The 57,671-nt window shown below is 46.1% G+C and carries 52 protein-coding genes, 1 tRNA gene and 1 pseudogene (1 of these 54 running past the window's edge); 25 read left to right on the forward strand and 29 right to left on the reverse strand.

Annotated features, from left to right (window positions below; all coding sequences use genetic code 11):
- The 3 genes from OM978_RS17620 to OM978_RS17630 all read right to left on the reverse strand — a co-directional run.
- Nucleotides 1-52, reverse strand: the 5' end (the start) of a protein-coding gene (locus OM978_RS17620; protein WP_264343593.1) for a helix-turn-helix domain-containing protein. The gene continues 260 nt to the left of window position 1, outside the view; the window shows 52 of its 312 coding nt (coding positions 1-52); its start codon is at nt 50-52; its stop codon lies beyond the left edge, outside the window.
- A 4-nt stretch (nt 53-56) separates the two neighbouring features.
- Nucleotides 57-449 (reverse strand): hypothetical protein, encoded by a 393-nt coding sequence (locus OM978_RS17625; RefSeq protein ID WP_264343594.1) that lies wholly within the window; start codon nt 447-449, stop codon nt 57-59.
- Nucleotides 450-689: 240 nt separating this feature from the next.
- Entirely contained in the window at nt 690-1,277 is a 588-nt protein-coding gene (locus OM978_RS17630) for a TetR/AcrR family transcriptional regulator (RefSeq protein WP_264343595.1), read from the reverse strand.
- A gap of 189 nt (nt 1,278-1,466) precedes the next feature.
- On the opposite strand from OM978_RS17630, the gene OM978_RS17635 reads away from it, so the two are divergent.
- Entirely contained in the window at nt 1,467-1,859 is a 393-nt protein-coding gene (locus OM978_RS17635; RefSeq protein ID WP_264343596.1) for a RidA family protein, read from the forward strand.
- A gap of 29 nt (nt 1,860-1,888) precedes the next feature.
- On the opposite strand, the gene OM978_RS17640 is transcribed toward OM978_RS17635, so the two are convergent.
- From OM978_RS17640 to OM978_RS17655, 4 genes are all read right to left on the reverse strand, one after another.
- Nucleotides 1,889-2,869 carry a PA2778 family cysteine peptidase gene (locus tag OM978_RS17640; RefSeq protein WP_264343597.1) on the reverse strand — a complete coding sequence of 327 codons (981 nt, stop codon included), beginning with the start codon at nt 2,867-2,869 and terminating at the stop codon, nt 1,889-1,891.
- 12 nt (nt 2,870-2,881) lie between these two features.
- Entirely contained in the window at nt 2,882-3,253 is a 372-nt protein-coding gene (locus tag OM978_RS17645; RefSeq protein ID WP_264343598.1) for a PA2779 family protein, read from the reverse strand.
- Nucleotides 3,254-3,431: 178 nt separating this feature from the next.
- Nucleotides 3,432-4,277: a restriction endonuclease gene (locus OM978_RS17650; protein WP_264343599.1), complete on the reverse strand. Its 846-nt coding sequence runs from the start codon at nt 4,275-4,277 to the stop codon at nt 3,432-3,434.
- A gap of 188 nt (nt 4,278-4,465) precedes the next feature.
- Nucleotides 4,466-5,230 (reverse strand): SDR family oxidoreductase, encoded by a 765-nt coding sequence (locus OM978_RS17655; protein ID WP_264343600.1) that lies wholly within the window; start codon nt 5,228-5,230, stop codon nt 4,466-4,468.
- 145 nt (nt 5,231-5,375) lie between these two features.
- Between OM978_RS17655 and OM978_RS17660 the strand changes: the two genes are divergently transcribed.
- The gene (locus OM978_RS17660; protein WP_264343601.1) at nt 5,376-6,284 is read left to right on the forward strand and encodes a LysR family transcriptional regulator; all 909 of its coding nucleotides are present in this window, start codon (nt 5,376-5,378) and stop codon (nt 6,282-6,284) included.
- A gap of 43 nt (nt 6,285-6,327) precedes the next feature.
- Here OM978_RS17660 and OM978_RS17665 read toward each other — a convergent pair whose 3' ends face one another.
- The gene (locus tag OM978_RS17665; protein WP_264343602.1) at nt 6,328-7,077 is read right to left on the reverse strand and encodes an SDR family oxidoreductase; all 750 of its coding nucleotides are present in this window, start codon (nt 7,075-7,077) and stop codon (nt 6,328-6,330) included.
- A gap of 338 nt (nt 7,078-7,415) precedes the next feature.
- Here OM978_RS17665 and OM978_RS17670 point away from each other — a divergent pair, with 338 nt between their 5' ends.
- From OM978_RS17670 to OM978_RS17680, 3 genes are all read left to right on the forward strand, one after another.
- Nucleotides 7,416-8,900, forward strand: coding sequence for a serine hydrolase domain-containing protein (locus tag OM978_RS17670; protein ID WP_264343603.1), 1,485 nt, complete (start codon nt 7,416-7,418; stop codon nt 8,898-8,900).
- A gap of 82 nt (nt 8,901-8,982) precedes the next feature.
- Nucleotides 8,983-9,621, forward strand: a complete 639-nt coding sequence (locus tag OM978_RS17675) for a DUF6988 family protein (protein ID WP_264343604.1) — start codon at nt 8,983-8,985, stop codon at nt 9,619-9,621.
- A gap of 669 nt (nt 9,622-10,290) precedes the next feature.
- On the forward strand, nt 10,291-11,610 hold the full coding sequence (locus OM978_RS17680; RefSeq protein WP_264343605.1) for a hypothetical protein: 1,320 nt from the start codon (nt 10,291-10,293) through the stop codon (nt 11,608-11,610).
- Nucleotides 11,611-11,839: 229 nt separating this feature from the next.
- Here OM978_RS17680 and OM978_RS17685 read toward each other — a convergent pair whose 3' ends face one another.
- The 3 genes from OM978_RS17685 to OM978_RS17695 all read right to left on the reverse strand — a co-directional run bounded on the left by OM978_RS17685 (nt 11,840) and on the right by OM978_RS17695 (nt 13,956).
- Entirely contained in the window at nt 11,840-12,748 is a 909-nt protein-coding gene (locus OM978_RS17685; protein WP_264343606.1) for an AbiJ-NTD4 domain-containing protein, read from the reverse strand.
- Nucleotides 12,749-12,925: 177 nt separating this feature from the next.
- Nucleotides 12,926-13,546: a hypothetical protein gene (locus tag OM978_RS17690; protein ID WP_264343607.1), complete on the reverse strand. Its 621-nt coding sequence runs from the start codon at nt 13,544-13,546 to the stop codon at nt 12,926-12,928.
- Between the two features lie 113 nt (nt 13,547-13,659).
- Nucleotides 13,660-13,956 (reverse strand): DUF4113 domain-containing protein, encoded by a 297-nt coding sequence (locus OM978_RS17695; protein ID WP_264343608.1) that lies wholly within the window; start codon nt 13,954-13,956, stop codon nt 13,660-13,662.
- A gap of 654 nt (nt 13,957-14,610) precedes the next feature.
- On the opposite strand from OM978_RS17695, the gene OM978_RS17700 reads away from it, so the two are divergent.
- A complete protein-coding gene (locus tag OM978_RS17700) occupies nt 14,611-15,192 on the forward strand; it encodes a hypothetical protein (protein ID WP_264343609.1) in 582 nt (193 codons plus the stop codon).
- A 28-nt stretch (nt 15,193-15,220) separates the two neighbouring features.
- Here OM978_RS17700 and OM978_RS17705 read toward each other — a convergent pair.
- Nucleotides 15,221-15,457: pseudogene (locus OM978_RS17705) on the reverse strand (flagellin); the annotation flags it as partial.
- A gap of 265 nt (nt 15,458-15,722) precedes the next feature.
- Nucleotides 15,723-15,809, reverse strand: a tRNA-Leu gene (locus OM978_RS17710).
- Nucleotides 15,810-15,982: 173 nt separating this feature from the next.
- Here OM978_RS17710 and OM978_RS17715 point away from each other — a divergent pair.
- Nucleotides 15,983-16,480 (forward strand): RDD family protein, encoded by a 498-nt coding sequence (locus OM978_RS17715; protein ID WP_264343610.1) that lies wholly within the window; start codon nt 15,983-15,985, stop codon nt 16,478-16,480.
- A 66-nt stretch (nt 16,481-16,546) separates the two neighbouring features.
- Here OM978_RS17715 and lptG read toward each other — a convergent pair whose 3' ends face one another.
- Nucleotides 16,547-17,611: an LPS export ABC transporter permease LptG gene (gene lptG / locus OM978_RS17720; protein WP_264343611.1), complete on the reverse strand. Its 1,065-nt coding sequence runs from the start codon at nt 17,609-17,611 to the stop codon at nt 16,547-16,549.
- Complete coding sequence (gene lptF, locus OM978_RS17725; protein WP_264343612.1) at nt 17,604-18,713, reverse strand: LPS export ABC transporter permease LptF; 1,110 nt, start codon at nt 18,711-18,713, stop codon at nt 17,604-17,606. Before lptF ends, lptG begins: the two co-directional genes overlap by 8 nt.
- 203 nt (nt 18,714-18,916) lie before the next feature.
- Here lptF and pepA point away from each other — a divergent pair, with 203 nt between their 5' ends.
- From pepA to OM978_RS17785, 12 genes are all read left to right on the forward strand, one after another.
- Complete coding sequence (gene pepA, locus OM978_RS17730; RefSeq protein ID WP_233008200.1) at nt 18,917-20,422, forward strand: leucyl aminopeptidase; 1,506 nt, start codon at nt 18,917-18,919, stop codon at nt 20,420-20,422.
- A gap of 2 nt (nt 20,423-20,424) precedes the next feature.
- Nucleotides 20,425-20,874, forward strand: a complete 450-nt coding sequence (locus OM978_RS17735) for a DNA polymerase III subunit chi (RefSeq protein ID WP_233008199.1) — start codon at nt 20,425-20,427, stop codon at nt 20,872-20,874.
- A gap of 41 nt (nt 20,875-20,915) precedes the next feature.
- The gene (locus OM978_RS17740; RefSeq protein WP_264343615.1) at nt 20,916-23,780 is read left to right on the forward strand and encodes a valine--tRNA ligase; all 2,865 of its coding nucleotides are present in this window, start codon (nt 20,916-20,918) and stop codon (nt 23,778-23,780) included.
- Nucleotides 23,781-23,985: 205 nt separating this feature from the next.
- Nucleotides 23,986-24,387 carry a hypothetical protein gene (locus OM978_RS17745; protein ID WP_233008197.1) on the forward strand — a complete coding sequence of 134 codons (402 nt, stop codon included), beginning with the start codon at nt 23,986-23,988 and terminating at the stop codon, nt 24,385-24,387.
- 460 nt (nt 24,388-24,847) lie between these two features.
- Nucleotides 24,848-26,278 carry a Na+/H+ antiporter NhaC family protein gene (locus OM978_RS17750; RefSeq protein WP_264343617.1) on the forward strand — a complete coding sequence of 477 codons (1,431 nt, stop codon included), beginning with the start codon at nt 24,848-24,850 and terminating at the stop codon, nt 26,276-26,278.
- 450 nt (nt 26,279-26,728) lie between these two features.
- Nucleotides 26,729-27,790: an isopenicillin N synthase family dioxygenase gene (locus OM978_RS17755; protein ID WP_264343618.1), complete on the forward strand. Its 1,062-nt coding sequence runs from the start codon at nt 26,729-26,731 to the stop codon at nt 27,788-27,790.
- Between the two features lie 76 nt (nt 27,791-27,866).
- A complete protein-coding gene (locus OM978_RS17760; RefSeq protein WP_264343620.1) occupies nt 27,867-29,030 on the forward strand; it encodes a trans-sulfuration enzyme family protein in 1,164 nt (387 codons plus the stop codon).
- Between the two features lie 339 nt (nt 29,031-29,369).
- Complete coding sequence (locus OM978_RS17765) at nt 29,370-30,641, forward strand: porin (RefSeq protein WP_264343621.1); 1,272 nt, start codon at nt 29,370-29,372, stop codon at nt 30,639-30,641.
- 24 nt (nt 30,642-30,665) lie between these two features.
- Nucleotides 30,666-31,661, forward strand: coding sequence for a sulfate ABC transporter substrate-binding protein (locus OM978_RS17770; RefSeq protein WP_264343622.1), 996 nt, complete (start codon nt 30,666-30,668; stop codon nt 31,659-31,661).
- Between the two features lie 75 nt (nt 31,662-31,736).
- Nucleotides 31,737-32,579, forward strand: coding sequence for a sulfate ABC transporter permease subunit CysT (cysT, locus tag OM978_RS17775; protein ID WP_264343623.1), 843 nt, complete (start codon nt 31,737-31,739; stop codon nt 32,577-32,579).
- Nucleotides 32,576-33,463 (forward strand): sulfate ABC transporter permease subunit CysW, encoded by an 888-nt coding sequence (gene cysW / locus OM978_RS17780; RefSeq protein WP_264343624.1) that lies wholly within the window; start codon nt 32,576-32,578, stop codon nt 33,461-33,463. The genes cysT and cysW overlap by 4 nt, the downstream gene beginning before the upstream one ends.
- Before the next feature lie 94 nt (nt 33,464-33,557).
- Nucleotides 33,558-34,940, forward strand: coding sequence for an FAD/NAD(P)-binding protein (locus OM978_RS17785; RefSeq protein ID WP_264343626.1), 1,383 nt, complete (start codon nt 33,558-33,560; stop codon nt 34,938-34,940).
- A gap of 14 nt (nt 34,941-34,954) precedes the next feature.
- On the opposite strand, the gene OM978_RS17790 is transcribed toward OM978_RS17785, so the two are convergent.
- A complete protein-coding gene (locus tag OM978_RS17790) occupies nt 34,955-36,244 on the reverse strand; it encodes a dicarboxylate/amino acid:cation symporter (protein ID WP_264343627.1) in 1,290 nt (429 codons plus the stop codon).
- Nucleotides 36,245-36,699: 455 nt separating this feature from the next.
- On the opposite strand from OM978_RS17790, the gene OM978_RS17795 reads away from it, so the two are divergent.
- Nucleotides 36,700-37,485 (forward strand): isocitrate lyase/PEP mutase family protein, encoded by a 786-nt coding sequence (locus OM978_RS17795; protein ID WP_264343629.1) that lies wholly within the window; start codon nt 36,700-36,702, stop codon nt 37,483-37,485.
- On the opposite strand, the gene OM978_RS17800 is transcribed toward OM978_RS17795, so the two are convergent.
- From OM978_RS17800 to nudF, 11 genes are all read right to left on the reverse strand, one after another.
- Nucleotides 37,482-38,546 (reverse strand): sulfate/molybdate ABC transporter ATP-binding protein, encoded by a 1,065-nt coding sequence (locus OM978_RS17800; RefSeq protein WP_264343630.1) that lies wholly within the window; start codon nt 38,544-38,546, stop codon nt 37,482-37,484. The two genes, OM978_RS17795 and OM978_RS17800, sit on opposite strands and share 4 nt — an antisense overlap.
- 143 nt (nt 38,547-38,689) lie before the next feature.
- Nucleotides 38,690-38,857 (reverse strand): YezD family protein, encoded by a 168-nt coding sequence (locus OM978_RS17805; RefSeq protein WP_233008186.1) that lies wholly within the window; start codon nt 38,855-38,857, stop codon nt 38,690-38,692.
- A gap of 198 nt (nt 38,858-39,055) precedes the next feature.
- Complete coding sequence (rraB, locus tag OM978_RS17810; protein WP_127684634.1) at nt 39,056-39,457, reverse strand: ribonuclease E inhibitor RraB; 402 nt, start codon at nt 39,455-39,457, stop codon at nt 39,056-39,058.
- Between the two features lie 4 nt (nt 39,458-39,461).
- Nucleotides 39,462-40,202: a 1-acylglycerol-3-phosphate O-acyltransferase gene (locus tag OM978_RS17815; RefSeq protein WP_264343631.1), complete on the reverse strand. Its 741-nt coding sequence runs from the start codon at nt 40,200-40,202 to the stop codon at nt 39,462-39,464.
- Nucleotides 40,203-40,332: 130 nt separating this feature from the next.
- On the reverse strand, nt 40,333-42,603 hold the full coding sequence (gene parC / locus OM978_RS17820) for a DNA topoisomerase IV subunit A (protein WP_264343632.1): 2,271 nt from the start codon (nt 42,601-42,603) through the stop codon (nt 40,333-40,335).
- Nucleotides 42,604-42,615: 12 nt separating this feature from the next.
- Nucleotides 42,616-43,956: a tetratricopeptide repeat protein gene (locus OM978_RS17825; RefSeq protein WP_264343633.1), complete on the reverse strand. Its 1,341-nt coding sequence runs from the start codon at nt 43,954-43,956 to the stop codon at nt 42,616-42,618.
- A gap of 119 nt (nt 43,957-44,075) precedes the next feature.
- Nucleotides 44,076-45,971, reverse strand: a complete 1,896-nt coding sequence (gene parE, locus OM978_RS17830) for a DNA topoisomerase IV subunit B (RefSeq protein WP_264343634.1) — start codon at nt 45,969-45,971, stop codon at nt 44,076-44,078.
- Between the two features lie 125 nt (nt 45,972-46,096).
- Nucleotides 46,097-46,666, reverse strand: coding sequence for a YqiA/YcfP family alpha/beta fold hydrolase (locus OM978_RS17835; RefSeq protein WP_264343636.1), 570 nt, complete (start codon nt 46,664-46,666; stop codon nt 46,097-46,099).
- Entirely contained in the window at nt 46,667-47,437 is a 771-nt protein-coding gene (locus OM978_RS17840; protein ID WP_264343637.1) for a metallophosphoesterase family protein, read from the reverse strand. It abuts the gene before it with no gap.
- Nucleotides 47,437-47,880: a DUF1249 domain-containing protein gene (locus tag OM978_RS17845; protein WP_233008179.1), complete on the reverse strand. Its 444-nt coding sequence runs from the start codon at nt 47,878-47,880 to the stop codon at nt 47,437-47,439. The genes OM978_RS17840 and OM978_RS17845 overlap by 1 nt, the downstream gene beginning before the upstream one ends.
- Before the next feature lie 43 nt (nt 47,881-47,923).
- A complete protein-coding gene (gene nudF, locus OM978_RS17850) occupies nt 47,924-48,559 on the reverse strand; it encodes an ADP-ribose diphosphatase (protein ID WP_264343638.1) in 636 nt (211 codons plus the stop codon).
- A 116-nt stretch (nt 48,560-48,675) separates the two neighbouring features.
- Between nudF and tolC the strand changes: the two genes are divergently transcribed.
- From tolC to OM978_RS17865, 3 genes are all read left to right on the forward strand, one after another.
- Entirely contained in the window at nt 48,676-50,022 is a 1,347-nt protein-coding gene (gene tolC / locus OM978_RS17855; RefSeq protein WP_264343639.1) for an outer membrane channel protein TolC, read from the forward strand.
- 130 nt (nt 50,023-50,152) lie between these two features.
- Nucleotides 50,153-51,076: an LpxL/LpxP family Kdo(2)-lipid IV(A) lauroyl/palmitoleoyl acyltransferase gene (gene lpxL, locus OM978_RS17860; RefSeq protein ID WP_264343640.1), complete on the forward strand. Its 924-nt coding sequence runs from the start codon at nt 50,153-50,155 to the stop codon at nt 51,074-51,076.
- A gap of 93 nt (nt 51,077-51,169) precedes the next feature.
- A complete protein-coding gene (locus tag OM978_RS17865; protein WP_264343641.1) occupies nt 51,170-51,778 on the forward strand; it encodes a toxin co-regulated pilus biosynthesis Q family protein in 609 nt (202 codons plus the stop codon).
- 34 nt (nt 51,779-51,812) lie between these two features.
- On the opposite strand, the gene glnE is transcribed toward OM978_RS17865, so the two are convergent.
- Both glnE and OM978_RS17875 read right to left on the reverse strand, forming a co-directional pair.
- On the reverse strand, nt 51,813-54,638 hold the full coding sequence (gene glnE, locus OM978_RS17870; RefSeq protein ID WP_264343642.1) for a bifunctional [glutamate--ammonia ligase]-adenylyl-L-tyrosine phosphorylase/[glutamate--ammonia-ligase] adenylyltransferase: 2,826 nt from the start codon (nt 54,636-54,638) through the stop codon (nt 51,813-51,815).
- Between the two features lie 7 nt (nt 54,639-54,645).
- Nucleotides 54,646-55,521: an inorganic triphosphatase gene (locus OM978_RS17875; RefSeq protein ID WP_264343643.1), complete on the reverse strand. Its 876-nt coding sequence runs from the start codon at nt 55,519-55,521 to the stop codon at nt 54,646-54,648.
- A gap of 247 nt (nt 55,522-55,768) precedes the next feature.
- On the opposite strand from OM978_RS17875, the gene OM978_RS17880 reads away from it, so the two are divergent.
- Nucleotides 55,769-56,392, forward strand: coding sequence for a TIGR04211 family SH3 domain-containing protein (locus OM978_RS17880; RefSeq protein WP_264343644.1), 624 nt, complete (start codon nt 55,769-55,771; stop codon nt 56,390-56,392).
- Nucleotides 56,393-56,688: 296 nt separating this feature from the next.
- On the forward strand, nt 56,689-57,261 hold the full coding sequence (locus OM978_RS17885; RefSeq protein ID WP_264343646.1) for a hypothetical protein: 573 nt from the start codon (nt 56,689-56,691) through the stop codon (nt 57,259-57,261).
- Nucleotides 57,262-57,671: the final 410 nt, after the last annotated feature.

Consider the following 57,671-nt stretch of genomic DNA (forward strand, 5'->3'; position numbering starts at 1 on the left):
TCCAGCCTTTGTCTGTTCGCAACTGGCGAATCAATAAGAAGTTCAGTTGCATAACATTATCCTTTGAAAAGCATGGCCAGGCTGAATCCCACTACAGCACCAACCATACCCCACAGAAAAATCATCAGTAAGGCTTTCCACCCCGGTTGCCGTGCCCGCTGCATAATACGTTTCAAATCCCATTCATCGCTGTCTTTCTTCTCGCCATTAACCCAAAGCTCAATCACTACAGGACCACGTAAAATACTACCAATACGGATCTTAACTTCTATGGCTTGCCCTTTAATCTCAAAGGCATGGGTTGAGCTATAACGCCAACTGAGCTTTTTCGAGATCAGTTGATCATTAACAAATACCTGCTCTTGTCCGGTTAGAAAAGACGACTCTACACGTATACAATCTTCACCCAAATCAAAAAACGTGATAGCGCGGTCAGCTTGAATATTCATGGAAGTTTCTCCGTTAATTAAGTTCGGCCTCAGTACAGCACGACAGGCCAGAACCTCTGACGACTTTGCTATGACAGTCCAACATCTGTCAGCTGACACTATTATGACACTTATTAAAAATCAATAAGTTAACAGAAGATCATGGCTACAACTTATATCTCCCCTCCAAGAGTCATCAAGACGAGCGTCTTGCTAAGAAGGCAGCGTTTTCTGAAGATACAAAAGGATATTCTTTCTCTATCAGCCTTTCACCAAAAAACCAGAAGCCAGTAAATTAAATGCTTCCAGCGTTTTTGGCAGCATAGCCTGAGGATTAGCACTTGAGGCTAGCCAAAGTGCTGCATTTAAAGCGGCACCATTTAACAACATAGCGGCAGCTTCAGCATCGACTGGTTTAACTGTGCCATTTTCAATCAGCTGTTCAATGGTGCTTCTGGTCGATTGCAGGCATTTATTCTGGCTCGGCCATTGCGATGGGTCACCCAGCACAGAAGGGCCATCCAGCAATACAATACGTTGCACTTCAGGGTCCAGCGCCTTTTCTATATAAGCCGCGCCTTCAGCCAATAAACCTAACCAGGCATTCTCTGCTTTGGCGCCGACAGACTTCGCATAGTCAGCCATTTCAGAGTCAATTTGGTCCACCACAGCAGCAAGCAAACCACGTTTATCGCCAAAGTTATGGTACAACGCCCCCCGGGTTAACCCCGCTTCAGCAGTTAAGGTATCCATAGACGCCGCAGCGTAACCTTGTTCAGCAAAGGCCCGCCGTGCAGCAGTAATCAGCTTCTCACGGTTTTCCGCCATCTTTGTTAATCGGATACTCATTCGATACTCCTTTCACATACGCAATGTATGCCACTTGACATACGCAGCGTATGCGAGATATTCTACATACGCCTCGTATGTTAAACCAATTCAACATGCAGGACCATTAAAACTATCCGGATTGTGTTGTGCTACTGCGCATATCGGCAGCGTCGCAGCCAATCACCCATTAACAAAGAGAGCTATACCATGACTACAAAAGAAGTTATTTTCCCCGCCAACAGACATGCACTTTATGAAGAACATGGTTATTCAGCTGCAATTCGCTCTGGCGATCTGTTGTTTGTTTCCGGCCAGGTAGGCAGCCATGCTGACGGCAGCCCTGAAGCTGATTTCGAACTTCAGGTGGAGTTGGCCTTTGAGAATCTTAAAGCTACTTTGGCTGCAGCAGGTTGCGGTTTTGACGATATAGTCGATGTCACCACCTTTCATACCGATCCACAACATCAATTCGGCACCATTATGAAAGTAAAACAAAAGATCTTTGGTGCCCCACCTTATCCAAACTGGACAGCAGTGGGCGTTACCTGGTTATCAGGCTTTGATTTTGAGATTAAGGTGATTGCCCGCATTCCTGGCTAAGCAAGCTTAGGTGCACAAACGGCCAGCTACTAGTTGGTTGTTTGTAGCTGACATTGGGAGCCAGTCTTTGCAACCGAAGCTTCAGACTCACGGATTTGTTTCTGGCTATCCAGCAGATTGCTGTCATTCGGAGCGATTTTCAGCGCGGCTTCAATCAGTGTGGTTGCTTTAGCCTGGCAACCTTGTTCACTCAGCAGCACAGCGTAATTGTTCAGATAAGATATTTCCTGCTCCGCAAAAGGCAGGCCTTTTTCAAACCACTGTGCAGCCACTAAAGGCTGGCTTGAGAAGTAATGATTACCTAATAAAAAGTACGGTAACCAATAATCAGGCCATTGGCTTGTTGCGGTTTTAAGCGCTGTAATACCGCTATTAACCTGTTGAGTACTGAGTAAATCCTGACTGGCTTTGGTGTAAATAAAGGGTTCAAGCTGCGCACTACTTTTATCCGCGGGTAACATGGCTAAAAACCAGTAGTTGCCACGCGCCCAGGTGCGCTCAAAAGTAGAAAAGTTCAGACGGTGCGCTTCAGTCACCCCGGTATGCAAAATCACTTCTTTGCTTTGCAGGTCGTAGCCAATCACCACGGCATAATGCCACTGCGGCAGCCAGGCCAGAGAGTTGTTTTGTAGCACTATAACCGGAATGTTTTCAGCAACCAGGCTTAACAATTGGCTCATAGTACCGCGCTGCGCATAAGCGACCAGACCCAGTTGCCGTGTTGCAGCTGACATTTCAATTTGCAGAGTGCCTTGCAAACCCGAAATAAAGGTAGTGGGCGCTATAGTGGCAGGGTCTTTTTTAAGCCCATAAAAACCAGCAACTTCAGATAAGGTCGTCGGGCCGCAAAAATACTCTTGCTGCGGATAAAATGGCACGTGCGGGATCAGATGCGCAGAAGCGATAGCAGGAGGATCAGCCAGTAGTAGCTTGGTTTGTGGCGGCGTTTGGCAGCCGGTCAGTAAAATCAACAAGCCCGCCAAAAGGCAGGCCTGTCGTAGTAAAACCATCAAACTCACGAATTAAATTGGGTTGATAAAAGGGTAAACGTCCGTCAGACCCATTAAATCCGTGACAACCACAACCACCAGTACAGTAACCACGATACCAACAATACCGCCTGCAGGCATTTCGTTCATCTGACTATTCAGCGCACTAAGCTCTTCGGCAGTCATATTGGCGATACGTTGTTTTGCATCAGCAGGACTTACGCCCAGCTCAATGAGTTTATTCTGCACTTCTGCACTGTCTACATAAGACAATACTTGCTGCTTGTTGAAATTGAATTGTTGATTGGCGATAACCTGCTCTGAACTAAATACAGCAGCGCTAGCCTGGCTCATACCAAGAACTAACATTGGACACAGGATGCTGGCTTTTAAAAATTTATTCATCTTTATTTATCCTTAATTTGTTGTTTTTATGGAAAAAACTGTTTTTAGATAAAATTCAAAGCACTGACTAGCTAACCTTCATCTGACTTGAAGAGTAAAGCATTCGTCTGCTATGCGCAACAACGTGCAGAAAGCGCCGCCGTTCCAGATAAAGATGTAACAATAAAAATTTAGCGTTTTACGCACGGATCTCTGAATTCGGCTGTACCTCCGCGCTTGCATCTCTAACCCCCTTACAACCTGGAAAACGACTACAGCCGTAAAAGAAGTTGCCTGTATTGGGGCCTTTTCTAGCTTTTCTCAGTTGCATATCGCTGCCACATAATGGGCAACGTATGTCGGCTTTTAATTCAGATGTGGGTTCTTTGTTACGAATGGAATTGACCAGTAAGCGACCATCCACCAGCACTATAGATTTACCTTCGGCAAAACCTTTTGCATCCGGCGTAAATTCACCGCTGGTGACAACAATAGCGCCCGATGCTCCTTCTGCCATCATGACACCATAGAGCTCACGTACCACAGTGACAGGAACCTTGCTGGCTTTCCATAATTTGCACTGCACCAGATAAGTTTCAGCACCGTCTTTGACCCGCAAATCTACGCCACCATCTGCGCCAAAGCTGGTTTCAGCCACGCTGTAACCCAACTCCCTAAAGTACTGGCCTACCAGCAACTCAAAGTCGTGCCAGGACAAGGTACTGAATGGATCGGAGGATTCGGTGTTTCTTGCAGTAGCTAAAAGCTTTACTCTTTTACGCCGCGCAAAAAATGAAGCAACTGAGCCTGCAAGTAAAAAGAAGGGAAAAACAAAGCGGCCATAAAAGCCCAATGTCTGCAGGGCCTGATACTTCACACCCGACAATAACTGCTCTGCGTTCGTTGCTACAGGAATAGGCTGAGCCGCAAGCGAATCGAGATACCAGAACACAACAACAGCCAAGGTCACACCAACCCACCAGGGCAAAGCTGCGGCCATATTAAATAAGTCTTCCAACAAATTGGTTTTCTTTCTGCGAGCCATCAGCACTCCATGCTTCGTCACTACCACATGCCTTTTCGCTCGCTTGATTTGAAACGGCTAAAAAGCAAAATACGGGTACAGACTAAAGCCTTAGGTCGCTAAGTTCAAGCGGGTATTCTGAAAAGAAAGGACATTCAAAAAACAAAGGAGGCCTAACCTCCTTTGCTTCGCTAAAACGACAAACCAGCTTAGGTTCTGGTGATGGATGCGCCACCATCCACTAATGAAGCTGTGCCTGTAACAAAAGACGAGTCGTCCGATGCCAGATAAAGCACTGAACGGGCTAACTCTTCTGGTGTTGCGACTCGTTTTAATGCATGCAACTGAGTAACAAAAGCCTGAGATTCAGCATTATCATTCATGCCTCTGTACATAGGCGTATCAACAGCGCCTGGTAATACCGCATTCACCCGCACATTTTGTGGGCCAAACTCGGATGCTAAAGCCTGAGTTAAACCAATCAAGCCTGCTTTACTGGCGGCGTAAGCTGCAACACCAGGGAATGCAAAGCTATAACCGACAAAGGTAGAAGTGAAAATGATTGAACCACCGCCTTGTTTAATCATTTCAGGCACCTGATGTTTAGCGCCTAAAAATGCGCTGGTCAGATTGGTTTCCAAAGTTTCAGCAAAACCCAAAGCCGATACTTCTGTACTGGCGCCCATTTCGCCCAAAGTGCCGGCGTTGTTATAAGCGATATCCAAACGGCCATACTGACTGACAGCTAAAGCCACTAAAGCTTTGGCGTAGTCTTCAGAAATCACATCGCCTGCCAGTGCAACAGCTTCACCACCTTCCGCTTTAATTTCTGCTACTAAACTTGCCAGTTCGCTTTCACGACGCGCACCAACTACTACTTTTGCGCCTTCTCGGGCAAACAACAAAGCTGTTGCACGGCCAATACCTGAACTTGCGCCTGTGACAATAGCTACTTTTCCGGTTAATTTTTGCATGATCTATTCCTCAGTTTTAAGTTAAACAAGGTCACATGACCTGCTTGGCTGCTACTATAGTGAATAGCTTTTAGTAGATGAAGGCAGCGAATATAAAGCTATCATTCATTTTTTATGAACGAACTAATAAACAGAAGGCGCTGAAATGGACAGACTACGAGCGTACGAAATTTTTATGACTGTGGTGAGCAAAGGCAGCTTCAGTAAAGCAGCGGATCTGCTCGATACTTCGCCCGCCAATGTCACCCGCTATGTCAATGATCTTGAAGCCCATTTGGGCTGCAGACTACTGAACCGCAGCTCTCGTAAATTGTCGCTGACGGAAAGTGGCGAAGCGCTGTTTGAACGCTGCAAGTCGATACTGGCCGATGTGGCAGAAACTGAAGCCCTGGTGTCTTCAGCCGCTATGCAACCACGGGGTAGGCTTAGAATTAATGCGCCTTTAAGTTTTGGTATTTTGCATCTGGCGCCCTTATGGCCTGAATTTAGCCGTCGTTACCCAGAGCTGGAACTGGATATTTCGCTGGTTGACCGGGTGGTTGACATAGTAGAGGAAGGCTACGATTTGGTGATCCGTATTTCACGCGCGGGTTCGGTGAATCACGCAGCGCGTAAACTGGCCAGCTCGCATAATGTGTTATGTGCATCTCCTGCTTATCTGCAGCGACACGGCGCACCCCAGACACCCGACGATTTAAAAGAACATGAATGCATCACTTACACCTATTCGGGCGATGAATGGAATTTTACCGACAACAACGGCAAAACTCATCAGGTGAAAGTGAAAGGCAAGGTGCACACCAACAATGGCGATACGGTAAGAGCCTTGGCGCTTTGTGGCTCCGGTATTATCTGGCAGCCTACTTTTCTGATAGGCCCGGATTTAGCCTCCGGCGCTTTGGTGCCACTACTGCCAGACTACAAATTACCGGATATCGACGTACTGGCCATGTACCCAAGCCGACGGCATTTGAGTGTCAAAGTAAGGATGATGATCGACTTTCTGGTGGAAGCTTTTGCCGGAACTGCCCCCTGGGACAACAGAGGAAAATAGCGGGAAAAAATAAAAGGGCCTGATGGTACAGGCCCCTGGAATTTTACAATTGGCTCATGCCACCATCAGCAATCAGTTCTGTGCCGACAATAAAGGCCGAGTCAGACGACGACATAAACAGCACTGTTTTAGCCAGCTCTTCTGAGGTACCAAAACGGTTTAGCGGAATTTGGTCCTGAATAGCTTTTGCCATCTGCTCAAGCTGGGCAGCGTCCATCCCTAAACGGCCGTACAGTGGCGTGCTGACAGGACCAGGGCTGACTACATTCACCCGCACACCCAATGGCAACAGTTCTGCCGACAAAGTTTTAGCGAAGGAAATCAGCGCGGCTTTACTGGCTGCATACACAGAAGAAGAAGGCATGCCGATATGTGCATTAATAGAGCCGTTTAAGACAATGGCGGCGCCACGATTCAGCAGCGGCGTCAGCGCCTGTATGGTGAAAAACGCACCTTTGACATTGACGTTAAAGGTTTGGTCCCACAAAGCTTCATCTATATCCAGCAATGGGGCGAACTTTGCAACGCCAGCATTTACGAAAATGGCGTCCAGTTTAATGCCCTGCTCAGCCAAAGTACGGGCCAATTCGCCAGCCGCTTTAATATCACCCTGATCATTCTGTAAGGCTATGGTGTTTGCGCCTATCATGGTTTTCGCCTGGTCCAGCGTCGCCTGATCGCGGCCGGTGATCACAACACGAGCGCCCTCTTGAGCATATTGAATGGCTGTCGCCAAACCAATACCGCTGTTGCCACCTGTCACTAACACTGTTTTGTTGGTAAATCTGTTCATATGTAACTCCTGATTCTGTTGGGTTTAGCTTTAGCGTCTACTGTTGTGGACTGCGTTGCTTGTTAAAAAATCTACCCTACATGCGATGAGCAACTTAGGTCACAAGGCTAACTCGTAGGCAGTGAGTGAACTATAAACAGTCAGAACTTCTGAAACAAACCCACAACTATTGATGATCCGTTCAGCTTTTGTGAATGATGGGGAGGATATAGGCGTAGCCATTTTTGAAGCTATTGCTTACAGCTTCATCATTGCAACTACAGCAGCTTTTCAATAAGGTGAGGTAAATTAACTTGTTAGAACCACATTCTGGCTGCTAACTCAAGGACGACCACTTCATGCCTGCACCACAGTTACTGCGTAAAACCCTGATGTTCCTTGTGGTATGTAGCGCCTATACAGGAGCAGTGTTTGCAGCCAGTTCAGACTCAACCGCGCTAAATGAGAAAATCAGCCGTGTTGAACAAGGGCTTTCTACTTCAGTGGTTGTTAAAGGCGCATCAGCTAAAAAAATGCGGCTTGCAGATCGGATGCACTATCATCAGGTTCCTGCCGTAAGCATTGCGGTGGTGAACAATGGTCAACTTGAGTGGGCCCGTGCTTATGGGGTTAATGTTGTAGGAAAAGCAGAACACACCACGCCAACCACCTTATTTCAAACCGCCTCTATCAGCAAAGCCGTCAGCGCCATGGCGGCATTGCATCTGGTTGAACAAGGAAAACTTCAGCTGGATGGCGATGTAAACAACCAACTGAAAAGCTGGAAGCTGCCTGACAATGAATTCACTAAAGAGCATAAAGTCAGCCTGAGGCAGTTGCTGAACCACAGTGGTGGCGTCAATGTGCATGGTTTTCATGGCTATGAGATGACACAAACTGTGCCAAGCCTGCTGGCGGTGCTAAATGGTGATTCACCAGCGAACTCAGCAGCAGTTCGTGTTGAAGCAATACCAGGCACAAAGTGGAGCTATTCTGGTGGGGGTTACACCATCATCCAGTTGATGATGATGGAAGCCAGCAAACAGGATTTCCCGCAGCTATTACAAGATATAGTATTCACCCCTTTAGATATGCAGCACAGTCGCTTCGCAGCCCGCTTGCCACAGCAAGAGCGCAACAATGCGGCCGCAGGACATAACGGCAGTGGTGCAGCCATTACTGGATTGTGGCACCAAAACCCTGAGCTGGCAGCGGCTGGCATGTGGAGCACGCCTTCGGATTTAGCAAAAATTATTATTGAAGTGCAAAAGTCGGACGCAGGTACTTCAGACAAAATACTCTCCAGCCCAATGACCAAAACCATGTTAACCCGTGGCTTGGGTGAAACCGGACTTGGCTTTTTTGTCGAACAACAGCCAGACAGAACCAGCTTTAGCCACAGTGGCGGCAATGAAGGCTTTCGCACCTTGTTATTCGGCTACACAAAAACCGGCCAGGGTGCAGTAGTACTGACCAACAGCGACAATGGCAGCGCGTTAATTCAAGAGATATTTGCCAGTATTGCCGCCGAATACAACTGGCCCGATTTTAAGGTGGTACAAAAATCAACCATAGCGCCGGATGCCACACTAAACCAAAAGTTAGCAGGCGAATACCTGCTGTTAGATAAACCCGCTTCCATCATCTCCGAAGGCAACCGCCTGTATTTCCAGAGCAATTTAATCAGCTCCAAGCGCCTCGAACTGCACCGGGAAACCGAAACCAGCTTCTTTCTGACATCACCAGACGCCACAGTCCGCTTTGAAACTGATGCTAAAAATAAGGTGACGGGGTTTTCTTTGATTAAGGGGGTGAATACTTATAAAGCGGAGAGAGTTAAGTAAAGCATGGCATAGCGCGGAAACAAACATACGACTTTGAAACTTTGTTAAGCCTGAATATTTATCGTATATCGGGGGCACGTCTATGTATGAAACAAAACTAAATTTACTGCTGCCACGTTGCTTTGAGATGTACCAGTTTATGGCTGAGCACATTAGTCATTTGGAGCCAATGCCAGAGTTAAAGTACAGGTTGGCTTTTCAATCTGGTGTTTTATGTTTTGAGCATGGTTTAGCAACGTTGAAATTAATTACTGATGATCTGGCGTCCTCAGGCTTAGGTTTAATGCGTCTTCAGTACGAGAGTCTGATTCGTGGTATGTGGTTTATCTATGCTGCAAATGACGTGTGGTTTACAACTCTGAGTAAAGCACAAACTATAGGTCCCGAAGATCTCAGAAAGTTTGAAACACCAATTATCGCCCAGATGCTAAAAGACTTAGAGAATTCTGATGGACCAAAGCATATCCTTTCTCAGCTCAACGAATTCAAGGCAGTTACTAACTCTTCAATTAACAGCTTCACCCACAGTGGCTTGCTTTCTATTATCAGCTCAAGTAAGGGCTATGAACCAAAGTTGATCTATGATGCAATTCGAAACGCTAACGCTATCGCTGCAATGAACATTCAGATGATGTCACTACTCACAGGGAGCGACAACGCAATCGAACCTGTTCGAGGAATGCATCACAGATTTGTCGATTGTTTACCGATAATCCATTGATGGTCATTCAGTAAATCCCCTAATTCGAAGCGGAGCTTTCCAGTTAATCGAAAAAGGAAGTGATTTTACCGTGCATGCGAAATCCCCTTGGCGCCCGAATGACGAGAAATCCAGTCAGATAACTGAGTAGCAAACAGTACGAAAAGATCGAAAGCGCTATAGCCATAAATAGTACGATCTGTGCAGTTCATTTGATAACGGTCACTTTTGCAAGCTTGCTTTGGTCAAGACGAAATAAACGCGGAGAGCATGTAGTTGACCTTATAAAATTTATGTTGGATGGGGCTCAAAATACGAAATCGCTTCAAGAGTTTACGAAGCGGCAAACTCACCTGATAGAAAATTTTCTCACCTAGCACCTAGACCCAAGTCAACTAGCAGAACTGGCGGGCTGGGCCCGACCAGATGCCCACTGCGTAATGGGCGCACTAGTAAAGGATTGAGAGCTTTAGGATACAAGGTGAAAGTATGAGCTAGTGCAGATAAAAAAAATCGCTACTTCCCTTGAAAAAAGGGACAGGCCGACTAGCCTATATCTACGTCTGAGTATATAGACAAAATATGGTATTACCTGTCTCATTTGCAGTGCTACAAGGTTTAAATCTAGAGCTGCGTATAGCGTGAGCAACTGTGCAGGCTTTTCGACAATATGCTGACATGGAGGTAGTTATGTATAAAACAATTTTACTTACAATAATTGTATTGCTCTCAAACAATGCAGATGCGAAGCCTAAATATGTTAACCTCACGCATGAATCTACAGAATTCTACATAAACGATACAAATAAAAATTTATTTAAATTTTTAATAAAAGAAAAGAGAGAGATATCATTCATAGTTTCCGCGGTAAAGATAGATAAGACAAAAAAGACTGAAACATCTATATTGCCACCAACGCCTTTGAAGAGGCTGACCTATGATGGGAAAAATTTCACATCAGTTCAATCTTTTAATAATGACATTATCGAATCTGAATTTATAAATGACAATGAAAAAATAGTTGTGACATTCAACTACATATCAACAACTACTCCGCAAATGAATAACCTCATAACAACCCTGAGTAAGCTAACAGAGAGTCTTATACCAATAAAAAACATTGCCAATAGTAATATACCTTACAGTGAACTTTACGAAAACATACTATCTCTAGCCCTAACACCGCTAACTTCACCTAGCGACATCAAATCTACGTTTACATATGATATCAATACTGAATTTTCAGAAAAGGAGCTTCCATTCTATATAACAAAGGAATCCAGAAACACGCAAGATTATAGAAAATCAATTGCGACAACAAAGTTATTTATCAAAGAAAAGTCTCCTAGCGATATAGATTTTAAAGAACCTATAAAAAGGCTAGGAATATTAAGATTTGATGAAGAGAAAATTTTGGATAAAATGATTTCATCGATTGATCACAGAGAAAAACTAAAACAATGTCAGGAATTGAAAGGATTGCTTCAATCAAGATTTTCACAATCAAAAGTTAAAGATATTTTGGCTCTTTCAATAGATGAATCGAACTGGCCACAAGATTTAACAGCACACCCTTGTATAGATAAATATGAATCGCTTAACTATAACAAAGTTAATCAGTTGAAAAATATAACATTTTGCAGTGATGATATATGCATAAGATCTATTGAATCAGCATCATTAATTCAGAATGGAGGGCCATTGGAAGTGATTAAACGAATCACTAACAATAACAACTTCGAAGACGCAAACATTTGCGCTAAAAATTTAAAGGATGCAAAACTCTACATAAATAAAGAAACAATAAAGCAAGAATTCAAAAGCGACCATATGAATAGCTTCTCATTTGATTCATGCCTGTCTTTTGAAAACCGACGGGAAAAGTACAAGAGTACTATTTTCTGGGAAAAAGACGAGCGAGGCAATAATAGAGTTTTCAACTTTTATTGTGATCTAGTTCCGAATCAACCTTGCGACAATTCCTACTTGGATAAAAAAATCAACTTATAACATTCACCTTATTTTTTAATGAAAAGTATAAAAATTAAGTAATATTTTCACTACAGCTTTCAGGTTCAATAACTGCGAATTGATCTGACAGCTACCAGTTTCTTCAAGGTATCTGTCAGAGTTGATTCGAATTAGGTGATGATTATTTATTGAAAGTAGTTACGGCAATGTCTAGTGTTTTTTCAGGAAATTTGACAGTAGAAATTGGGGCTTGGTTTGACGAAAAATCTCATTTTTTCTTGAGCATCAAATGAATCATTGAAAATAATCTATGGAAAAGATATTCCACATGATCTACGTCAACTACAGCGGTCTGATTTATTTCAGAGTGACGAATGAGGTGACTATTTCCAATTGAATTCAACTCCTTTGCCTCAGCTTCTAGTCTAGAGCGCATGAATGGATCAGATGCTGTTGCATTCAATATTATCTGAACAGACTGCTTCTTATCTGCAGGATATGCTAAAGATTTTAATCGTTCCCAAGCATCCCATAGCCGTTCAAGTGCTTCTCTACGAATTAGTGGATTGGGTTCAGAAAACTTTATCCTGCTTTCCTCCAGCATATTATCGAGCGTTTTATCACCAGAATTGAAAGTTAGCCTTTTAAGCTCCTCTCCCAAAACCAAAGGTAGAAGTCTAATAATTCTACCTGTTTCGAGTAGCTCAAATCCTAAACCATTTCTAGAAAAAATTCGGTTCACACACTCTCTAAACTCGAATTGTCCTTCATACTGATCAAAACTTAGGTGATGGTGACTGAAGTATTCGTGATATTTGATAGGTATCGGTTTAGCCACGTTTTTATGAACAAACTCTATGAAATCTAATATTAGCAATGTGTCTGGAGCAAAAGGCTCGTCACGCGTAAAGAAATCATCGCCTTGTATTTGACGTGTAGTTTCAAGCGGCCAAGCTAAACCAGGCATTTCTGCGGTAACTGCCGCTTCCAATAACTTAGTGTCACACCCGCATATTGCTGAACCATCAGGACAACGCTCAGAAAATTTGAATCCTAACGAACCGTTATGAATCAACCCTTGAACTAGAGCTGTCACGCCACTCCATACTGTCGGTGATACTATCTGTTGAGTACGCGGTCTGGCGCCATTTTCTCTGTCACTGAAATAGTCGTTCATATATTAATACCGTAATTTTTAGAATATGTTGCTCAATCTAGATTCTGCACTTTAATAACAATTAAAATGCGTTTTTGGCATTTAATTATTTAAGTGCGAATTCGTTCACCTTCAGACGTATTTAAGTTCAATTTTTTTGCATTACAACAATCAGGAAAAATTGATTTTTATCTTCAGCTAATTTGTCATCAATTTTTTATTCAATGAAGCAAGCATTTCAGAGTGAGATTCTTGTCGCCGCAGACGAATACCATCTATTTCACTTTTCTTATTTTTCATATACTCAACTGCATCCCATTTCTTCATGTGATTACGTGGAATACGGTATGTTACTCTTAACTTATCAGTGATGTCTGCCGCTTTAATACCTAGCATTGAGTATTGATAGTGTCGCTCTTCAAAACCTTCATAAAAATCTGGAGGACTTGCTGCGTATTCAAAGGCTCCCTCTATAGAGTTGTCAGCATCCTTTATAAGGCTTGGGAAATAGAGTATTTCGTACATGAGTTTTGGAGGGAATGATTTCCAATTTACATCTTTCATTTCAATATCTAATTTAGGCGCTTTGACCTGTATGCGATGATAACCTTCTTCGTCAGTCTGGCCATGACATGTTCCGTCGTCACCAACAACATCAGCACAACCGTCAATATATGATTCAAATATGCAAATCATTCTTATTGCAAGGTATTCTGCTTCCTTTCGCATTGTACGGCGCGCTGTGAATACATCCTTAAAAAAGTTCAAAATAAAACCTAGCACAACACCAAATAATCCTATGACTACCTTTTCATCCATAAACTTGTCTCTTATAAAAAATTTATCCGCCTAGTAAATTAATAGCATAGATCGAGTTTTCGCTTCGTTCAGAAACAATTAATCCATCAATTATGAGTTTCAGCCAAACGTATTTACCATACCCTTTTCAGACTACCAGAATATAGGCTGCTGATAACATTTCGCACTACACTCCAGTTCTGCGAAGTGCCTGTACTGGCTAAATACAAGCTATTGGGATGCTGTTCATTAATTTGGTCCAGGATAGACATTAACGCTGAATTTCCTTTGATGCAATCTTGTGCGGTGAACAACTCTTGCTGCTGAATACCATGCTGATAGAAATCTGACAGCATCACACCCGCTATGGCGCAGCGATAGTTGTCTTTCCAGAGTTGCTCGATTAGTTTGCGACAAGTACACGCACACACTTAACTATCACTTCCGCCAGTGCATATTTCTATTTTTGCACATACCGCAAATTCATGTATGCCTGGCTTGGATAAGCAAGATATTTTCACTAGCTTAAATCGCAGAATAGCGTGGCTATCTAGACGATGTACATACAACCCAATATGGGGAGATTAACTTCGGTATTCCCTTCATTTATCGTTTCTTCGAGGGTTTGGCTAACCGCATTGGTCATATTCAGTATCCCAATATCATTCTCAACCAGCCATTTGTCTCGCATGTCTCTAGCAGCACTAGATAAGTATGGGTTACTAGCATCTCTGATACAGCGAACAAGCCTCTCAGCCTCTTGTAAGCAAACATATTCCATCCGTATTCTCCAGTCTTTACAGCAATTTTGTAACGAGTCTGTTGTCACGACTAACGGAAAACAATCAAAATAAAATTAAGTTGCTATAGCACACCTAGGTAATTAAATTTGCCTTTAGTAACGACTTGACGGCAGTCAAGCCGATTGATAAATTTAAAAAAGGTTCCAGATTTCCTCCCTGCCGCTCTGGGAAAAATCTTAAACGTTCAAATCAAACAATGTAACCTTTGTCAGCAAATGCAAGCGGCATGCTAAGAACGAGTTTTTATAAACTTGTTGGTTGACTCAATGTGAGGATTACACAATGTTTGCATATCAAGATGTTATTGACAGCGTTAAGGGTTTAGCCAATTCAGACAAAGTCAGAAAAGCTAGTCACTGCAAGTTACTTGAGTTTTACAGCAAGCAGCTTGGATTCCAAAGCTACAATCATTTGAAAGACTCTCTAGCGGGTATGCCATCCGAACAGCTTCTAAATGTCTCTTTAAAGCTCATGCGGAATATTTGCTCAATACGGACGCCAAGTATTGATTCCAGTTACTATGAATTTTGGGCATTTGATAACGATGAAATTGGCTACTATAGCTCTTGGATAGGCTGGGATTCGAATGGGAGAGAAGTACGCGCACCAAGAGCATTAGTTGCAAAGCCTACGGCAACCCAGTTACGACAACTCTATGAGCACCCAATCTATGTAGTGGAATCTGACAAAGAAATCATCTGCTGGAGACACAAGTGGAAAGGTACTGCGTTGATACCAGAAGCACTAGCCAAAGATTTTTTTAAGTGGTCATTCAATAAAAGAATAAAAGTCTCAAAAAATCCACCGATGGATCTCGTTAGGAAACATGCAAATGAATATATTCATAACATGATGTTTGAATAACATTGACCTAACAGAATTTCGGGGCTACTCAAAAAGCCCCTTTTAGTTCATACAGAGTAAGTGCGAGCGAGGGGCGCTGGTTAGCTTGAGCTAATACCGTTGAGCTGGCCTGATTGAGAATTTGTCGTTTTGTCAGCTCAGCAGTTTCTGCAGCATAATCCGCGTCTCTAATTCGGCTTCTGGCGGCTTGCAGATTTTCCCCGACATTCGAGATGTTCCTGATAGTGGATTAGAAGCGGTTTTGGGTTGCGCCAAGTTTTGCCCTTGCATCGCCAATCAACGCGATAGCGTTATCGATAATGGCGACGTTAGTTTCAAAAATGGTGTCTTCTTCATCGGCTGCAATTTCAAATTGAGGACGACCTATCTGTTCAGGTGACCGACCTGTTAGGGGGTTTATTTGCGAATGAACAGCTTATTAGCTGCTGTAATTAGGAGAGAGCAGTGTAGCTTTAAGAAGGTGACGACCATTAAGAAAACAAATGAGTGAAGTTGTAACGATATGACTGTTGTTGATTTTAGAGAAGTATTGGTGCCTAGGGTCGGACTCGAACCGACACGGAGTTTCCCCCGGCGGATTTTGAATCCGCTGCGTCTACCGATTTCGCCACCCAGGCATTGAGGGTCGTACAGAAGTAAACGCTTGCATTATACAAAGCGAATGGCGCGGCGCAAGCAAAAGTTTCAGTTGCTGGTGTGGTTGCGCATTTTTGCAGCAGTTTCGAAAAAACAAAGCTGCGTGATACACTTAGCGCAATTCTTAAGAGCTTATAAAAATCAGGACACACTGATGTATCACGAATCTCCAAAGGCGGGTTTGTTCCGCCGTTTAGCTGCCATTGTTTATGACGTGCTGATTTTAGCGGCGCTCTGGATGCTGGCTATGGGTCTGGCGTTGTTGCTAGTGACTATTCTAGATAAGCTGGGGGTGGTTTCGCTGGCGGCTTATCAGGATCAGGCTGATTTTATTCAGAAACATTCGATTTGGTTTCAGCTGTATTCGCTGTTGGTGTTTTTATGGTTTTACCTGTACTTCTGGGTCAAAGCCGGTCAAACCCTTGGCATGCGTGCCTGGCGTATCTTGTTGATACAACCCGATGGCTCGCCTGTGACGCTGAAACAAGCGCTGCTGCGTTTAGTGGTGTCTTTGTTAGGCTTGGGTAACTTCTGGTTGTGGATACGCTGGGATCAGGGTTTGGCACTGCAGGATCAAATCACCGACACCATAGTCGTGAAGCTGAGCAAAGAAGAAAGCAAAGAGTTGAATTTACATCGTAAAGCTGGTTAACTAAATTGGGGTCAGAGTAAAATTAATTGCCTGGCAATTAATTTTACTCTGACCCCAATTTTCAATCTATTTCTTCTGCAATAAATACGTCGCCAGCCCGATAAACAAGACCGACGGCAAGATTGCGCCAAAGACAGGCGGTAGCTGGTACACCAAAGCCACAGGGCCAAATACCTGGTCACTCATATAAAACGCAAAACCAGTCAGAATACCCATCAGAATGCGGGCCGCCATAGTGACGCTGCGCAGTGGTCCAAAGATAAAAGACAATGCCACCAGCAACATAGCAATAATGGTTAAAGGCTGAGTGGCCTTGCGCCAGAATGCCAGTTCAAACTTGCTGCTGTCTTGCTGATTACTGTCCAGATAATCGATGTAGTCGGTTAGGCCTTTCAGCGATAACAACTCAGGTTTAATAGACACCACACCTAATTTATCCGGCGTTAAAGTTGAGCGCCAGCGCTGTTCCTGCCACTGGTGTTTCTCTACTCTATCGTCACGGAAATGCAAGCGGCTGACATCTGTTAAACGCCAGGCATTGCTGATAAAGACTGCGGTTTTGGCGCTGACAATGGCCTGAAGTTTTAAGTCGGTATCAAACTCATAAATGGTTAAATCGGTTAAATTACCAAAGTCATCGACCTGTTTAATATTAATAAAGTGATCACCGTCTTTGGCCCATACGCCCTGCCGTGCTGAAATTAAATCGCCGCCTGAAATAGCTTTGGTACGCAGTTCACGGGCAGTTTTTTCGGCTACTGGTGCACCAAATTCAGCCACCAGCATCACTATAAGCATCATCAGCAATGAGGTTTTCATCACAGAACTGATGATATTAAGCCGCGATAAACCCGCCGCCTGCATCACCACCAGTTCGCTGTTGCTGGCCAACATACCAAGCCCGACTAAACCGCCAATTAAAGCCGCCATAGGGAAAAACAGAATTAAGTCGCCAGGCACGCTGAATAAGGTAAACAAACCTGCGGATAACATATCGTAGTCGCCCCGCCCCACTAAACGCAGCTGGTCGATAAACCTGAACATGCCGGATAAAATCATCAGCACAGTCACTGTCATCAGCACTGTGGTTAATATGGTGCGGCCTATATACAGGTCGAGGATCTTAAACATGAGAAGCGCGCCCTGTGATTAATGCTTTGAATTTCTGACCCAGAGTGCGGTGCTTCACCAATAAGATAATGCCAAAGCTTAAGCCCAAAGCGTGGATCCACCACATGCCTAATTGCTCAGGAATTTTGCCGTCTTCAATGGCAGAACGGCTGGCAATCAGCAGAATGTAATACAACAAATACAAAGCCAAAGCTGGCAATAAGCGACCAAATTTACCCTGACGTGGATTCACTTTACTCAGCGGCACAGCAATTAACATCAGAATAGGAATAGACAGCGGTATAGCGATACGCCAGTGCCACTCAGCTGCGGCTTCTGGCCCTGTTTGTTTGCGCAGTTCGGACGTCGGCAAACTGGATAACTTACGGCGTTTTTGTTCTACCTGCTGTTCACGAATTTGAATTTGGTATTTACCGAACTCCACCACTTCATAAGCCGGAGTACTGGTATCGCCTGCATAACGACGGCCGCTGTTCAATTCCAGCATCTGGGCGCCGCTGGCGTCTTCTTTTACATTGCCTGATTCGGCATAAACGATAGAGGTTTGCCCGCCTGCTTCTGCCGGAGTTTGCGCCAGAAATACTCTTTCCAGCTGCCCGCCATCGCGGCTGATTTCATGCACAAAAACCACAGCCTTTTCATTGGAGGTTTGCTGGAATCGCCCTGGAATTAAGCTGGTGAGGCCAGAGTCGGCTTCGGCCTGCTCTAAAATCTGGTATTCACGTTCAATAGACCAGGGGCTTAAATACAAAGTGACAAAACCTGCGGCCAAAGCCACAACCACGGATAAAGTTAAGGTTAAGCGGGTGACATACCATTCGCTGATGCCGGTGGCGTGTAACACCGTCATTTCGCTGTCGGCATAAATTCGGCCATAGGCTATTAATACGCCCAAAAAAGCACTTAGCGGAATAATAACTACGGCGAGTTGCGGCAGTTTTAATGACAAGATGGTCAGTACTAACTGACCCGGAATATCACCATCTGAAGCGTCAGCCAAAATTTTCACAAAGCGTTGGCTCATGATAATAGTGATCAGGATCAGGAAGACCGCCAATTGGGATTTAAACACTTCACCAATCAGATAACGAAAAACAATCAAAAATGCCCCCTAAAACCTGTCTTTTTGCTGGAACCCTGACGATTTTTAAGTAAACTGGATATTTACAGCAATTATTATTGACTAAAGTGGCGATAAATCCGAGCTTTTTTATAAAGCAGGACAAAATATCATCACAAAGAAGCCCACTGTAACACCGAACTAACTTGGTATAGTGGCCGGAAGTCTTAGAATCAGGAGTGAGCATGGAGTTCAGCGTAAAAAGCGGTAGTCCGGAAAAACAACGAAGTGCATGTATCGTTGTCGGCGTTTATGAGCCGCGCCGCTTATCAGCGGTTGCCGAACAGCTGGATAAAATCAGCGAAGGCTACATCAGCAATTTATTACGCCGGGGCGATTTAGAAGGCAAACCCGGTCAGATGTTGTTATTGCACCATGTACCAAACGTACTGAGTGAACGAGTACTGTTGGTGGGCTGTGGTAAAGAGCGTGAGTTGGACGAACGTCAGTACCGCCAAATCATTGCCAAAACTATCAGCACCCTGAATGAAACCGGCTCAATGGAAGCTGTGTGTTTCTTATCTGAGCTGCATGTCAAAGGCCGTGACACCTACTGGAAAGTGCGTCATGCGGTGGAAACCACCCAGGATTGCTTATACGTATTCGACAAACTAAAAAGCCGCAAAGACGAAACCCGTCGCCCGCTGCGTAAAATTGTCTTTAACGTACCAACCCGTCGCGATTTAACCATAGGCGAAAAAGCCGTTGAACATGGTTTAGCTGTTGCTGCTGGTATCAAGGTGTGTAAAGACGTATCGAATATGCCGCCAAACATCTGTACTCCGGCTTATCTGGCCGATCAGGCCGTGGCGTTAGCACAACACGACAAAGTATCGGTGGAAGTGCTGGGCATTGCTGAAATGACAGCTTTGGGTATGCATTCGTACGTAGCTGTTGGCCGTGGCTCAGAAAACGAAGCCAAAATGGCGGTGATTAAATACAACGGCGCTATGGATAACAGCGCGCCTGTGGTGCTGGTCGGCAAAGGTTTAACCTTTGATACCGGCGGTATCAGCATCAAGCCAAGCGATGCGATGGACGAAATGAAATACGACATGTGTGGCGCAGCTTCAGTGCTGGGTACTATGCATGCTGTGGTTAGCTTAGGTTTGCCTATTAATATGGTGGCTGTGCTGGCTGGCGCTGAAAACATGCCGGATGGTCGCGCTTATCGCCCAGGTGATATCTTAACCACTATGTCAGGTCAGACGGTTGAAGTGTTAAACACTGACGCTGAAGGCCGTTTAGTGCTGTGTGACGCTTTAACTTATGTCGAGCGTTTTGACCCGGACGTGGTGATTGACGTAGCGACCTTAACAGGCGCTTGTGTCATTGCATTAGGTAAACACGCTTCAGGTTTATTAAGTAACCATAACCCGCTGGCGCATGAAATTTTAAATGCCTCGGATCAAAGTGGTGACAGAGCCTGGCGTTTACCTTTGTGGGATGACTATCAGGATCAGCTGGAAAGCCCGTTTGCGGATTTCAGTAATTTAGGTGGCCGTGCCGCCGGTACTATTACCGCAGCATGTTTCCTGTCGCGCTTTACCCGTAAATACAACTGGGCGCATTTGGATATTGCCGGAACTGCATGGCGCAGTGGAGGTAAAGACAAAGGTGCAACAGGCCGTCCTGTGGCTATGTTGACCCAGTTTTTAATTAACCGTGTCGGAACCGACATCGAGGGATAACAGTGCCTCAAGTCAGTTTTTATCTGCTGCCGGAACAGGCAGCAGAAGCTGAATCACAGCTGGCGTCAGAGCCAGCTTTTTTTCATGTAGCCGCAAAACTTTGCGCCGATTTGTATCAGGCCGGACAGCGGGTTTTTGTGTTCTGCCAAAATCAGGCGGACGCCGAACTGCTGGATGAGGTATTATGGCGCTTTGATCCAGAGCGATTTGTACCACACAATCTGGCGGGCGAAGGCCCTGCAAGAGGCGCTCCGGTAGAAATCAGCTGGCTGCCTCCAAGCAACGCGAGGCCGGTTTTAATTAACCTGTCGGCAACAGTGCCGCCTTTTAGTCAGCGTTTTCAACAAATTATCGAATTTGTTCCAGCCGAAGAACAGCTTAAGGTTCAGGCGCGGGAACGATTTAAATTTTATCGCCAGTCGGGGTTAACCCCGCAAACAGTGCAGCTCTGATGGCCGGCCTGCGTTTTTAGTGAGAGTTTCAGGTAACGAAGATGGAAAAGACATTTAACCCGAGTCAAGTTGAACAAGCCATGTATCAGGCATGGGAAAGCAAAGGCTATTTCAAGCCAAGTGGTGATAACAGCAATGGTGCTTATTGCATCATGATCCCACCACCAAACGTGACCGGTAGCCTGCATATGGGCCATGCGTTCCAGCAAACTATTATGGATGCCTTAACCCGCTACAAACGTATGCTGGGTAAAAATACCTTATGGCAAGTAGGGACTGACCACGCTGGTATCGCCACGCAAATGGTAGTAGAGCGTAAACTGGCAGCCGAAGGCAAACCAGACCGCCATGCTATGGGCCGTGAGGCTTTTATTGAAAAAGTATGGGAATGGAAAGCCGAGTCAGGTGGCACCATCACTGAACAAATGCGCCGTTTAGGCAACTCAGTCGACTGGGACAAAGAGCGTTTCACTATGGACGCTGGCCTGTCGAATGCAGTGCAGGAAGTTTTTGTGCGCCTGTATCAGGACGACCTGATTTACCGTGGCAAACGCCTGGTGAACTGGGATCCGAAGCTGCACACTGCTATTTCTGATTTAGAAGTAGAAAACAAAGAACAAAAAGGCCATCTGTGGAACTTACGTTACCCGCTGGCCGATGGCGTCACTACGGCTGATGGCAAAAACTACATAGTCGTAGCCACCACCCGTCCAGAAACTATGCTGGGCGATACAGGTGTTGCAGTGAACCCGGACGATGAGCGCTACCAGTCTCTGATTGGTAAAGAAGTGCTGCTGCCGCTGGTGAACCGCCGTATTCCAATTCTGGCCGACGAACATGCAGATAAAGACAAAGGCACAGGCTGCGTAAAAATCACACCAGCTCATGACTTTAATGACTACGAAGTAGGTAAACGTCATCAGTTACCCATGATCAACGTGATGACAGCGGACGCTACTATTCGCAGCGAAGGCGAATGTTTCTTCCCGAATGGCGAAGTAAACCCGGCGCACAACGCTGACATTCCTGCTGAATTCCAGGGTATGGATCGTTATGTGGCCCGTAAAGCCATAGTAGCGGCTTTTGATGCGGCTGGCCTGTTGGACAAAGTAGAAGATCACAATAACACCCTGCCGTACGGCGACCGTTCTGGTGTGGTGATTGAGCCTTTATTAACTGACCAGTGGTATGTGCGTGTGGCGCCTATGGCAAAAACCGCCATTGAAGCTGTGGAAAACGGCGACATTCAGTTTGTGCCTAAGCAGTATGAAAACATGTACTACAGCTGGATGCGTGATATCCAAGACTGGTGTATCAGCCGTCAGCTGTGGTGGGGTCACCGTATTCCAGCCTGGTACGACGAAACAGGTAAAGTCTATGTAGGCCGTGATGAAGCTGAAGTTCGTACTAAACACGCTTTAGCCGATGACGTGAAATTACGTCAGGACAACGATGTACTGGACACCTGGTTCAGCTCAGCGCTGTGGACTTTCTCTACTTTAGGTTGGCCGGACAATACGGAAGAGTTAAAAACCTTCCACCCGACCGACGTGTTAGTCACTGGTTTTGACATTATTTTCTTCTGGGTTGCCCGGATGATTATGATGACGATGCATTTTGTCAAAGACGAAAATGGCAAACCACAAGTACCGTTTAAAACTGTCTATGTGACTGGCCTTATTCGTGATGAAAACGGCGACAAGATGTCAAAATCCAAGGGCAACGTGATTGACCCGCTGGATATGATTGACGGTATCAGTCTGGAAGATCTGTTGGTAAAACGTACCAGCAATATGATGCAGCCACAACTTGCCGAAAAAATTGGCAACCAGACCAAAAAGCAATTCCCTGAAGGTATTGAAGCCAGCGGTACAGATGCGCTGCGTTTCACTTTAGCGGCTTTGGCTTCAACAGGCCGTGATATCAGCTGGGATATGAAACGTTTAGACGGTTACCGTAACTTCTGTAACAAGCTGTGGAACGCCAGCCGTTACGTCACCATGATGACCGAAGAGAAAGATTGTGGTCTTGCTGGTGGTGAAATGGAGCTGTCATTGGCCGATCACTGGATCATCAGTCAGTATCAGCAAACTATCACTCAGTTCCGTGGTTATTTAGACAGCTACCGTTTTGATATGGCGGCCAATACGCTGTATGAATTCACCTGGAACCAGTTCTGTGACTGGTACTTAGAGCTGACCAAACCTGTATTGTTTAAAGGCACCGAAGCCCAGCAACGTGGTACCCGTCATACCTTACTGACAGTGCTGGAATCTTTGCTGCGTTTAATGCACCCAATCATGCCATTTATTACTGAAGAAATTTGGCAGTTGGTGGCTCCAATGGTGCGTAAAGATCTGAACCCGGGCGACAGCATTATGCTGCAGGCCTATCCGGAATTTAATCAGGCGCTGGTAAATGAAACCGCCACGGCCGATCTGGAATGGGTGAAGAGCTTTATCGTTGCAATCCGTAACGTACGGGGTGAAATGGATATAGCGCCAAGCAAGCCATTATCTGTAATGGTGCGTAACCTGACAAGCGATGACAGCCGCCGCTTACAAAGCAATATGGCCTTCCTGCAGAATATGGCGAAGTTAGAAGCCATTACTGTATTGGCCGATGGCGACACAGCACCAGCTTGTGCCGCTCAGCTGCTGGGCAAGATGGATATTCTGATCCCTATGGCAGGTTTGATCGACAAAGAAGCCGAACTGGCCCGTATTGCCAAGCAAATGGAAAAAGCTCAGCAGGAACATGACCGTGTTGCCGGTAAACTGGCGAACGAAGGTTTTGTGGCTAAAGCGCCTGAAGCAGTACTCGCGAAAGAGCGTGAAAAACTGGCAGAAGCTTTAGAAGCTATCACCAAGTTAAAAGCCCAGCAGGAACAAATAGCTGCGATTTAAACCTTGGTTTGAGTTTGATTTGATAGAGAAAGGCGACCTTCAGGTCGCCTTTTTTATCTCTGCCGAACAGAGTCGTCGCAAAACTATGTAAAGTTCTGGTAAAAAACTTGGACTAAAGGGCAATCTGCTATACCATCCGCGCCGCCTGCACGGGCTTGTGGTCCGGTGCAGGTTCCCTGATTAATTCTCAAATGGAAGAGACAAGATGAAATTAAAGTTAAGCGCCTTATTCGTTGCCTTAGTAGTGACTGCAGTTCCAGCTCAGGCTGACTGGTTAAATGCGGTTAAAGATGGCGTAGGCAGCACACTGAAAGACACCAAAGACAGCGCTAAAAATGCTGCTTTAAATACCTCAGTGCGTACAGCTTTAGGTTTAACTGAAGGCAAATCTACTCAGGCTGCTATTGCTGAAAAACTGGGTGAACCAGCCAGCAAAACAGAAAAAGACGGTAAAACTCTGTGGTTATACGACGTGACTGCATTATCTGCCAGCTACCCGACTTTAACTGAACTGGTAAAAACTCAGGAAGCTGCACAAAAGTCAGTGCAATTAAGCTTTAATGCCGATGTGTTAGCAAAGTTAGAGTTGATCAACAACGCTAAGTAATTCTTTGATCACTGCCGCAGCCCGCGGCAGTGATTTTTCTCCGACACTTTCCCCTCAATTCTACAGTTCTTTACTTACACTCATATATTCCCTAAGTAATTGGAGTTGCAGCGCGGCGAAATTGTAGGGGCTGGGCTTGCCCCCCCGTTTTCCGTTCAATCCGACATCGAACAGAATGTGGTTCTACCTTATACAACTGCCTGTCACAAAGCTGAGGATACCAAGGCCAAACACTGAAGGGAGATTGTACAAAGTATTTTTTTTGTTATTATTGCGCGCCTGAATTTAACCCGTGTAAATTCATTCTGTTGTTTACCCTGATCTGGCAAACCTGCACCATAAGCAGTGCGATTCAGTCCCGGGCTCTGGCAGCTAAAACCCCAAACACTCCGTATGCAGTTCATGCTGCGGTTGGCTTTTATTTTTCTGGCGTTGCCAGGCTTTGTGAAGGAACCCTTTAATGGATTCACCAAGTGCCATTAGTTTGATCCCACCAGTTGTTGTGATGGCCGTTGCCATCTGGCTGAAGCGACCTATTTTGTCGCTCGTTGTGGGCGCAGTTGCAGGTTTGCTGATGCTGTTTCCAACTCAACCTTTTGAGTTACTGAATACCTTTGCTGAGATCTCGACCAGTGTAATGCAGGATGAAACCATTGGCTGGTTGATTCTGGTCTGTGGTGGTTTTGGCTCCTTAATTGGTTTGTTGATCCACACAGGCGGTGCAGTGGCTTTTGGCCGTTCTGCCTCTAAGCTGGCAACAGGCCCACGTTCCTCTATGTTTATGACCTTTGTTTTAGGCTGCATTATTTTTATCGACGATTACCTGAACGCTTTAAGCGTGGGTGAAGCGATGAAACGGGTCACTGACAAGTACAAAATCTCCCGTCAGATGCTGGCTTATATAGTGGATTCCACCGCTGCGCCTATTTGCGTCATTATTCCTATTTCTACCTGGGCTATCTTTTTTGGCAGTCTGCTGGAAGACAACAAAGTGGCTGCTGTAGGTAATGGTGTTGAAGTCTACATGCAGGCCATTCCTTATATGTTATATCCATGGCTGGCCGTATTGATGGTGATGTTAGTCACCTTAAAAATTATGCCAGCTATAGGCCCGATGAAAAAAGCTGAACTGGCAGCGCAGAATGGTACACCTCTGGATGTGCTGCCTGATGTGGGTGTTGAGGCCAGTGCCAGCCACCATCATGTGCAAGGCCAGACGGTGCCGGCAGGTGATCAATATGCTGTGCATTCCATGGAACAGGAATTTGAAGACAGTAATAAACAAGGCAAGCTGCGTAACTTTATAGTGCCTATGCTGATGCTGATTGGCTTTACCATCTACTTTGATATTGATGTACTCAAAGGCCTGATCGTGACTTTGGTGCTGACTATCGCTTTCTATAGCTACCAGCGTCTGATGCCATTAGGCGAGATGATGGAAGTGATGATGAATGGCTTTAAAACTATGTTGCCTGCCATTTGTACTGTAATAGCAGCTTTTGTATTTAAAGATGTCTGCGACAAGTTATTGTTACCTCAGTTTGTGATTGAAAACCTGACGCCTTATATGACAGCGCAGATGCTGCCCGCTATTGTATTTTTAGCTATGGCTGTGCTGTCGTTTGCCACAGGTTCATCCTGGGGGATTTTTGCGGTATCCATCCCTATTGTGATGCCTTTAGCCTACGCAGTAGAAGCTGATATTCCGCTGGTGATAGGCGCATTATTATCTGCCAGCTCTTTTGGCAGCCAAGCCTGTTTTTACAGTGACTCTACTGTATTAGCAGCTCAGGGCTCGGGCTGTAACCTGGTATCGCATGCTGTGACTCAGTTGCCTTATACCCTAATAGCGGCCGCTTTAGCTTTTGTTGGTTTTATCCTGATCGCCTAAGTCTCTGCAGTTCCATCTGAAAGGCACCTTCGGGTGCCTTTTTCAATTCTGTAACAGCGATAAGGCTACAGGCCAAATTTATCTTGGTTATAACTTTTAGCGATATAGAAACGCTCAGGCTTTTAATCCATAAAAACGCATAGTTCTAAACGTCCTATCCATTTTTTACGAAATAGCGTTATAAATAAGCCAGTTAGCGAAGGCCTTGCATGAAAAGCATAAGTGGCCATTCCTTTATTCCATAAAGTTTTAGATAGTAAGACTTTTATGCTTAAAGACCGCTAACTATCCAGACATCCGGTTATTTCTAATTCATCTATACAAGACCAATCCATTAGTTATTTAACTTTCTACTCAGGCCTAGAATGCGCTCACTTTCTGCCAGCTGCTCAAACCAGTTCGTTTGCTGCGGGTTATGGCCAGTATGAATTTAAGATCATCGAGGTGTGTATGCTTCATTCAACACAAAAGTTTTTATCCGGCAACGCCACACAAGAGGCCAGCAGGGCTTTACCTGTGCTGGATCTGAGCCTGATGGATGGCACAGCCGTTGAGCAACAGTCTTTTATTCAGCAATTGCGTGTTGCAGCCCGTGATGTGGGTTTCTTTTACCTGACGGGTCATGGTCAGACTGAACAGAAACAACAACAGATTTTAGCGCTGGCAAAACAGTTTTTTGCATTGCCACTGGCCGATAAACAACAAGTGCAGATGATCCACTCACCCCACTTTCGTGGTTACACAGGCTTAGGCGGTGAATTAACCCGTGGTCAGCCGGATATCCGCGAACAGTTTGATGTGATGCGGGAAGAAGCTGTACCAGCAAAGACGGATATCAGCCCAGCCTGGCAAGGTTTAATTGGTCCTAACCAATGGCCAACGGCTTTACCACAAATGCAAACTGAACTGCTGAACTGGCAACAGTCGCTTTCTGATATCACAGTAAAGCTAATGCGCGCTTTAATGCTGGCCTTACAACAACCTGCTGATGCTTTAGACGCCACTATTAAAGCAGGCCCTTATCAGCATATGAAGTTGATCCGTTATCCAGGCGTGGATGCAAAAGCGTCGAACAGCAAACAAGGTGTGGGCGCCCATAAAGATCCGGGTTATCTGACCTTAGTAGTGCAGGATGATCAATCAGGTTTAGAAGTGGAAACTGAACAAGGTTGGGTCAGCGTAGCTCCACTGCCGGGTGCTTTTGTGGTCAATATTGGTGAGCTGCTGGAACTCGCGTCCAATGGCTACTTAAAGGCTACCTTACACCGCGTAGTTAGCCCGAATTCTGGTGTAGAGCGTTACTCTTGTGCCTTTTTTATGGCAGCTCAACTGGACGCCACCGTGCCTTTATTGCAGTTGCCGTCTCATTTAGCTGACGAAGCTAAAGGTCCGGCCAGCGATCCAAGCAACCCATTGTTTTATCAGGTGGGCCAGAATGTGCTAAAAGGACGTTTACGTTCACACCGTGATGTGGCTGCCGCTCATTACGCAGAGTTAGCAAAAGCTGTCTAAGCTCAGCTTCAAAGTAAAAAAGTGACAGCCGGATTAACCCGGCTGAACTATTAATAAAGTAAAACCAAGGTTTATTATGAAATTCCGTACTTTAAGTATTCATGCCGGGCAACAACCAGACCCAAGTACCGGTGCTTTAGCCACTCCGGTGTATTTCACCAGTACCTTTAGTTACGGCACAGCCGAAGAAGGTCAGGCGCGTTTTTCAGGTCAGAATCCGGGTTATATCTACAGCCGTTTTGCCAACCCTACTACCGCAGCTTTAGAACAGAAACTAGCAGCGCTGGAGGGGGCAGACGAAGCTTTAGTAGTAGCAAGCGGTATGGCGGCTGTCAGCGCCATTATGTATGCGCTGACCAATGCAGGTGACGAAGTGGCTTTTATCGACCCGGTTTACGGCGGTACTGATGCCTTTTTACGTAATACCTTAACCCGCGCCGGTGTGACTTTAAGCCGTTACAGCAGCGATAAAGACTTTGCCGAACGGGTGAAACCCAATACCAAAGTGGTGTTATTTGAACCTATCACCAACCCCACCTTAAAAGTGATAGACACCCGTATTGTGGTGGAAGCGGCCCGTAAAGTCGGCGCTCTGGTAATTTGTGACAATACCTTTTTAACCCCTTATTTATTCCGTCCGCTGGAAATAGGTGCTGATATTGTGATGCACAGCGGCACTAAGTATTTGTCTGGCCATGGCGATATTATTGCCGGCATAGTGGCAGGACGCAGCGAACTGATGCAGAAAATCCGTACTGTGGCACTGAAGCATATAGGTTCACCTATAGGCCCGCAGGAAGCTTATTTACTGCAACGTGGCGTAAAAACTCTGACCTTGCGGATGGATGCTCATATCGAAAACGCCCGTAAAGTAGCAGACTACTTAGCAGCTCACCCTAAAGTGGCCAAGGTGTATTATCCGGGTCATGCCAGTCATCCGGGGCATCAGGCAATAGCAGACACAGCCACTGGTTTTGGTGGCATGGTGGCTGTTGATATCGAAGGTGGTTTTACCAAAGCTGCAGTATTTTTAAATAACCTGCAGTTATTCGCTCAGGCCGTGAGCTTAGGTGATGTGGAAAGTTTAGCTTGTCATCCTGCCAGCACTACTCATGCGGCTATGACAGCAGAAGACAGACAAAGGGCGGGGGTCACCGAGAATCTGGTTCGTCTGAGCATAGGTGTGGAAGATGCGGATGATTTAATTGCTGACTTAGCACAGGCTTTGGCTAAGCTGTAATCTGGGCCAGAGCATTGGCTCCGACCCAGATATCTGATACTGACTAACTATCAGTATTTACTGGATTACCTACAGTTGTTCTAAGGGTCAGAGCTCATAGCTCTGACCCTTATTCATTTCTGAACTATCAAATACGAATTTCGTTCTTTTTAAGAATATAAATATCCTCTACATTCATCTCAAGCGTCCAGACGGCTAAAGCTTAAAGCAAGTACAGTCGCAGGACCCGAAGCCTCCACAACCAGCGCTTCGTAAAAAATAAAAAACATCCAGGAACACAAAAACAAAAAACAGACTGACCGGAACGCCGGAAGTTATAAAAAACTTGCGGAGACTATTATGTCAGCTCAGTACACTCAATATTATGGTTTATACAGTAAAGCCAGAACCAGCCCAACCCGTTTCTATAAAACCTTTCAACTGGCCAGCCTGACCGCAGCTTTGTTGGTCAGCTTACCCAGTCAGGCCGGTTTCCCGACTATTTACGGCAAAATTAATGTCAGTGCCCAGCAGTATGATTTCGAAAAGTTAAATTTTGCCCAAACCACACCAGCCACTAACCCTGTTAGCTATCAGCATAGTGGCGCAACCAGCATAGCCGATGAGCTGGACAATACTTCTGTCGAAAGCAACGCCTCGCGTTTTGGTATTCGTGGTGATTTAGACGTGTCTGCCGATCTGAAAATTATTTATCTGGTGGAATACGGTATAGACACGGACAACGGCACCAACGCCAATGGCCGTGAGCTGACTCAGCGTAATATCTACGCTGGCTTGCAAGGCGAATGGGGTACGCTGCTTATCGGCAAAAACGATACACCACTGAAAACCCTGCAAACCAATACAGTTGTACGTGGAGACATCGATAGATTTAATGATGCCGCTTTAGCTGATATCGGCAGTTATCTGGTCGGCGAAAACCGCGCCGATAATGTCATTCAATACAACTCCCCTATTTTCCTTGAAGGTTTCGAATTCAGTTTTGCCGCTATTCAAAGCGAAGAAACAGGCATAGCAGTCAACGCCAACAATCCGCAGGATGACAGTGATTTAGCAAGTGGTTATTCCAGCGCTTTAACTTACGGTAAATCCAAATGGTTTGTTGGTGTCGCCGTCGACAGCAACGTGGCGACCACTGATGCAGTCCGGGTTTTAGGCGAAGTATCTGTTGGCTCGGTGAAATTAGGAGCTATCTACCAAACCGCTGAAGCCCATAAAGACACCGACCGTATTGGCCCCTTCTCTACTTTTGTTGGCTCTTCAGTATCAAATTCTGGCGCGCAAAACGGCCTGAATCCTATCAGCGAATGGGATGGCGCTTCAGGCAATGCCTTTATTGAACAGGATGGTTATGTGCTGAACGCAGCCTGGAAAGTCGCAGGCCCATGGACAGCCAAAGCTCAATACGGCAGTTCAACTTCAACACCAGCCAACAGCAGCTACGGCGATGTGGATGTGACAGCTCTGGCTCTGGGTGTGGATTACAAATTAAGTGACGCAGCACGGCTTTACAGCTACTACGCCCAGTTAGAAACCGAAGGTGACAGCCTGATCGGCACGGTAAAACCTAAAGACAGCACTTTGGCTGTAGGTCTGGATTTTAGATTCTAAAAACTACTTGAACAGGAAAATTTTATGCAAAGCATCAAAAGTAAATTACTGCTGACCGCCACTGTACTGACCTTAAGTTCAGGCTTAATGGCCAAAGATATTACCTTACTCAATGTGTCGTACGACCCGACCCGAGAGTTATACCGTGATTACAACAAAGCCTTCTCGGCTTACTGGCAGCAAAAAACCGGCGATACCGTCAAAATTGAACAATCACATGGCGGCTCCGGCAGCCAGTCACGTTCTGTCATTGATGGCTTAAGAGCAGACGTAGTGACCTTAGCTTTGTCCGGCGATATAGATCCGCTGGCAAAAATTGGTAAGTTACTGCCGGAAAACTGGGAAAGCCGCTTAGCCGACAGCAGTGCGCCTTACACCTCCACCATAGTTTTTCTGGTGCGCAAAGGTAATCCGAAAAATATCAAAGACTGGGACGATCTGGTCAAAGAAGGGGTCGAAGTCATCACTCCAAATCCAAAAACCTCAGGCGGCGCCCGCTGGAACTATCTAGCAGCCTGGGCTTATGCCGAACAAAAATATGGCTTCGATGATGCAGCCAAAGACTTCGTAGGCAAGCTGTTTAAAAACGTGCCTGTGCTGGACTCAGGCGCACGTGGTTCAACCACCACTTTTGTGCAGCGTGGTATAGGTGATGTGTTATTGGCCTGGGAAAACGAAGCCTTTTTGGCGGTAAATGAATTAGGCAAAGACAAAATTGAAATCGTAGTGCCGTCCTTATCTATTCTGGCTGAACCTTCTGTTGCTGTAGTAGATAAAAACACTGAAGCCAAAGGCACCACCGAAGTAGCAACTGCCTACCTGCAGTACCTGTACAGCAAAGAAGGCCAACAACTGGCAGCCAAACATTACTACAGACCTCGCGACAAAGAAGTGGCTGCAGAATACAGCAAACAGTTCCCACAACTGAAGCTGGTGACTATTGCCGACTTTGGTGGCTGGCAAAAAGCTCAACCAGAACACTTTGGTGATGGCGGCGTTTTTGATCAGATTTATAACTAGCCAAAACAATGAACTAAAAAGCGACGCTATACAGCTGTCGCTTTTGTCGTTTAACCACAAAGGAGGTTCCTTATCTTGAAAAAATCATCCTGGCTAAAGCCTACTGTACTGCCCGGTTTTGGCTTATCTCTGGGCTTTACCACCTTTTATTTAAGCTTAATAGTGCTACTACCTTTAGCCGCTTTATTGGGCCATAGCCTGACGTTAAGTTGGGCTGAATTTTGGAAAGTAGTGGCCAGCGACAGAGCTATCGCCAGTTATCAGCTGACGTTTGGCGCCTCTTTTATTGCAGCAGCTGTCAATCTGGTGTTTGGTTTGATAGTCGCCTGGGTGTTAGTGCGCTACAACTTCTTTGGTAAAAAGGTGATTGATGCCTTAGTCGATTTGCCCTTTGCTTTACCCACAGCAGTGGCCGGTATTGCACTGACAGCCATTTATGCCCCTAATGGCTGGATTGGTCAGCATTTAAGTGCTTTAGGCATTAAAGCCGCTTACAGCCCTTTAGGTGTCACCTTAGCGCTGATTTTTATCGGTCTGCCTTTTGTAGTGCGCACAGTGCAGCCTGTGCTGGAAGATTTGGAAAAAGAAATTGAAGAAGCAGCCGCCAGTTTAGGTGCGAACCGCTTACAAACCTTTTGCCGTATTTTATTCCCAGCCCTGTTGCCCTCTTTACTGACAGGTTTTGCATTGGCTTTCGCCCGAGCTGTAGGTGAATACGGTTCTGTGGTCTTTATCAGCGGCAATATGCCAATGAAAACTGAAATTACGCCGCTGCTCATCATGACTCGCTTAGAGCAATTTGATTATGCCGGGGCTGCAGCTCTGGGCTCTGTGATGTTATTTATTTCTTTTATTTTATTGCTGCTGATTAACCTGCTTCAACACTGGAGCAACAACAGACATGGAGCTAAAGCATGAGCAGTATCCCACTTCATTCGCCTCATCCGGCAGCTGCCGCTTTACGCAAAGCCACCACTGAACCATTGTGGGTTCGCCTGCTGCTGACCTGCATAGCGCTGTTATTTCTGGTTTTGTTTCTGGTGCTGCCGCTTTTTATTGTGTTTAGCGAAGCATTTTCCCGTGGTGCTGAACTGTATTGGGCTTCAATCAGTGAACCTGCAGCTTTACACGCGATAAAACTCACACTGATAGCAGCCGCTATTGCTGTACCCTGCAACGTGATTTTTGGTCTGGCAGCCAGCTGGGCTATCGCCAAATTTCAGTTTAAAGGCCGGCAGCTGTTGATCACCCTGATAGACCTGCCAATAGCCGTCTCGCCTGTGATTGTAGGTTTAAGCCTGATGCTGATTTTTGGCGCCCGGGGTTATTTAGGCGACTGGCTGATGGATCATGATGTGCGCATTATGTTTGCCGTACCCGGCATAGTACTAGCGACTATTTTTATCACCTTTCCTTTTGTCGCCCGTGAGCTTATTCCACTGATGCAGGAGCAAGGCAGGGAACAGGAAGAAGCAGCTTTAACCTTAGGTGCCAACGGCTGGCAAACCTTTTTCCGTGTCACTCTGCCTTCAGTGAAATGGGCCTTGTTATACGGCGTGATTTTAGCCAATGCCCGCGCTATGGGTGAATTTGGTGCTGTCAGTGTGGTGTCAGGCAAAATCCGCGAGCAAACCAATACCATGCCTTTGCATATTGAAATTTTGTACAACGAATATCAGTTTGCTGCGGCTTTTGCAGTATCGTCTTTGTTGGCTTTATTGGCTTTAGTCACCCTGTTGCTGAAATCTCTGCTGGAATACAAAGCGGCCAAAGATTTGGCCGGTGCACAACAGGCCCATTAAAAAACTTCAGTCAGCAGCCTTCCGGGCTGCTGTGCTGTTTTATATCAGTTCTGATATGCTAGGACGCAACTAATTGATACATAAGGATATGGCAATGGATACTGTCCGCCACATAGCGATAGTGGGTGCCGGATTCAGTGGTACAGCTTTGGCTATACGTTTACTGCAACTTAGTACTGAACCGGTGCGGATCAGTCTTTTGGATCAGCAAGACAGTTTTGGTCCAGGCATTGCCTACAACCCCTACTCCAGCGCACATTTGCTTAATGTTGCCGCTGGTAAAATGAGTCTGTTTGCAGAGCAACCTCAGCATTTTGTCGACTGGCTGCTACAACAACCTGACTACAGACACCATAACCCGGCTTTGCTGGCACAGGCTTATCTGTCCCGTGCTTTATATGGTCAGTATATTCAACAGCTGCTGGCAGAGCAGATCAGCCAACATCCTCGTTCACAACTGGACTGTCTGCAGCGGCGTATTGTGCGGATTCAGCCGCAACAAGATGGTTATCTGCTGACGGATTCCAGAGACCAGCAGTTATTGGCTACGGAAGTGGTATTAGCCTGCGGCAATCAAAGCCCACGTAATTTTAGTTTTTTATCCAGCGCTACCTTACAAAGCGATTTTTATCAGCAAAACCCATGGCAAACACCACAACTGAATACGGCCTCTGACGCACCGGTTTTAATACTGGGTAACGGCCTGAGCATGGTGGATACGGTGCTGGCTTTAAAAGCTCAGGGCTGCACAAAAACTATTCTGTCACTGTCGCCACACGGTTTTCAGATCTTGCCACACCGTCATCCTGGCTTGAGTTATCCGGATATGGTGAAAGAGCTGGAAGGTAAAAGCTGGTCTTTGTCTGAACTGGTTCCTTTGTTTAACAAACACCGCAAAATTATCCGCAGTCTGGGTATTTCAGCAGAGCCTCTGGTGGATTCATTACGTCCGCTGACGCAACAAATTTGGCAGGGCTGGTCACTGAAAGAAAAACAGCGATTTGTGCGCTTACTGCGGCATTTATGGGGCGTTGCCCGTCACAGGCTGCCACTGCATATTCATGATCAGCTGCAACAGTGGCAAATCAAAGGGCAATTGCAGGTACTGGCGGGCCGCGTGCAACGTATTGCGCCTTCAGCGCAAGGTTATCAGGTGCAGTATCAGCACCAGCAGACAAAATACAAACTAACTGTGTCACAGATCATCAATTGCACTGGCCCTGAAACTGATCTCAGTCAGTTAAAACAAGGCTTGTTTGCGCAGTTATTGCAACAAGGTCTGATACAACAGGATAAGCTGAAGCTGGGTATTCAGGTGAAACCAGAGACCTATCAGGTGCGTGATGCACAGGGTGAAGCTCAGGCCGGTTTCTACGCCATTGGCCCTTTGCTAAGAGCACAATTATGGGAAAGCACAGCAGTGAATGAGTTGCGCCAGCAGGCATTGCAACTGGCGCAACTTTTGAGTCTGAAATAGCACAGAGGATCTGGTTAGCTACGGATTTCGCAGCTAACTGGGGTATCTGCCAGAGCTTTTGCAAAAACGCTGTCATCTTCCACATTGTCCTGCGCCACAGCTCCTGTCAGCAAGCCTTCCTGCTCAGCGACCACTAAAGCCACCATAGTATCGCCTGTGACATTGGTAGTGGTTCTGATCATATCGACAATACGATCAATGGCGGCGATAAAAGCAATACCTTCCAGCGGTAACCCCACCACAGATAAAGTCACGGTCAGCATCACCAGCGCAGTGCCTGGTACACCAGCTGTGCCTAATGAAGCTAATGTAGCGGTGCCTACAATCAGCAGATAATCAATAAACTGCAGTTCAATGCCATATAAGTTAGCGATAAAAATAGCGGCGACCGCCGGATAAATACCACCACAACCATCCATATTAATGGTCGAACCCAAAGGTAAAACAAAACCAGCATAGTCTTTGGAAACCTTCAGATCTTCAGTCACGGCTTTGTAACTGGCTGGCAAGGTGGCATAACTGGAGCAGGTACTAAAGGCGACCAACTGCACGGGGAAAATAGCTCTGAAGTAGTCCGTTACTTTCATTGAACTGAAAAAGTGCACAAAACCGCCATAGGTAAGTCCTATATGCAGCAAACAGCCAACATAAATAGCCAAAATAAACTTGCCGAGCGGCAGCAGCATTTCCAGACCATAAGTACCAACCACCCAAGCTATCAAACCAAACACACCAACGGGTGTAAACAGCAATACCAGACGGGTGACTTCAAACATCATGTCGGCACCAGAGCGCACCACCGCAAGCATAGCTGCGCCCTTTTCGCCTATATTGCGCAGCGCCAGTCCAAGCAAAATGGCAAACAACATCACAGGTAAAACCTGTCCCTGCGCCATAGCGGCTATTGGATTTGCCGGTATTAAGTCCACCAACACCTGACTGACAGGGGGAATCACTTTTTCTGTTACTTGTGCTGCCACTAAATTCTGGCCGGTTTCAAATTGAAAGGCGGTGCCAACACCAAGACCTATCAGGCTGGCAATCAGCGCTGTTAGTAAAAATAGCCCCACTGTTTTACTGGCGATACGACCTAAGCCTTTGCCTTGCCCCAGTGAGGTAACACTCAGAATCAGACTAAAAAACACCAGTGGGATCACTAACATTTTAATCGCATTGATATAGGCGGTTCCCAACGGCTTTAATAGCAGTGCATCAGTACCTAAGACTAAACCCGCGATCACACCCAGCGCCATGGCAACTAATACCTGCTGCCAGAGCGCAAATTTTAAATTGATGTTTTTCATAACAAATTCCGAAAAGAGAGGTAGCCAGTATAGGCGCTAAGCCGATCTGGACCAATTCAGTTCTGTTCTAAGCAAGAACCAAAAGGAGCAAGGCGTTAACTGTTACCGTCTCTAAAATATGATATTCACTTTTGGAATATAAATATAGTTTACACAAACGTTTTGATCTAATAGATTGAAGTTGTTGCAGCAACTCACCGTCAGCGAGAAGCGGCAACTACTCTGGTTTGAATGGATTCGAAATTCGTAGAGTGCAAGATGCACTATCCCCACTACGTTCTATTCCTTGTCCTGTTGCTTGTGGTCCACAGTCTTTACCGACTTAAGTGACTACCCCATATAGTGCCCCGCCAACTTTTCGGCGGGGCTTTTTTTTGCTATCAGGACCGGAAGCGGCCAGACAAAAATTCAGCTGGGCTTTAGCATGCACTTACATGTTAAACAGGAACTTGCATATGACTACGATGACCCACTCTTTTGGCGCTTTACATCAACAGCCAGAGCCATTGTTACTTATTAATATCTGGGATCCAGCCAGTGCTGTATTAGCACAGCAGCAAGGCGCAAAAGCCCTTGGCACATCCAGCGCCGCTTTGGCCTGGTCCTTGGGTTACGCTGACGGTCAGCAGCTCCCTGTCGCCGAATTGCTGGCAGCGATACAACGTATCCTGCGAGTGATTCAATTGCCTTTGACTGTGGATATAGAACAAGGCTACAACGACGACCCCTTGCAAGTTGCACAGCTGCTTGTTCAATTGGCAGAGCTGGGTGTGGCAGGTATTAATATTGAAGATGGTACTGCAGAGCCGGAGCTTTTATGTGCAAAAATTCGTGCTTGCCGTGATCTTTTGAAGGGGCGGGTTTTGTTTATCAACGCCAGAACTGATGTTTATTTGGCGCAATTGGCTACAGGGCAAAAAGCGGTTACAGAGTGCAGTAGACGGCTGGCTTTGTATCAAGAGGCTGGGGCTGATGGCGCTTTTGTGCCTGGATTAACGGATTTAGCTGTGGCGAAACAATTGAGCCAGCACAGCAGTTTGCCACTGAATTTAATGGGCAGGCCAGAGGGTGCAACTGTTGAAGATTTAACTGAAGCGGGAGTGAAGCGTATAAGTGCAGGCCCGGCGTTATTTGTGCAAAGTTATCAGGCTTATCAGCAGGCTGTGTTAAGTTTTTTGCAACAAAGCCCGCTTACAGATAAAGCTTTAAATTACGATGATCTAAATAGCCTGTTCAGCTAAATACCTTCACCAAGAAAGACTTTGCTGTAACGGGGCTTAATCCAGGCTTGTTGCCCCAATGATAAACCCAGTTGTTTAAAACGATCCCGGGCCAGCTCAACATGGATCAGTTGCTGGCTGTCTTTGGCTAAAAACTCCAGCCGGACATTGGGGCCTACTATGGTAATCAGGTCTACTTTGGCTTCCAGCGCCTCGTTAGCAGGTTTTAACAACACATCAATTTCATGCGGCCGCACATAAGCAAAACCACTTTCTTCCTGTTCATTGGTAAATTCCGGCGATGCAACAGACAACTGGCCTATTTCGGCTTTGCCTTGTTTAATGCGGGCGTGAAACAAGTTCACATTACCTAAAAATTCATAGACAAAAGGATTGGCCGGATTGTCGTACACTTGCTCTGGTGAGCCCTGCTGCTCAATCCGTCCTTTGTTCATCACCACTATTTTGTCCGCCACTTCCAGCGCTTCTTCCTGATCGTGGGTAACAAAAACGCTGGTGACATGAATTTCATCATGCAATCGCCGCAACCAGCGTCGTAACTCAGCTCTGACCTTGGCATCTAACGCGCCAAAGGGTTCGTCCAGCAGCAGTACTTTTGGCTCTACGGCCAAAGCGCGGGCTAAAGCAATACGCTGACGTTGACCACCTGAGAGCTGTGATGGATAGCGATCGGCTGTCCAGTCCAGTTGCACCAGCTCCAGCAAATGCTGCACTTTTTTACGAATAAGCTCCGGTGAAGGACGATGCTTTTTTGGTTTCACTGTTAAACCAAAAGCGACGTTTTCGTAGACGGTCATATGCTTAAACAGCGCATAGTGCTGAAACACAAAACCCACACCACGTTCTGAAACGTGGCGTCCGCTGATATCCAGATCATCAAAATGGATGCTGCCACTGTCGGCTTGCTCTAAGCCGGCAATAATACGTAACAAGCTGGTTTTACCCGAACCTGAAGGGCCAAGTAAGGCCGTTAGCTCACCGGTCTGAATGGATAAACTGACATTATCGACGGCAACAAAGTCGCCAAATTTTTTATTGATCTGGTCTATATGGATGCTCATATCAGCGCTCTGAGTTCAGGTTGTAGCCAACACAGCTTTTGCTGTTAGTGGCTCAACATCACTTCAGATCCGGTGGTCCGGTGCGCTGAAGCAGGAGAAAAGTAGGTAGGTCGGTTCACTGAGGGAAACAGTCTGAACCCGTATTATAATGAAGGTTTATCCAGACGTAGTTTTTCGTTTTTTTCCAACTGCACTAATTTGCCCTGATGAAACACCAGTTCAATAGAACCAAACTCTACCCGGCCAACCAGCTTTTCCAGTTTATCGAGCAGTTGGTTCAGCAAATCTGCAGATATTTCTTTTGCCGCCATCTCTGTTCTCCTTAAGGACATCTATATGTCTTTAAGCATTAAAGCAGAGCTAACTAATAACTTAAAATACTTTAAAGTAGCAAGGTTATACGAAAAAGAAATATAAGACTGTAATAGAAAAAGGCCAGAGTGGTAGCTCTGGCCTTTTTGTTTGATCCCAACAGATTAGAGATCTGAATAGCTAAAAACAGGTTTTACTTAGTGACGTGGTGCTTCGTCGCCGTCGTCTTCGTCATCATCGAAGTCTTCGCCGTCTTCGTCTTCGCCACCTTCAAAATAGGTGCCCCAGCCGTCGTATTCGACACCAAACTTCTGCGCTAAGGCTTCCAGTTTGATCGCATCTGCTGTGATGCTGGCACCGTCCAGAGACTGTTCACGGATAGCGTCGAATACCCAGGCGGTGCCGCCTTCTTCAAATTCAACTTCTTCGGCGTCTGTGACTTCGTAGCCTAATTTAAAGACTTCAACAGCCAGTTTTTCTAAGCGGGCAAAATCTTCATGGTAAAAATGGTGTTCGATGGTGTATTCCGCATCCGGATCGCTGCCGTCTTCCATCAGTGCAGCTATGGTGTCTTCAGTAAATTCTTGCCAGTTTTCCATGATATTACCCCGTGACAGTCAATGAGTCGGCAGTGTAGTCGGTTGCCACTTCGCTATCAAGCAGCTTGATCTTATCTGCCATCTGTTGCCGTATTGTTTCAGCCAGTTCACGGGCCGGAATTCCTGCATCAGGGTATACAGGCGGCAAAATCTCAATAATGACTCTGCCGTTGTTCCATTTGTTTAAGCGTACTTTGCTGGTGCTGCTCATACAGATAGGTACCAGCGGCACTTTGGCCTGATGGGCAATATGAAAAGCACCGGTTTTAAAAGGTAATAAACCACGGCCATAACTACGGGTGCCTTCAGGAAATACCCACACAGATACCTTGTCCTGCACTATACGATCCACAGCGCCCTGCATAGTGCCTACCGCTTTAGATTTGTTGGCTCTATCGATCAGGATATTGCCACTGAGCCAATACAGCTGACCAAAAAACGGGATCCATTTCAGGCTTTTTTTACCTATGGTGACAGTACCAGGCAACAAGGCTTTGCTGATGGTGAATAAATCATAGTTATTCTGATGATTGGCTAAAAACACACAAGGCATAGCAGCAGTCACTTCAGGTGCCTGACGTACTTCGACTTTTAAACCAAAGATCCAGGCCGCCCAGCCATACCAGCTGGAAAATAACGCTACGTTCGGCGCATAAAAAGGACGAACCAGACAAAGCAGTAAGCCGACTAAGGCACTGAATACAATAAAAATGGCGACCAGCACCAGACGTATAATGGCTAACACAAAAAAGGCCCCTGTATTTTACAAGGGCCAGAGTATAACGGCATTAGTGTTTTTGTCTGGTTTGATCTGTTTCCCGTTGTGGATCAAATTGTAATTCAAGACGGGCGGGGACAAGACCTGCCCCTACAGTTTATTCCGCAGTATCGCCAGCCACTTCACCTGTTAACAGCTCATCGATACGCTGCAAACCACGAGGTAACTTGTTACCACGACGACCGCGCTCACCTATGTAATGCGCTAAATCATCCACCTTAATGGTCATTTTGCGTTTACCTGCCACTAAAGTCACAGCTGTGGCTGCTGGCACTACGGTTAAGAGTTTCAGATACTCTTCGCGACTGGCGGCGCGGGCCGATGGAATAGATAAAATCTTATTGCCTTTACCTTTGCTCAGTTGTGGCAAATCAGCCACAGGGAACACCAGCATGCGACCTTCAGTACTGATAGCCACTACTAAATCCGTTTCCGGGTTTTTGATAGGGATTGGGCTTAATACTTTGGCTCCGGTTGGCAAAGTTAATACTGCTTTACCAGCTTTATTGCGACTGACTAAATCGGCAAAAGTACCAACAAAACCATAACCAGCATCACTGGCCAACAATAACTTCTGGCTGTCTTCAGCCATCAGTACATGCTCAAAGTTTTCCCCTGCCACCAGCGTGAAGCGACCTGTTAAAGGCTCGCCCTGACCACGGGCAGAAGGTAAATCGTGAGCTTCGGCCGCAAAGGCACGACCTGATGAATCGATAAAGGCGGCGTATCTGTTACTTCGTCCAGAAGCTGCCGCTTTAAAACCGTCTCCTGCTTTGTATTGCAGACTGTTGCCGTCGACATCATGGCCTTTAGCGCAGCGCACCCAGCCTTTTTCAGACAGCACTACAGTGACAGGCTCACTTGGCAGTAATTCTTTTTCGCTTAAGGCTTTGGCTTCTTCACGCATTACTATTGGGCTTCTGCGGTTGTCGCCATATTTTTCAGCATCCGACAGCAGCTCTTCACGAATAAGCTTGGTCAGCTTTTTCTCTGAACCTAAAATGCCTTCTAAGTAGTCACGCTCTTTTTCCAGCTCGGCTTGTTCGCCGCGGATTTTCATCTCTTCCAGCTTAGCTAAGTGACGTAACTTTAATTCCAGTATGGCTTCAGCCTGACGTTCGGTAATGCCGAAATGCGCCATTAACACAGGTTTTGGCTGATCGTTTTCGCGGATAATTTTAATCACTTCGTCGATGTTTAAAAACGCGATCAACAACGCCTCTAACACATGCAAACGATCCAGCACTTTATCCAAGCGGAACTGCAGACGACGACGCACTGTGTCGCGGCGGAACACCAGCCATTCAGATAAAATTTCCAGTAAGTTTTTCACCCGGGGCCGCTGATCCAGGCCCAGAATGTTTAAATTCACGCGATAGCTTTTTTCCAAGTCAGTGGTGGCAAACAAATGCGCCATCAGCTGTTCAACGTCTATGCGGTTTGAACGAGGCACTATCACGATGCGGGTTGGGTTTTCATGATCAGATTCATCACGTAAATCACTGACCATAGGCAGTTTTTTCGCGTTCATCTGAGCTGCTATCTGTTCCAGCACTTTCGAGCCTGAAGTCTGATGCGGCAAGGCGGTGATAATAATGTCGCCATCTTCCAGCTGATACAAACCACGCATCTTAATGCTACCGCGGCCTGTTTCATAAATAGCCTGCAGTTCGTGCGCCGGGCTGATAATTTCAGCGTCCGTCGGATAATCCGGCCCCTGAATATACTGCATCAGATCCGGGATAGTCGCTTTCGGGTTATCCAGTAAAAAGGCGGTGGCGTTGGCTACTTCACGGGCGTTATGCGGCGGAATATCTGTCGCCATACCTACAGCTATACCCGTCACGCCATTCAGCAGAATATGCGGCAAACGAGCTGGTAAAGTGCGGGGCTCGTCCATAGTGCCGTCAAAGTTTGGCACCCAGTCCACAGTGCCCTGCCCCAACTCGTTTAATAACACTTCACTGAAACGGGACAATTTGGCTTCGGTATAACGCATGGCCGCGAAGGACTTTGGATCGTCCGGTGCACCCCAGTTGCCCTGACCGTCTACCAAAGGGTAACGGTAAGAAAACGGCTGAGCCATCAAGACCATAGCTTCGTAACAGGCGCTGTCACCATGAGGGTGAAATTTACCTAACACGTCACCCACTGTACGGGCAGATTTTTTGTACTTCGCCAAATGCGATAAACCCAGTTCTGACATCGCATAAATAATACGACGTTGTACTGGTTTTAAACCGTCGCCAATAAAGGGCAAAGCACGGTCCATAATGACGTACATCGAATAATTCAGGTAGGCTTCTTCAGTAAAGCGACGCAGCGGCAGCTGCTCAGTCCCTTCATTGGATATCATAATATCTGTCATTTTTTGCTTCCGTTAACCAGCCTGATTTGATTGTTGTTTTTCAAGCGTTTGGGCTTGCAACTGAGCCTGGCGACGCGCCAGTTGCCACAGCAGTAATACCAGCAAGACTAAACTGGTGCAGCCAAACAGCCCTATCCATAACCACTGGTTTTGTCTTTTGCGTTCAGCTTCCTGCAAGCGCAGGGCCTGTAATTCATTGTCTTTGGCCAGTAGCTCATTTTGTGCTTGCTGGCGCTGTGCATCAAAACCTAAGCGCAGTTTTTCCACCGACAGCTCATGTTCTTTATTGCGTAATTTGTGATAGCCCTGAAAAAACTCATTCAGATGCTCATAGGCTTTTTGATAGCGACCCGAATCCGCTTCCAACCGTGCTTTTAAATTCAGGATCCACAACTGGCTGGACTGATTGGCACTGTTTTCTTCTTTACTTAAGCTAAGTTCAGCCTGAGCCAATTCCTGACTGGCCAAAGAAATCTGGCCCAACTCACGGTAAATCAGAGCTTTTTCATAGTGGTGCATCGAGTTTTGATAAGTCGACTCTAAACCAGGCAAATACTGTTCAGCTTTTTCGATATAAGCCAAGGCTGCATCCAGCTTCTCATTGTCTTTACTGGTCGACGCCAGCCCCAGATAGGCAAAATACAAATTGGCCTGATCCTGCTGCGCTATCGCCAGTTGCAGCAACTGATCATAACTTTGCATGGCTTTGTCGTATTGTTCGGTATAGCTGTAACTTCTGGCTAAATTAAACAACACATCCATTTTATCTTTTTGCCAGCCTAAAGCGTCGTAGCCTTCGATCGCCTTTTCCATAAAATCTATGGCTTCTTTATCAAAACCAAGGCCTACGTAAAGCAACCCGAGTTCAGCATTTACATAAGCCAGAATTTCCGGATCTTTTAACAGCACAGCTCTGTCGTAACTGCTTTTCAGCAACACCAGAGCTTCCTGGAATTTATCCTGAATGCTGTAGATAGCGGCAATATTAATGTCGGCTTCGATATGCAGTTTTTCAGCGTTCAACTTTGCGGCCAAAGCCGAAGCCTGCTGATAATAATGCAAGGCCTGCTGATACTGACTTTGCATCTCGAGAGCAAAACCTAAATTGTTCCAAAAGTCGATGGTGGTTAAATCCCGGCGTTCCCCCAGCAAAGCCAGACCGCGTTCAGCCACGTCCTGCTGCTGCTGGTGTTTACCTAAACTTTCGTAGACATCTGCCAGTTGCAATAAATACTGTACCTGCAGCTCGCTTGGCCAATCGCCATAAGCGGCCTGTTGCTGTTGCAGCACCACTAACATTTGCTCTGGTTGTTGAGCTTTTTGTTGCTTCACCTGCACCAGCCATTCAGGCATTACGGCCTCATTGGCCTGTAGTCCAAAAGCAAGACAGCAGCAGAGGCTTAACAGTGTTCCCCATAAACTGAGGTATTGTTTTTGTTTCATCTGTAGTCCCTCAGGCAGACAACTTAAAGCTACACAGCCACTATAGCGCGGTCACCTTTCATCTCCAGCCAATCTTTTCTATCTGGAGCACGCTTCTTCGCAAGCAACATATCCATCATTTCCATCGTCTGCACCAAATCATCTATGGTCAGTTGCACCAGTCGTCTGGTGTTCGGATCTATGGTGGTTTCGCGCAGCTGCAACGGGTTCATTTCACCCAAACCTTTAAAACGTTGCACGTTGATTTTGCTACGTTTTTTCTCAGCCTCTAAGCGGTCAAGAATGCCTTTTTTCTCGTCCTCATCCAGCGCATAAAACACTTCTTTGCCGCAGTCGATACGGTACAAAGGCGGCATAGCCACATAGATATGACCAGCTTCCACCAGCGGGCGGAAATGGCGCATAAACAAAGCACACAATAAGGTTGCGATGTGCAGACCATCCGAGTCGGCGTCGGCCAGAATACAAATTTTGCCGTAGCGCAGTTGGCTTAAATCAGCTGAGTTTGGATCCATGCCAATGGCCACAGAAATATCGTGTACTTCCTGTGAACCTAAAATTTGCTCAGATTCCACTTCCCAGGTATTCAGAATTTTACCGCGCAGTGGCATCACGGCCTGGAATTCACGATCCCGAGCCTGTTTGGCAGAACCACCAGCTGAATCCCCTTCGACAAAAAACAGTTCAGTACGGTTTAGATCTTGTGATGAACAGTCCGATAACTTGCCAGGTAAGGCTGGGCCAGCTGTCACCTTTTTGCGGATAATTTTTTTCGCAGCACGCAGGCGTTTTTGCGCGTTATTGATACAAAACTCGGCCAGTTGCTCAGCAATATCAGTGTGTTCGTTCAGCCACAAGCTAAAGGCGTCTTTCACCACACCGCTGATAAAAGCCACCGCCTGACGTGATGAGAGTTTTTCTTTGGTCTGGCCGGCAAACTGTGGTTCCTGCATTTTTAACGACAAAATATAACTACAGCGGTCCCAGACATCTTCAGGAGTTAACTTAATGCCCCGTGGCAATAAATTACGGAATTCACAAAAATCGCGCAGCGCTTCTAACAAACCCTGACGTAAACCATTAACGTGGGTACCACCCTGAGCCGTTGGGATCAGGTTGACATAACTTTCTGTCACCAGCTCGCCACCTTCAGGTAACCAAAGCACAGCCCATTCCACAGCCTCATGACTGGCGCTTAAGCTGCCGACAAAAGGCTGCTCAGGCAGTGCTATCATGTCTTTGACCGCATCCATTAAATAATCACGGATACCGGCCTGATAACACCACTGATAACTCTGATTATTGACCTTGTCGTCAAACTTGATGGTAAGGCCTGGACACAATACAGCTTTGGCTTTCAGTACATGCAGCATGCGGCTGACAGAAAACTTAGGCGAATCAAAATAATCCGGCGCAGGCCAAAAGCGTACTCTTGTGCCTGTATTACGTTTGCCTACAGTGCCGGTAATCGCCAGTTCACTGACTTTATTGCCATGCTCAAAAGCTATTTCATAGACATTGCCATCACGGCGTACCGCTACATCGACCCTGCTAGACAAGGCGTTGACGACAGAAATACCTACGCCGTGCAAACCACCTGAGAACTGATAGTTTTTATTAGAGAATTTGCCACCGGCATGCAAACGACACAGGATCAGTTCAACACCTGATACCCCTTCTTCCGGGTGAATATCCACGGGCATACCACGGCCATTGTCTATGACTTCCAGCGACTGATCCTCATGCAGAATCACATGCACTAAATCGGCATGGCCAGCCAAAGCTTCATCGACGCTGTTATCTATCACTTCCTGACCTAAATGGTTAGGACGGGTGGTATCGGTATACATACCTGGACGGCGCTGTACTGGCTCAAGGCCTGTCAGCACCTCAATGGAATCGGCGTTGTATTGCTGGTCTGTCATAAGGCAAACATCACTTTTTTGATGACTAAATCACTCATTGAATATACCCAAAGTAATCTGAGTATCACTATCTGCTCTTTGCAGCTACTTCAAATAGGGTATAACTGTATTAACAACCAGTTGTTTTACGCTAATTGGCAAAACTTGACAATAGCAGGCAGGCAATTGGCATAGCCCTGATAACTGTGATCACCACCTGATTGCACATCCACTGTACAACCTGCATAAAACTGCACCGCTTTGCGATAATCCAGCACTTCATCCCCTTCCTGCAACAGCACCAGATAACGCTCCAAAGCCGAAGGTTTATGCTCCAGTTCAGCCAGCAGCGGCATATGCTGTGATTCAACTTTGAAATCCTGTTTCAGTACCGGATGATGATAAGTACCAAAATGCTGACTTAACAGCTCATAAGGTGCCACAGCAGGGTTAATCAGCGCAGCATAACAGCCGGTTTGTTCCGCCAGATAAGTACCTAAAAAGCCACCTAAAGAACTGCCTATCACCGCATCAGGACGACGGCCATTCAGCGCTTGCTCAATTGCGGTTACAGCTTCTTTTGGCGTGTAAGGTAAATCCGGCATCAAGAGTTCCACATCTGGCAACTGCTGCTGGAAAAAAGCTTTGGTGATTAAGGCTTTTTCGGACTGAGACGAGCTGGCAAAGCCATGTAAATAGACAACAAGTTTAGACATTTACCCTTCCAGAAATTGCCAACGCACCGCCGTATCAGCATTAGCATTGGCATTAAAAATCCATTCAATATAACCAGGACGAGCAGCAACAGGCTGATAATCCGGTGTTAGCAGAAACTGCACTGAACTGGCAGGACACCCCACCAGGTGGATACCTTGCTGTATTTTGGCATAGGCATAATGACAATGACCATGGGAAAAACCTTTAATCCGCCGATCAGAGCCGATGATCTGCCACAAAGCTGCCGCGTCGAGCTGAATATGCTCATCAATAAAACTGCCCATAGGGCTGATATGATGATGACAAAACAACCAAACGGCGGAATCAAACGGATAAGACAACAACTGCTGCTGCAACTGCTGTTGTCGTGCTGTATCAAAATAGCCTGCCGGTGTTGGCCCTTTGCTATTGAGTAAACAGAGCCGCCAGTCGCCCAGGCTTAACTCTGTATCCCCACAAAAAGGTGTTGATGCAAAAGCCCTCTGCATCAATTCCATATCATCATGATTACCTGGCAGATAAAACACAGGGCAGGACCAGTCACTAAACAGCTGCGTGATCAGTTGATAGGACGCAAGGCTATGATCCTGAGTTAAATCTCCGGTCAGAATAACAGCATCTGGCTGATTGGATTGAAGTTGAGATAACAGCAGTTCCAACTGGCGATAAGGCTGTACGCCACAAAACCAGCCCTCTGGTTCAGCCACTAAATGACAATCAGAAATATGCACCAGACGATAAGAATCTTTTTTGGCAAAGACCACAGCCATCAGGCCAATAAACCTGTGTTCTGATAACCACGGCGTGAGCACAAATTCAGCCAGTCGCGCAGCAACAAATTAATCTGCCGTTTTTCATCCGGCAGCAACATATCCACATTCGGATAACTGTATACGGCTTTGAGCTGGCGCACCTGCTGACAAGCCAATACTTCAGCCAGTCGCGCATCGTGATACAAACGCACTTCAAAACGCGGTTTAAACCAACCAACCATAGACTGACTAATCAATTCAATACTGACAGTCGTAGTGTATTTACACAGCTCCAGCAATTCCACCTGATAACTTTCACTGGCATTGATATGAATTAGACAACGCTGGCCCTGACGCTGATTACCAGGTAAGAAAAAACGCAGCTGTGCGTAATTGCGCTCACATAAACTGAGAAAATCAGGCAGGTAAGGCACATAACGTTTTCGGGCCAAATTTGGCATACCAGCTACTTAACCTCTTTAACTCGTGTTGTGATCATGTAAGTTATACAGCCCAGCTTTTGCGAACTTCATCCAGATTCAAGGCTAACCATTGCAAGGCTATGACAGTTGCAGCGTTATCTATTTTTCCAGCCTGTAAAAGTTGCATCGCGGCCTGACGTGACAAGCTATGAACTTTAATATCTTCCTGCTCAGATGCCAAGCCATAAACCCCGGTTTCTACCGCGTCTGTCAGTCGCGCCAGCACTAAATGAATGCGTTCTGTACTACCGCCCGGGCTACTTTGATAACTAAGCATAGGCCAGAATTCTGTCAGCTTCAGACCAGCTTCTTCTTCCGATTCACGTTGTGCAACTTGTTCAACAGTTTCCCCTGTCTCAATCATGCCTGCTATCGCCTCCAGCAACCATGGACCGTTTGGATTCTGTAGGGCGCCGATACGGAATTGTTCAATTAATACCAGACTGTCATTTTTTACATCATAAGGCAGCACTATGACCGCATGACCGCGCTCAAATAATTCGCGCTTTACTTCGCTGCTCCAGCCACCGTTGAATAACTTGTGCTTTACTTTGTAGCTGTCAACCCGGAAAAAACCCTGAAAAACTGTGTTCTGGTCGAGTATTTTTACATCAGACGAGTGAAAGGATGGATAATTTTCTGGCTTGAAATCAGGCATTTGAAGACTCACATTCTGTTACACTTGAAGCTATGTTGTTTACGCTTTAATCATTACTTAGTTAATACCAACAAGGTATTATTGGCTCACTTTCGCAAAACTATGGACTTTCGGTTATGAAAAAAACCTTGTTAGGCACGTTGGTAGTCTCGGCACTGGCTCTTCTGAGTGTGCAGGCGAATGCCGAAAATTTGCAAACCATTTATCAGTTAGCTACCAAAAAAGACCCGCAGGTATTAAAAGCTTCCGCTACCCGTGATGCAGCCAAAGCGGGGATCGATGTGTCTAAAGCCAGGTTATTACCACAGGTGAATTTGAGCGCTGGCGCTAACAAATCCTACAGTGACCAGTTGGATAACGACACAGGTGGTCAATACAAGTCAGAAAGTACCACTACCAATGCGGGTATTAGCTTACGTCAATCAATCTTTGACTGGAGCCGTTATGAAAACCTGTCTATTGCTGAGAAAGTGGCAGTACAAGGTCAGACCGCTTATGACGCTGCAGTACAGACGCTGATCGTCCGGGTTTCACAATCTTATTTTAATGTATTAACAGCTGAAGATAATTTAAGTTTTGTCGTGGCTGAAAAACGTGCTATTGAACGTCAGTTAGAACAAACCAAACAACGTTTTGCAGTAGGTTTAACCGCCATTACAGACGTACATGAAGCTCAGGCTCAGTATGACAGCGCTGTTGCTCGTGAAATCAGCGCACAAAATGATTTAGAGACAGCGCGTGAGTTTTTGCGGGAAATTACCGGTGAATACCATGCTCAGCTGGATCCATTAAACACAGCCCGTTTCAGCACTAGTCAGCCAACACCAAACAATCCACAGGATTGGGTGGAAACAGCGCAGGACAATAACCTGGAGCTGAAAATCCGCAAGCTGTCTTTAGATATTGCTGAAAACAATATTCAGATCGCCCGCTCAGGTCATTACCCAACTGTTGATCTGACGGCTCAAACAGGCTTCAACAACAGCACCAGCGAAAACCGCGATACAGGAGCTGGCTTTAATTCACCACGTTCAGACAGCAGTTCTGTGGGTATTGAGTTAGTTCTGCCGTTGTACGCTGGTGGTGGCACTGTCGCTAACGAAGAAGTAGTTCGTGCGAACTACGTAGAAGCAGCTGAAGATTTAGAGCTGAGTCACCGCAGCGTGATCCGTCAGGTTCGCAGCAACTACAACAACGTCGGCGCGCTGATTTCCAGCACCAAAGCTCTGGAACAAGCTGTAGTTTCAGCAGAAAGTGCGTTAAAAGCCACAGAAGCAGGTTTTGAAGTAGGTACCCGTACTATTGTTGACGTATTACAAAGTACCCGTAACCTGTTTGATGCACGCCGTAACCTGTCCAAAGCACGTTACGACTACATCCTGTCTGTTTTAGCCTTAAAACAAGCAGCTGGCACTTTAACTGAAGAAGATTTATTCACTGTAAACAAAGCCTTAGGTAACTAAACTTCTTTTCAGGCTGTCTCACTTGAAGCTGCGATTGTGGCTTCAGGTGAGCCTGTTCCTACCAGTTAGCGCTTTTTTCCCCGCTTTTTTTCGTTACAATAGCCGCACTTTTTTTGCCCGAGGATTTGCTGTGGTTCATGTTCCACGTTTTACCATTGGTTTTTTACACCCTAAACACTGGCCCTTATGGTGTGGTTTAGGCCTGATGTGGATCCTGCTGTGGTTGCCTTACCCTGTGTTAATGAAAATGGGCGAAGGTGTCGGCTGGTTGCTGATGAAGGCAATGAAATCCCGGGTGAAAGTCACTCGTCGTAATCTGGAGTTATGTTTTCCTGATATGCCAGAAGCCGAACGTGAAGCTTTAGTAAAACAAAACTTTAAAGAAACCGGCAAAGCAGCCTTTGAAACCTTTATCGGCTGGTGGTGGCCAGATTGGCGCGCCCGTCCTTTGTGTCATTTCACAGGCAAAGAACATATTCAGAACATTTTAGATCAGGGCAAAGGTGTGCTGCTGCTCAGCGGTCATTTTTTATCGCTGGAAATGATTGCCCGTACCTTTGGTTTTCATTGCCCCGCCGTAGGCTTTTATCGCCCTAACGACAATGAAATTATGGAGTACTTCCAGTATCACGGCCGCGTGCGATCGAACCGCTACCTGATTGGTAAACGGGATGTCCGCACCATGATCAAAGCCTTAAACGAAAAAGAAGTGTGTTTTTATCTGCCGGATCAGGACTATGGTCGCAATAAAGCTGAGTTTGTGCCGTTTTTCGCCGTAAAAGAAACAGCCACCACCACAGGCACTTTGTTGTTTGCCGGCAGTGCTAATTGTGAAACTGTACCTATTCATTGTTACCGTTTACCTGGCTATCAGGGTTACCGTGTCGACGCCTTGCCCGCCTTTGAAAATTTTCCAAGTGGTGATGACAAAAACGACGTTACCCGCGTCAATCAATGGCTGGAGCAAGGTGTTTTAGCTCACCCTGAACAATACATGTGGCTACACCGCCGCTTTAAAACCCGACCAAATCCGGACGATCCAAGCCTGTATTAACAGTAGCAGCTGCAACTTTCATCCAAGCATGGAAGTTGCAGCGCAGCGTTAAGGCAGGCTATGATGCAGTGACGCTGACCAGGGATAAAAGCTATGTGGTTTTGGATCAAGCACTTATTGCTTGCAGCTTTGTTGTTTATACTTGCTGCTATTGTGATGTTTAAACCGGAATTGCTGTTTTTCAAGCCGGAGAAACTGTCTGAAAAAAGCTCTGAGGCGGTCAAAGGCTTTACCAATTTTTACAGCAATATTCGTAGTTCTTTTACCAATAAAGACGAAGACTCCGCTGACTTTGTGATTGAACTCACTGAAGATCACAGCAACCTGATCCCGCTGTTACAAGACAGAGCCAACCGTATGGTCGCTTTGCCAGAAAACTGGAAAGGCAATGAAATCGACAGACGTTTCCGGGTTGGTGATACCTTAAAAACAGTACTGACCATGCAAGGCAGGAAAGAAGGGGTTGAGCTGTTTTGGGTTTTATCCAAAGACTACAAAGTAAAACACTATTTCCAGACCGACTTCAGTTACATCAGCGCAATTCAGGAAGCTTCACAAGCTATTTCCTCTGACTTTGAACAGCCGGTGCAAGCTTACTTCTGCAATGTATCCAGAGCCGTCGTACTGACAGATAAAATCATTCCGTTTTTGCAGCAAAATTGCATCAATATCAACGCGCCACGCCGCAGAGTAAATAGCTGATTTATACTCTACGTTGCATGGCATATTGAATTCCTCAGCTAAATAACTGCTCCCACACTTGTCGCACTTGCTCCATCGCTTGTTCCAATTGTTGCGCTGTTTCGGTAGCCGGATCCAGTGTTTGCCTGTGACTAACCCCTCTTAATTGCTGATAAGCCTGTTGCAGCGCCTGAGCTTGTTCCAACTGCAATAAACCGGCGGCCGCTGCCGCATCCAGAATACGAATATTGTCACTGTAGAAATACAAATCCGCATACTGACGGCCATAAGCCAACACCAGATACTGGCTTATAAACTCCAGATCCACTATGCCACCGGATGCGTGTTTCACTTCGGTTGACTGCTCACCATGATGCTGCCGCAGCTTTTGCCGCATTTCAGTGACTTCAGTTTTAAGCACAGCTAAATCCCGCGGTTTAGCTAACACTTCACTACGTATTTGATTAAAACGTTGGGCAATTTTGTCATCGCCATAGACTAAACGGCTACGCACCAGCGCTTGATGCTCCCAGGTCCAGGCTTCCTTTTCCAGATAATCGGCATAGGTATCAATATGCACAGCTAATAAACCAGCGTTGCCAGCAGGGCGCAAGCGGGTGTCTATGTCGTACAACACACCACTTGGAGTTCTGGTGGTAAACATATGCACGATGCGCTGCACCATCTTGATATAAAACTGACGTGAATCAATGGCTTTATCACCTTGAGTCGGCGCAAGATTGTCGCACTGATGCACAAAAACCAGATCTAAATCCGAACCATAACCCAGCTCCAACCCACCCAGTTTGCCATAAGCCAATACTGCAAAAGCTTTGGCGTCTTCTGGTTTTAAACCTGCAGGTAAGCCGTATTTTTCTGCTATTTGTTGCCAGGATAACTCCACTACAGCGGCAATAATGGCTTCGGCTAAAAAGGTCAGATGGTCGCTGACTTTCATCAAAGGCAAAATACCCGTGATATCGGCCGCTGCAATACGCAGTTGTTGGGCCTGTTTAAACTGGCGCAACACTTCCATTTGCAGTTCTAAATCATCGGTCGGCACCCTTAGCATGCTTTGACGTAATTTATCCCGGTAATCCGTTGAATCCGGTACCTGATACAACTGAGATGGGTCTATCAGTTCGTCCAGCAACAATGGATAACGCGCCAGATGTTCAGCCAACCAGCCACTTTTATGGCATAACATCACCAGTTGCTGCAGCGCAGGTGGGTTTTCGGATAACAACTCCAGATAGGCCGTGCGGCTAACAATCTGCCGAAACACGCCAAGTACCCGCTGCAATACCAGAGCCGAGCCTTGCTGTTTGGCCAGTTGATGTAATAAAAACGGAATAAGTTTTTCCAGTAGCTCACGACCTCTCGGGCCTACACTGCGCTTTTGGCAATCCTGCTTAAACTGCTTTAAATGCTCCAGCAGTTGCACTGCTTCATCAGCAGCTAACCAGTCCAGATGTTCAGCTAAATCTTCTGACGGCAATTCACTGTCCCAGCATAAACGGCCTAACACCATTTCTTCCGGCTCAGGGTTGTCGCCCTGATCAATCACCAGTTTAAAATGCTGATGAATACGGCCCATGGCCTGTTCAGTGGTGTCGGTCAGTTGTTGCCAGTTGCTAAAGCCTAAACCCAGCACCATTCGTTGCCGGTTCAGCTCATCGGCCGGTAAGGTTTGAGTTTGTTGATCGTCCAGGCCTTGTAACAGTTGCTCCACTTTGCGTAACCACAGATAATCCTGCCGCAATTGCTGATGCTGCTCTGGCTCTAACAGCTGCTGGCTTTGCAAAGCGTCTAATGCTTTAAAAATAGAAACTTGCTGCAACTGTGGAATACGACCACCACGAATCAACTGCAGAGTTTGCACTACAAACTCCACTTCGCGTATACCACCGGCGCCCAGCTTAATATTGTCTACGCGGTTGCGACGGCGGTTTTCCTGCTCTATCAGCTGTTTCATCCGGCGTAAGGATTCCAGTGCTGAGTAGTCGATGTAACGGCGGTAGACAAAAGGTTTTAGCAGCTGATTTAATTCCACCGCATGCACAGGATCCGGGTTCAGAATACGGGCTTTGAGCATGGCGTAGCGTTCCCACTCCCTGCCCTGCGCCTGATAATAATCTTCCATAGCAGCAAAACTCAGCACCAGCGGGCCAGAATCGCCAAAAGGCCGCAAACGCATATCGACTCTAAACACAAAACCATCGGCCGTGACCTGATGCAAAGCTGATATCAGCTTCTGGCCTAACTTGGTAAAAAACTGCTGATTTTCAACAGACCGACGGCCACCACTGGTTTCGCCGTTGTGCGGATAAGTAAAAATCAAATCGATGTCGGATGAGAAATTCAGCTCACCACCACCGAGTTTACCCATACCTAAAATCAGCAAAGGCATAGGCTTGCCTTGTTGATCCAAAGGCTGGCCCCACTGAGTGGCCACATCCTGATAAGCCCACTGATAAGCGCTGTTAATCAGGTTGTCTGCCATAGCTGAGATATCCAGCAGGCACTGCTCTGTCGATTTCACAGCGAGAATATCGGCGGCCAGAATTTGGGCAAGTATCGCATTACGGCAACGGCGCAAAGCTTTAAATACAGTAGGTTCAGTTTGATCGGCAAGATCAGACAGAGGGTTCTGATGTGTTAAAGCTTTAGCCAACAGCTCTTTATTCAGCAGCACAGCAATAAGCTCTGGTTGCTGTTGCATCACCCGGCTTAAAAATGGGCTGACCGCCAATAAGAGTTTGAGATCCTGCTGCTGTTCAGCACTTAAATCCGGCATCACCAAAGTGGGTAATACCAGATCGACTTCATGCTGTAACTCAGACGGCAATACAGCGGCTAACCGGGCGGTCAATGGGCTCATCAGTACCTCAGGCAGAAAACAAAGATTCAGAACAATTCAGCAAAGCACAGTTATAAGCTGCACTGCTGAAAAAACTCAAGGCTTGTGTCGCATCAGCTGACGGCAAAGCCGCAAAGTCTGCAGAGATAACAGACAAAGCTTTTATACATTGACCGATCACCTGCCATGACAGCGGATCCTGGCTACGTAAAAAGTAGCTTTCGTGATACTGCAGAGATTTTAATAAAGCCGCTGTGCTGCTGTTATCCAGGGGCATAAAAACCAAAGGCTGATTCTGCACCAGACGATAACCCCGCTCTGCCTTGGACTGCCAGCCCAAACGCAGCGGTAACAACTGCACCAGCTGACGCGACAGTGCAAATAAAGCTTTGACATCGCCTTGTTGCAGCTCAAGCTCGAGCTCAAATATCGTTTCGCTTTGATCTCCTGATACCACTTCGCCTTGATCCAACACAGCTTCTACTGTGCTGCCATCCGCTAAAGTGAGTAACCAGCTTTGACGAACAAAGTCAGTGCGAAACAGCTGTTTCAGCTGACTTTGCAGCAGTGCTAAATCTGTACCTTGCGGCCATATTTCAGTAGGGAAAGTATTTAATTCAGGCCAGACCGAAGCACAAGGCAGATTGTATTCAGGCCGCAGATGCAAACCACCATGCTGCTGCCCCGCCAATTTAATGGTTTGTTCAAACTGACCTTTTTTCAGCCGGGTGCGAAGGCCCGCATCAAAACGACGAAACCACAGATCATCCGTTTCATAATAAGCATTGAGTAACTGCACGCTTTCATGTTTCTGCACTGAGGCTGCCAACTGCTGCCATACAGAGTCCAAAGCAGGTAAGGTGCTTTGGGTAAGTAAAAATTTAAGTTCAGCTTCCATCGCCATAGCGGCTTATTTCCTGTTCTGTAAACGCATTTCACGCCATAAGTAATTGGTGTTGCAGTGCGGCGGCAAGCGAATGAGTCCCCATGAACATAGATAAACTATGTGATTGGGGCGAGAGAACGTAGCCAACAAAACTGCAACTTCAAGTACAACGGGGATAAGCTCTTGTCAATTGATCATCTTCTGGCCTATGATCGGCTCAATTCTTCATTTTGGCCAGATGTTGGTCGGTTTTTTTAGGATTTTTATGTTGATCACCTCAAGACCATGGCAAGCAGGAATGCTACTAGCCACAGTGTTGCTAAGCACAAGCGTCACTGCACAACAAGAAACAACAGGCACTCCGGTCAGCCCACAAAATGCCTATATCAGCGATAAGCTGATCACTTATCTGTACAACGGCCCGGGCCGCGACTTTAAAATTATTGGCAGCATTGCCGCTGGCGAAGAAATTAAATTGGTTGCAGAAGACAGTACCTCAGAATACTGGCAACTCACCGACAGCAAAGGCCGCACTGGCTGGATTTTAAAACAATACGTTAGCTTAACCCCGGTATTTGGTGGTGAAGCAGGTGAACTGCAGCAACAATTACAACAGCAGCAAAGCTTGGTGTCGCAGTTGCAACAAGAAAAAGATCAGTTGCAACAACAACTCAATGAAACCGACGCCGCAGTACAACAAGCAGAAAAAGCCACAGCAACGGCTCAGCAAACCATAGCTCTGCTGACACAGCAACTGCAGGAAAAACCATCCGCCTTCTGGCAAGACAAAATGGTATTAGGTTCCATTCTGGGTTTCGCTGGTTTGTTATTAGGCCTGATAGTCCCAGCCCTAATCCCAGGACGCCGCCGCAAAGAACGCTGGATGTAATTGACGGCTATTAGTTTTACCTTCTGAAATACCGCTATTTATTGTTGAAAAATCAGGTGCTGAGTTGGCTGTAAAGGCTCAGCGTCTGGTTCTCCCTTTTCCCAGATGTTTGAATTGATAAGTTTTTCTTAGTTCACTGTTTTTGCGTTAAATTTTCTGGTTTTTCCTCTCAAATTCATAGAAGCTAAATCAGTATAGTGTTTTGGGCACAGGCTTGACCCGCCCCTCGAGCACCTTTGACACATAACAAACTCAGTTTCGTTGAAAATCTTCAGATATATGGGAACAAACTAACCATGAAAAGATTAACTATCATTTTTTTCGCTATGTTGTCTGTTGGGTGTGCAGCTATCGGCGGTTATAAGCAGCATACGATTTCTACATCTGATGAATACGTCGATTGCGGCGTTATACTTGGAGAACCTAGAGCTGGTGGATTATCTAAAATTTCTGGCAAAGGGAACAGCGTCACTATTAAATCTGAAACAGGTAACGTACTCGCTTGTTCTGCCACAACAGGTAACGAATCATTGTATTTATTCGGCCCACTCTTACCTATCATTCCGATGTTTGGCTTGGGCAGCAGTGAACTTCCTTCCCATTCTGAATTTTCATTTATTAATTACTCAACGAATTCAAGCTCAACTGTGACTTCTTTAAGTACATTTGAGTGGTGCCATGCACCATTACCAGAAAAAGGTAAAACGTTTCATTGCGACCAATATCATTCTGGCGACTCTGTGGCAATACCAGCCAACTCAGCTTTAAAAGTCAAACTGCCATTTGATGAAAAACACAGTTTTAAAGTATCGGAGACAACTGTAGATTTTGATTATGAAAATGGACTGTATTTTATCTTTACGGGCTAAATTTAGGAGTAAGAAACCTAATCGGGGTCAAGTCTTGCAGTGTGCGTCACTGCCTCTTTTCGCTTTTTGCAGCTAATTAGAAGAGGTCATACCAACTACTGGCACCAAATCCCCATTGGGGCGCGAGCCGGACAAAATTGGGTGGCCAAGGTTTTAAGGCTGGGAGTGTCTGAGTGAGGAGCGGTAGCGACGAGCGAGTTACCCAGCCGCCTTGGACGCACGATTTTGGGCCGGGCTTTATACTCACTTCGTTCGTACCCCTTCGGGGCCAGCTAAAGCTGTTCAACGCAAGCGTTGTCGCTGCGACCTGGGGTCGCCTTTTATGAATTACATCCATGTAATTCACCCTACGAGCCAGCCTTCGGCTGTTAGAAAGTGCTTCCTGCACTTTCTTGCTTTGGATACTTTCT

Source organism: Rheinheimera sp. MM224, from assembly GCF_947090785.1.
In the GTDB taxonomy this organism is placed as follows: domain Bacteria; phylum Pseudomonadota; class Gammaproteobacteria; order Enterobacterales; family Alteromonadaceae; genus Pararheinheimera.

Excerpts from the sequence above, each read along its gene's own strand:
- OM978_RS17625 (WP_264343594.1), bottom strand. The coding sequence starts at position 449 with ATGAATATTCAAGCTGACCGCGCTATCACGTTTTTTGATTTGGGTGAA.
- OM978_RS17630 (WP_264343595.1), bottom strand. The coding sequence starts at position 1,277 with ATGAGTATCCGATTAACAAAGATGGCGGAAAACCGTGAGAAGCTGATT.
- OM978_RS17750 (WP_264343617.1), top strand. The coding sequence starts at position 24,848 with ATGGATTCACCAAGTGCCATTAGTTTGATCCCACCAGTTGTTGTGATG.
- OM978_RS17840 (WP_264343637.1), bottom strand. The coding sequence starts at position 47,437 with ATGGCTGTGGTCTTTGCCAAAAAAGATTCTTATCGTCTGGTGCATATT.
- OM978_RS17665 (WP_264343602.1), bottom strand. The coding sequence starts at position 7,077 with ATGAACAGATTTACCAACAAAACAGTGTTAGTGACAGGTGGCAACAGC.
- OM978_RS17765 (WP_264343621.1), top strand. The coding sequence starts at position 29,370 with ATGTCAGCTCAGTACACTCAATATTATGGTTTATACAGTAAAGCCAGA.
- OM978_RS17875 (WP_264343643.1), bottom strand. The coding sequence starts at position 55,521 with ATGGCGATGGAAGCTGAACTTAAATTTTTACTTACCCAAAGCACCTTA.
- OM978_RS17715 (WP_264343610.1), top strand. The coding sequence starts at position 15,983 with ATGTATCACGAATCTCCAAAGGCGGGTTTGTTCCGCCGTTTAGCTGCC.
- OM978_RS17835 (WP_264343636.1), bottom strand. The coding sequence starts at position 46,666 with ATGTCTAAACTTGTTGTCTATTTACATGGCTTTGCCAGCTCGTCTCAG.
- OM978_RS17795 (WP_264343629.1), top strand. The coding sequence starts at position 36,700 with ATGACTACGATGACCCACTCTTTTGGCGCTTTACATCAACAGCCAGAG.
- OM978_RS17685 (WP_264343606.1), bottom strand. The coding sequence starts at position 12,748 with ATGAACGACTATTTCAGTGACAGAGAAAATGGCGCCAGACCGCGTACT.
- OM978_RS17655 (WP_264343600.1), bottom strand. The coding sequence starts at position 5,230 with ATGCAAAAATTAACCGGAAAAGTAGCTATTGTCACAGGCGCAAGTTCA.
- OM978_RS17865 (WP_264343641.1), top strand. The coding sequence starts at position 51,170 with ATGTGGTTTTGGATCAAGCACTTATTGCTTGCAGCTTTGTTGTTTATA.
- glnE (WP_264343642.1), bottom strand. The coding sequence starts at position 54,638 with ATGAGCCCATTGACCGCCCGGTTAGCCGCTGTATTGCCGTCTGAGTTA.
- OM978_RS17845 (WP_233008179.1), bottom strand. The coding sequence starts at position 47,880 with ATGCCAAATTTGGCCCGAAAACGTTATGTGCCTTACCTGCCTGATTTT.
- OM978_RS17670 (WP_264343603.1), top strand. The coding sequence starts at position 7,416 with ATGCCTGCACCACAGTTACTGCGTAAAACCCTGATGTTCCTTGTGGTA.
- OM978_RS17825 (WP_264343633.1), bottom strand. The coding sequence starts at position 43,956 with ATGCCTGAATGGCTGGTGCAGGTGAAGCAACAAAAAGCTCAACAACCA.
- OM978_RS17805 (WP_233008186.1), bottom strand. The coding sequence starts at position 38,857 with ATGGCGGCAAAAGAAATATCTGCAGATTTGCTGAACCAACTGCTCGAT.
- OM978_RS17880 (WP_264343644.1), top strand. The coding sequence starts at position 55,769 with ATGTTGATCACCTCAAGACCATGGCAAGCAGGAATGCTACTAGCCACA.
- tolC (WP_264343639.1), top strand. The coding sequence starts at position 48,676 with ATGAAAAAAACCTTGTTAGGCACGTTGGTAGTCTCGGCACTGGCTCTT.
- nudF (WP_264343638.1), bottom strand. The coding sequence starts at position 48,559 with ATGCCTGATTTCAAGCCAGAAAATTATCCATCCTTTCACTCGTCTGAT.
- OM978_RS17645 (WP_264343598.1), bottom strand. The coding sequence starts at position 3,253 with ATGAATAAATTTTTAAAAGCCAGCATCCTGTGTCCAATGTTAGTTCTT.
- OM978_RS17800 (WP_264343630.1), bottom strand. The coding sequence starts at position 38,546 with ATGAGCATCCATATAGACCAGATCAATAAAAAATTTGGCGACTTTGTT.
- OM978_RS17680 (WP_264343605.1), top strand. The coding sequence starts at position 10,291 with ATGTATAAAACAATTTTACTTACAATAATTGTATTGCTCTCAAACAAT.
- OM978_RS17640 (WP_264343597.1), bottom strand. The coding sequence starts at position 2,869 with ATGGTTTTACTACGACAGGCCTGCCTTTTGGCGGGCTTGTTGATTTTA.
- pepA (WP_233008200.1), top strand. The coding sequence starts at position 18,917 with ATGGAGTTCAGCGTAAAAAGCGGTAGTCCGGAAAAACAACGAAGTGCA.
- OM978_RS17760 (WP_264343620.1), top strand. The coding sequence starts at position 27,867 with ATGAAATTCCGTACTTTAAGTATTCATGCCGGGCAACAACCAGACCCA.
- OM978_RS17660 (WP_264343601.1), top strand. The coding sequence starts at position 5,376 with ATGGACAGACTACGAGCGTACGAAATTTTTATGACTGTGGTGAGCAAA.
- OM978_RS17650 (WP_264343599.1), bottom strand. The coding sequence starts at position 4,277 with ATGGCTCGCAGAAAGAAAACCAATTTGTTGGAAGACTTATTTAATATG.
- OM978_RS17770 (WP_264343622.1), top strand. The coding sequence starts at position 30,666 with ATGCAAAGCATCAAAAGTAAATTACTGCTGACCGCCACTGTACTGACC.
- OM978_RS17700 (WP_264343609.1), top strand. The coding sequence starts at position 14,611 with ATGTTTGCATATCAAGATGTTATTGACAGCGTTAAGGGTTTAGCCAAT.
- OM978_RS17755 (WP_264343618.1), top strand. The coding sequence starts at position 26,729 with ATGCTTCATTCAACACAAAAGTTTTTATCCGGCAACGCCACACAAGAG.
- rraB (WP_127684634.1), bottom strand. The coding sequence starts at position 39,457 with ATGGAAAACTGGCAAGAATTTACTGAAGACACCATAGCTGCACTGATG.
- OM978_RS17675 (WP_264343604.1), top strand. The coding sequence starts at position 8,983 with ATGTATGAAACAAAACTAAATTTACTGCTGCCACGTTGCTTTGAGATG.
- OM978_RS17635 (WP_264343596.1), top strand. The coding sequence starts at position 1,467 with ATGACTACAAAAGAAGTTATTTTCCCCGCCAACAGACATGCACTTTAT.
- OM978_RS17740 (WP_264343615.1), top strand. The coding sequence starts at position 20,916 with ATGGAAAAGACATTTAACCCGAGTCAAGTTGAACAAGCCATGTATCAG.
- parE (WP_264343634.1), bottom strand. The coding sequence starts at position 45,971 with ATGACAGACCAGCAATACAACGCCGATTCCATTGAGGTGCTGACAGGC.
- OM978_RS17745 (WP_233008197.1), top strand. The coding sequence starts at position 23,986 with ATGAAATTAAAGTTAAGCGCCTTATTCGTTGCCTTAGTAGTGACTGCA.
- OM978_RS17690 (WP_264343607.1), bottom strand. The coding sequence starts at position 13,546 with ATGGATGAAAAGGTAGTCATAGGATTATTTGGTGTTGTGCTAGGTTTT.
- OM978_RS17790 (WP_264343627.1), bottom strand. The coding sequence starts at position 36,244 with ATGAAAAACATCAATTTAAAATTTGCGCTCTGGCAGCAGGTATTAGTT.
- cysW (WP_264343624.1), top strand. The coding sequence starts at position 32,576 with ATGAGCAGTATCCCACTTCATTCGCCTCATCCGGCAGCTGCCGCTTTA.
- parC (WP_264343632.1), bottom strand. The coding sequence starts at position 42,603 with ATGACAGATATTATGATATCCAATGAAGGGACTGAGCAGCTGCCGCTG.
- OM978_RS17785 (WP_264343626.1), top strand. The coding sequence starts at position 33,558 with ATGGATACTGTCCGCCACATAGCGATAGTGGGTGCCGGATTCAGTGGT.
- lptG (WP_264343611.1), bottom strand. The coding sequence starts at position 17,611 with ATGTTTAAGATCCTCGACCTGTATATAGGCCGCACCATATTAACCACA.
- OM978_RS17885 (WP_264343646.1), top strand. The coding sequence starts at position 56,689 with ATGAAAAGATTAACTATCATTTTTTTCGCTATGTTGTCTGTTGGGTGT.